The organism is Streptomyces sp. NBC_00154, from assembly GCF_026342835.1.
Classification (GTDB): Bacteria; Actinomycetota; Actinomycetes; order Streptomycetales; family Streptomycetaceae; genus Streptomyces.
Genome location: NZ_JAPEMI010000001.1, coordinates 5250469 through 5307155 on the forward strand (window position 1 = coordinate 5250469; position 56687 = coordinate 5307155).

Annotated in this window: 52 protein-coding genes and 1 pseudogene (2 of these 53 only partly in view); 36 read left to right on the top strand and 17 right to left on the bottom strand. The window is 70.1% G+C overall.

Translation table 11 applies throughout. From position 1 onward, the window contains the following. The 4 genes from OHA03_RS23530 to OHA03_RS23545 all read right to left on the bottom strand — a co-directional run. Window positions 1-403: the 5' portion of a hypothetical protein gene (locus OHA03_RS23530; RefSeq protein WP_267005774.1), read on the bottom strand. 29 nt of this gene lie to the left of the window's left edge; 403 of the gene's 432 nt are visible here — the first part of the coding sequence; it begins with the start codon at window positions 401-403; the stop codon falls past the left edge of the window. 204 nt (window positions 404-607) lie between these two features. Continuing rightward, window positions 608-1621: a heme A synthase gene (locus OHA03_RS23535; RefSeq protein ID WP_267005775.1), complete on the bottom strand. Its 1014-nt coding sequence runs from the start codon at window positions 1619-1621 to the stop codon at window positions 608-610. A gap of 78 nt (window positions 1622-1699) precedes the next feature. Further along, a complete protein-coding gene (locus OHA03_RS23540) occupies window positions 1700-2467 on the bottom strand; it encodes an ABC transporter permease (RefSeq protein WP_267005776.1) in 768 nt (255 codons plus the stop codon). Next, a complete protein-coding gene (locus OHA03_RS23545; RefSeq protein ID WP_267005777.1) occupies window positions 2464-3390 on the bottom strand; it encodes an ABC transporter ATP-binding protein in 927 nt (308 codons plus the stop codon). The genes OHA03_RS23540 and OHA03_RS23545 overlap by 4 nt, the downstream gene beginning before the upstream one ends. 136 nt (window positions 3391-3526) lie before the next feature. Between OHA03_RS23545 and OHA03_RS23550 the strand changes: the two genes are divergently transcribed. From OHA03_RS23550 to OHA03_RS23595, 10 genes and pseudogenes are all read left to right on the top strand, one after another. Next, window positions 3527-4267 (top strand): metalloregulator ArsR/SmtB family transcription factor, encoded by a 741-nt coding sequence (locus tag OHA03_RS23550; RefSeq protein ID WP_267005778.1) that lies wholly within the window; start codon window positions 3527-3529, stop codon window positions 4265-4267. Continuing rightward, window positions 4264-5685, top strand: a complete 1422-nt coding sequence (gene sufB / locus OHA03_RS23555; protein ID WP_267005779.1) for a Fe-S cluster assembly protein SufB — start codon at window positions 4264-4266, stop codon at window positions 5683-5685. The genes OHA03_RS23550 and sufB overlap by 4 nt, the downstream gene beginning before the upstream one ends. 59 nt (window positions 5686-5744) lie before the next feature. Next, the gene (gene sufD, locus OHA03_RS23560) at window positions 5745-6926 is read left to right on the top strand and encodes a Fe-S cluster assembly protein SufD (protein WP_267005780.1); all 1182 of its coding nucleotides are present in this window, start codon (window positions 5745-5747) and stop codon (window positions 6924-6926) included. Then, on the top strand, window positions 6926-7243 hold the full coding sequence (locus tag OHA03_RS23565) for a bifunctional 3-phenylpropionate/cinnamic acid dioxygenase ferredoxin subunit (protein ID WP_030919832.1): 318 nt from the start codon (window positions 6926-6928) through the stop codon (window positions 7241-7243). Before sufD ends, OHA03_RS23565 begins: the two co-directional genes overlap by 1 nt. Before the next feature lie 7 nt (window positions 7244-7250). Beyond that, complete coding sequence (gene sufC, locus OHA03_RS23570) at window positions 7251-8015, top strand: Fe-S cluster assembly ATPase SufC (protein WP_030919835.1); 765 nt, start codon at window positions 7251-7253, stop codon at window positions 8013-8015. Further along, complete coding sequence (locus OHA03_RS23575) at window positions 8012-9268, top strand: cysteine desulfurase (protein ID WP_267005781.1); 1257 nt, start codon at window positions 8012-8014, stop codon at window positions 9266-9268. Before sufC ends, OHA03_RS23575 begins: the two co-directional genes overlap by 4 nt. A gap of 10 nt (window positions 9269-9278) precedes the next feature. Further along, window positions 9279-9734, top strand: coding sequence for a Fe-S cluster assembly sulfur transfer protein SufU (gene sufU, locus OHA03_RS23580; RefSeq protein WP_267005782.1), 456 nt, complete (start codon window positions 9279-9281; stop codon window positions 9732-9734). Then, entirely contained in the window at window positions 9731-10069 is a 339-nt protein-coding gene (locus tag OHA03_RS23585; RefSeq protein ID WP_030974666.1) for a metal-sulfur cluster assembly factor, read from the top strand. Before sufU ends, OHA03_RS23585 begins: the two co-directional genes overlap by 4 nt. 141 nt (window positions 10070-10210) lie before the next feature. Then, window positions 10211-11605, top strand: a complete 1395-nt coding sequence (locus tag OHA03_RS23590; RefSeq protein WP_267005783.1) for a DUF3616 domain-containing protein — start codon at window positions 10211-10213, stop codon at window positions 11603-11605. Window positions 11606-11670: 65 nt separating this feature from the next. Next, window positions 11671-12036 (top strand): annotated as a pseudogene (locus OHA03_RS23595) (VOC family protein). 55 nt (window positions 12037-12091) lie between these two features. Here the strand turns inward: OHA03_RS23595 and OHA03_RS23600 are convergent. Beyond that, complete coding sequence (locus OHA03_RS23600) at window positions 12092-13114, bottom strand: hypothetical protein (RefSeq protein WP_267005784.1); 1023 nt, start codon at window positions 13112-13114, stop codon at window positions 12092-12094. Between the two features lie 275 nt (window positions 13115-13389). Between OHA03_RS23600 and OHA03_RS23605 the strand changes: the two genes are divergently transcribed. Beyond that, window positions 13390-13710: a multidrug efflux SMR transporter gene (locus OHA03_RS23605; protein WP_267005785.1), complete on the top strand. Its 321-nt coding sequence runs from the start codon at window positions 13390-13392 to the stop codon at window positions 13708-13710. Continuing rightward, window positions 13710-14246, top strand: coding sequence for a TetR/AcrR family transcriptional regulator (locus OHA03_RS23610; RefSeq protein ID WP_267005786.1), 537 nt, complete (start codon window positions 13710-13712; stop codon window positions 14244-14246). Before OHA03_RS23605 ends, OHA03_RS23610 begins: the two co-directional genes overlap by 1 nt. Before the next feature lie 87 nt (window positions 14247-14333). Here the strand turns inward: OHA03_RS23610 and OHA03_RS23615 are convergent, their stop codons facing one another. Next, window positions 14334-15203: a winged helix-turn-helix transcriptional regulator gene (locus OHA03_RS23615; RefSeq protein WP_267005787.1), complete on the bottom strand. Its 870-nt coding sequence runs from the start codon at window positions 15201-15203 to the stop codon at window positions 14334-14336. A 111-nt stretch (window positions 15204-15314) separates the two neighbouring features. On the opposite strand from OHA03_RS23615, the gene OHA03_RS23620 reads away from it, so the two are divergent. Further along, on the top strand, window positions 15315-16562 hold the full coding sequence (locus OHA03_RS23620; RefSeq protein ID WP_267005788.1) for an MFS transporter: 1248 nt from the start codon (window positions 15315-15317) through the stop codon (window positions 16560-16562). A gap of 91 nt (window positions 16563-16653) precedes the next feature. Next, the gene (gene dapD / locus OHA03_RS23625; protein ID WP_267005789.1) at window positions 16654-17640 is read left to right on the top strand and encodes a 2,3,4,5-tetrahydropyridine-2,6-dicarboxylate N-succinyltransferase; all 987 of its coding nucleotides are present in this window, start codon (window positions 16654-16656) and stop codon (window positions 17638-17640) included. Here the strand turns inward: dapD and dapA are convergent. Continuing rightward, a complete protein-coding gene (gene dapA / locus OHA03_RS23630) occupies window positions 17637-18521 on the bottom strand; it encodes a 4-hydroxy-tetrahydrodipicolinate synthase (protein WP_267005790.1) in 885 nt (294 codons plus the stop codon). The two genes, dapD and dapA, sit on opposite strands and share 4 nt — an antisense overlap. 204 nt (window positions 18522-18725) lie before the next feature. Here dapA and OHA03_RS23635 point away from each other — a divergent pair, with 204 nt between their 5' ends. Continuing rightward, entirely contained in the window at window positions 18726-19361 is a 636-nt protein-coding gene (locus OHA03_RS23635) for a DUF4232 domain-containing protein (RefSeq protein WP_323181245.1), read from the top strand. 15 nt (window positions 19362-19376) lie between these two features. Here the strand turns inward: OHA03_RS23635 and OHA03_RS23640 are convergent, their stop codons facing one another. Continuing rightward, window positions 19377-19820 (bottom strand): GNAT family N-acetyltransferase, encoded by a 444-nt coding sequence (locus OHA03_RS23640; protein ID WP_267005791.1) that lies wholly within the window; start codon window positions 19818-19820, stop codon window positions 19377-19379. A 172-nt stretch (window positions 19821-19992) separates the two neighbouring features. Between OHA03_RS23640 and OHA03_RS23645 the strand changes: the two genes are divergently transcribed. The 5 genes from OHA03_RS23645 to OHA03_RS23665 all read left to right on the top strand — a co-directional run bounded on the left by OHA03_RS23645 (window position 19993) and on the right by OHA03_RS23665 (window position 26492). Further along, window positions 19993-20700 carry an antibiotic biosynthesis monooxygenase gene (locus OHA03_RS23645; RefSeq protein ID WP_267005792.1) on the top strand — a complete coding sequence of 236 codons (708 nt, stop codon included), beginning with the start codon at window positions 19993-19995 and terminating at the stop codon, window positions 20698-20700. 306 nt (window positions 20701-21006) lie between these two features. After that, entirely contained in the window at window positions 21007-22464 is a 1458-nt protein-coding gene (locus tag OHA03_RS23650; protein ID WP_267005793.1) for a hypothetical protein, read from the top strand. Window positions 22465-22643: 179 nt separating this feature from the next. After that, the gene (locus OHA03_RS23655) at window positions 22644-24113 is read left to right on the top strand and encodes an alkaline phosphatase PhoX (RefSeq protein WP_267005794.1); all 1470 of its coding nucleotides are present in this window, start codon (window positions 22644-22646) and stop codon (window positions 24111-24113) included. Between the two features lie 489 nt (window positions 24114-24602). Next, on the top strand, window positions 24603-26183 hold the full coding sequence (locus OHA03_RS23660) for a TROVE domain-containing protein (protein WP_267005795.1): 1581 nt from the start codon (window positions 24603-24605) through the stop codon (window positions 26181-26183). 78 nt (window positions 26184-26261) lie between these two features. Further along, window positions 26262-26492: a hypothetical protein gene (locus OHA03_RS23665; protein WP_014156926.1), complete on the top strand. Its 231-nt coding sequence runs from the start codon at window positions 26262-26264 to the stop codon at window positions 26490-26492. A gap of 120 nt (window positions 26493-26612) precedes the next feature. Here the strand turns inward: OHA03_RS23665 and OHA03_RS23670 are convergent, their stop codons facing one another. Continuing rightward, window positions 26613-27854 (bottom strand): TerD family protein, encoded by a 1242-nt coding sequence (locus OHA03_RS23670; protein WP_267005796.1) that lies wholly within the window; start codon window positions 27852-27854, stop codon window positions 26613-26615. A 105-nt stretch (window positions 27855-27959) separates the two neighbouring features. Next, window positions 27960-28769: an NAD(P)-dependent oxidoreductase gene (locus OHA03_RS23675; RefSeq protein WP_267005797.1), complete on the bottom strand. Its 810-nt coding sequence runs from the start codon at window positions 28767-28769 to the stop codon at window positions 27960-27962. A gap of 261 nt (window positions 28770-29030) precedes the next feature. On the opposite strand from OHA03_RS23675, the gene OHA03_RS23680 reads away from it, so the two are divergent. Then, window positions 29031-30008, top strand: a complete 978-nt coding sequence (locus OHA03_RS23680) for a 5-dehydro-4-deoxyglucarate dehydratase (protein ID WP_267005798.1) — start codon at window positions 29031-29033, stop codon at window positions 30006-30008. After that, window positions 30005-31186, top strand: a complete 1182-nt coding sequence (locus OHA03_RS23685; RefSeq protein ID WP_267005799.1) for a hypothetical protein — start codon at window positions 30005-30007, stop codon at window positions 31184-31186. The genes OHA03_RS23680 and OHA03_RS23685 overlap by 4 nt, the downstream gene beginning before the upstream one ends. On the opposite strand, the gene OHA03_RS23690 is transcribed toward OHA03_RS23685, so the two are convergent. After that, the gene (locus tag OHA03_RS23690) at window positions 31169-32401 is read right to left on the bottom strand and encodes an MFS transporter (protein ID WP_267005800.1); all 1233 of its coding nucleotides are present in this window, start codon (window positions 32399-32401) and stop codon (window positions 31169-31171) included. The two genes, OHA03_RS23685 and OHA03_RS23690, sit on opposite strands and share 18 nt — an antisense overlap. Before the next feature lie 218 nt (window positions 32402-32619). On the opposite strand from OHA03_RS23690, the gene OHA03_RS23695 reads away from it, so the two are divergent. From OHA03_RS23695 to OHA03_RS23745, 11 genes are all read left to right on the top strand, one after another. After that, a complete protein-coding gene (locus OHA03_RS23695; RefSeq protein ID WP_030974630.1) occupies window positions 32620-33279 on the top strand; it encodes a GntR family transcriptional regulator in 660 nt (219 codons plus the stop codon). A 32-nt stretch (window positions 33280-33311) separates the two neighbouring features. Then, window positions 33312-34214: a dihydrodipicolinate synthase family protein gene (locus tag OHA03_RS23700; RefSeq protein WP_267008135.1), complete on the top strand. Its 903-nt coding sequence runs from the start codon at window positions 33312-33314 to the stop codon at window positions 34212-34214. Next, on the top strand, window positions 34211-35947 hold the full coding sequence (araD, locus tag OHA03_RS23705) for an L-arabinonate dehydratase (protein WP_267005801.1): 1737 nt from the start codon (window positions 34211-34213) through the stop codon (window positions 35945-35947). The genes OHA03_RS23700 and araD overlap by 4 nt, the downstream gene beginning before the upstream one ends. A gap of 132 nt (window positions 35948-36079) precedes the next feature. Further along, on the top strand, window positions 36080-37009 hold the full coding sequence (locus OHA03_RS23710; protein WP_267005802.1) for a carbohydrate ABC transporter permease: 930 nt from the start codon (window positions 36080-36082) through the stop codon (window positions 37007-37009). Further along, a complete protein-coding gene (locus OHA03_RS23715) occupies window positions 37006-37917 on the top strand; it encodes a carbohydrate ABC transporter permease (RefSeq protein ID WP_267005803.1) in 912 nt (303 codons plus the stop codon). The genes OHA03_RS23710 and OHA03_RS23715 overlap by 4 nt, the downstream gene beginning before the upstream one ends. A 111-nt stretch (window positions 37918-38028) precedes the next feature. After that, window positions 38029-39204: a Gfo/Idh/MocA family protein gene (locus OHA03_RS23720; RefSeq protein WP_267005804.1), complete on the top strand. Its 1176-nt coding sequence runs from the start codon at window positions 38029-38031 to the stop codon at window positions 39202-39204. After that, window positions 39201-40031: a PmoA family protein gene (locus OHA03_RS23725; protein WP_267005805.1), complete on the top strand. Its 831-nt coding sequence runs from the start codon at window positions 39201-39203 to the stop codon at window positions 40029-40031. Before OHA03_RS23720 ends, OHA03_RS23725 begins: the two co-directional genes overlap by 4 nt. Continuing rightward, a complete protein-coding gene (locus tag OHA03_RS23730) occupies window positions 40028-41608 on the top strand; it encodes a glycoside hydrolase 43 family protein (protein ID WP_267005806.1) in 1581 nt (526 codons plus the stop codon). The genes OHA03_RS23725 and OHA03_RS23730 overlap by 4 nt, the downstream gene beginning before the upstream one ends. Then, on the top strand, window positions 41605-42948 hold the full coding sequence (locus OHA03_RS23735) for a sugar ABC transporter substrate-binding protein (RefSeq protein WP_267005807.1): 1344 nt from the start codon (window positions 41605-41607) through the stop codon (window positions 42946-42948). Before OHA03_RS23730 ends, OHA03_RS23735 begins: the two co-directional genes overlap by 4 nt. 211 nt (window positions 42949-43159) lie before the next feature. Continuing rightward, window positions 43160-44482 carry a polysaccharide lyase family 1 protein gene (locus OHA03_RS23740; RefSeq protein ID WP_267005808.1) on the top strand — a complete coding sequence of 441 codons (1323 nt, stop codon included), beginning with the start codon at window positions 43160-43162 and terminating at the stop codon, window positions 44480-44482. 147 nt (window positions 44483-44629) lie between these two features. Further along, complete coding sequence (locus tag OHA03_RS23745; protein WP_267005809.1) at window positions 44630-45970, top strand: S28 family serine protease; 1341 nt, start codon at window positions 44630-44632, stop codon at window positions 45968-45970. Between the two features lie 64 nt (window positions 45971-46034). On the opposite strand, the gene OHA03_RS23750 is transcribed toward OHA03_RS23745, so the two are convergent. Further along, entirely contained in the window at window positions 46035-46742 is a 708-nt protein-coding gene (locus tag OHA03_RS23750; RefSeq protein WP_267005810.1) for a hypothetical protein, read from the bottom strand. Further along, window positions 46742-47314, bottom strand: coding sequence for a SigE family RNA polymerase sigma factor (locus tag OHA03_RS23755; RefSeq protein WP_267005811.1), 573 nt, complete (start codon window positions 47312-47314; stop codon window positions 46742-46744). The genes OHA03_RS23750 and OHA03_RS23755 overlap by 1 nt, the downstream gene beginning before the upstream one ends. A gap of 232 nt (window positions 47315-47546) precedes the next feature. Between OHA03_RS23755 and OHA03_RS23760 the strand changes: the two genes are divergently transcribed. Continuing rightward, window positions 47547-48971 (top strand): NCS2 family permease, encoded by a 1425-nt coding sequence (locus OHA03_RS23760; protein ID WP_267005812.1) that lies wholly within the window; start codon window positions 47547-47549, stop codon window positions 48969-48971. Window positions 48972-49085: 114 nt separating this feature from the next. Here the strand turns inward: OHA03_RS23760 and OHA03_RS23765 are convergent, their stop codons facing one another. From OHA03_RS23765 to OHA03_RS23775, 3 genes are all read right to left on the bottom strand, one after another. Beyond that, a complete protein-coding gene (locus OHA03_RS23765; protein WP_267005813.1) occupies window positions 49086-50537 on the bottom strand; it encodes a penicillin-binding protein 2 in 1452 nt (483 codons plus the stop codon). A 105-nt stretch (window positions 50538-50642) separates the two neighbouring features. Continuing rightward, the gene (locus tag OHA03_RS23770) at window positions 50643-51167 is read right to left on the bottom strand and encodes a GNAT family N-acetyltransferase (RefSeq protein ID WP_267005814.1); all 525 of its coding nucleotides are present in this window, start codon (window positions 51165-51167) and stop codon (window positions 50643-50645) included. A gap of 3 nt (window positions 51168-51170) precedes the next feature. Then, the gene (locus tag OHA03_RS23775; protein ID WP_030919961.1) at window positions 51171-51941 is read right to left on the bottom strand and encodes an IclR family transcriptional regulator; all 771 of its coding nucleotides are present in this window, start codon (window positions 51939-51941) and stop codon (window positions 51171-51173) included. Between the two features lie 155 nt (window positions 51942-52096). On the opposite strand from OHA03_RS23775, the gene OHA03_RS23780 reads away from it, so the two are divergent. Both OHA03_RS23780 and OHA03_RS23785 read left to right on the top strand, forming a co-directional pair. Next, window positions 52097-53617, top strand: coding sequence for an aldehyde dehydrogenase (NADP(+)) (locus OHA03_RS23780; protein WP_267005815.1), 1521 nt, complete (start codon window positions 52097-52099; stop codon window positions 53615-53617). After that, complete coding sequence (locus tag OHA03_RS23785) at window positions 53614-54225, top strand: DUF1349 domain-containing protein (protein WP_267005816.1); 612 nt, start codon at window positions 53614-53616, stop codon at window positions 54223-54225. Before OHA03_RS23780 ends, OHA03_RS23785 begins: the two co-directional genes overlap by 4 nt. A gap of 416 nt (window positions 54226-54641) precedes the next feature. Here the strand turns inward: OHA03_RS23785 and OHA03_RS23790 are convergent, their stop codons facing one another. Then, on the bottom strand, window positions 54642-56687 hold the 3' portion of the coding sequence (locus OHA03_RS23790; protein WP_267005817.1) for a metallophosphoesterase. It continues 384 nt past the right edge of the window; only the last 2046 of its 2430 coding nucleotides appear in the window; its start codon lies off the right edge, out of view; its stop codon occupies window positions 54642-54644.

Sequence of the window (56687 nt, forward strand, 5' to 3'; positions counted from 1 at the left end):
GGGCCTTCCCGTGGGATTCGGCCGCCGGAGCGAAGCGGGCTCCCTGTTTCTCGGCCCAGCCGCGGAAACCGGACATGTGGGTGGGCGTCGAGAAATGACCGGGGTCCTCTCCCGTGCCCGTGCGCAGCAGCACGTACTGGCACCCCTGGCAGTGCTTGAGCTCCGGTCCCTGCGTACCCCCGGTCGCGTACACCCGGTCCGCGAAGCGGGCGGCCCTGTCCCGTTCTTGCACCGCGGTCCGGACCGAGGCACGGGCGATCGCGGCCCCGAGCGGGATCAGGACGATCAGCAACCCGAGCCGGCGCCATGAGAAGTTCGCGAACAGGATGACCAGACCGATGACGACGACCAGCGAGGGCAGCGCGGTACTGACGCCGGGCAGCTTCGCCCGGGGGAGAGGCATCTCGTACTTCCCGCTCTCCGCGAGCGAAAGACCACGGTGAAAGCACCGGACGCGGTCCTGTCCCGTACACGAACCCATGTCCCACCCCAGAGACCGAACGAACGATCTGTGACGGCCTTCATGGTGGGGCCGGAGGGGTGTGTTCCTTGAAACCGTGACAGGAAATGGCCTTGAGGGGAAGTGAGCCGATCGCCGCCCTTGCGCTCAGCCGGCGGCTGCGGGCTCCGGCTGTTCGGCGGCGGGCCCGGGGACGGAGGCGACGGCCGAGGGGCGCTCGCGCAGCGACAGCACGACCCGCAGGACTGCGATCCACACCAGGCACGAGCCGAGCATGTGCAGCCCGACCAGGATCTCCGGGGTGTCGGTGAAGTACTGGACGTAACCGATCACGCCCTGCGCCATCAGCACCACGAAGAGATCACGGGTGCGGCGTTGCGGCCCGGCCGGCGCGTCGACGGCCTTCAGTACGAACCAGAGCGCCACCGTCAGCGCCACCACGACCCATGCGAGATCGGCGTGCAGCTGCGCGATCATCTTCCAGTCGAGCGGGATGCGGTGGACGTCGCTGGAGTCGCCCGCGTGCCGTCCGGCCCCCGTGACGACCGTGCCGACCGCGATCAGTAGACCGGCCGCGGCTGTCAGCAGCCAGGTCAGCTGTGAGACCGCCTTGCCCACCAGCGGACGGGGCTCGCCGTCGCCCTCACGGACCCGCTGCCAGGTCACGACGGCGACCGTGAGCAGCGCGGTGGAGAGCAGGAAGTGCGCCGCGACGGTGTACGGGTTGAGGCCGACCAGCACCACGATGCCGCCGAGCACCGCATTGCCCATGACCACCCAGAACTGTGCCCAGCCGAGCCGGGTGAGGCTGCGCCGCCACGGCTTCGCCGAGCGGGCGGCGATGATCGTCCAGCCGACCGCCGCGCACAGGACGTACGTGAGCATCCGGTTGCCGAACTCGATGGCGCCGTGGAAGCCCATCGCGCTGGTCGCTGTCAGGGACTCGTCGGTGCACTTGGGCCAGGTCGGGCAGCCGAGGCCGGAGCCGGTGAGCCGGACAGCCCCGCCGGTCACCACGATGAGCACGGCCATCACGACGGCCGACATCGCCGCCCGGCGGACCGTCCGGGGGGACGGAGTCCAGCGTTCGGCGATGCAGAGAAGCGGGTTCCGCGCGGCTTGAGCGACTTCGGCTCGGGTCAGCTTGGGCACGCGCACCATCGTAAGCGGCGGCTTGTGCAAGCTTTCACGAGGGGGACGAGTTACCCCGAACCGGCGGGCCGGAGCGGTCCTCCACGGTCACTCCCAGCGGAAGAACTTCGCCGCCGCGCCCAGCCCGAGCACCGCCCAGACCGCGAGGATCCCGAGATCCCGCCACGGCATCGAGGCACCGTGCTGGAGCACGTCCCGCAGTCCGTCCGACAGGGCAGCGATCGGCAGCAGTCCGAGCGCCGACTGCACCGCGCCCGGGAACTTGTCCAGCGGCACGATGACCCCGCCGCCGACCAGCAGCAGCAGGAAGACCAGATTGGCGGCGGCGAGCGTCGCCTCCGCCTTCAGCGTCCCGGCCATCAGCAGCCCGAGCCCGGAGAAGGCCGCGGTGCCGAGCACGAGGAGCAGCAGGACGGCGAACGGGCTGCCGTGCGGCGACCAGCCGAGCGCGAACGCGATCGCCGTCAGCAGCACGACCTGCAGCACCTCGGTGACCAGCACGGAGAGGGTCTTGGCGGTCATCAGACCCCAACGGGGCAGCGGTGAGGCACCGAGCCGCTTGAGCACGCCGTAGCGCCGCTCGAAGCCGGTGCCGATCGCCTGGCCGGTGAAGGCGGTGGACATGACGGCCAGCGCGAGAATGCCGGGCGCCAGGAAGTCGACGGACCTGCCCGCGCCGGTGTCCACGATGTCGACCGCGCTGAACAGCACCAGCAGCAGCGTCGGAATGATCACCGTCAGGAGCAGCTGCTCGCCGTTGCGCAGCAGCATCCGCGTCTCCAGCGCGGCCTGTGCGCCGATCATGCGGGGCAGCGGGGCGGCACCGGGCCGCGGGGTGTACGTACCGGCGCTCATGCGCGCAGCTCCTTGCCGGTCAGTTCCAGGAAGACGTCCTCCAGGGTGTGGCGCTCGACGGAGATGCCGTCCGGCATCACGCCGTGCTGCGCGCACCAGGAGGTGACGGTGGCCAGCAGCTGCGGGTCGACCTGGCCGGTGATGCGGTACGCGCCGGTGGTGAGCTCGGCCGCCTGCGTGCCGTCGGGCAGCGCCTTCAGCAGCGAGCCGAGGTCGAGACCGGGGCGGCCGGTGAAGCGCAGGGTGTTCTCGGCGCCGCCGCGGCAGAGCGTCTCCGGGCTGCCCTGGGCGATGACCCGGCCCGCGTCGACGATGGCGACGTCGTCGGCGAGCTCCGCGGCCTCGTCCATGAAGTGGGTGGTGAGGACGACCGACACACCGTCGGAGCGCAGTTCCCGTACGAGATCCCAGGTGGAGCGGCGGGCCTGCGGGTCGAGGCCCGCGGTCGGCTCGTCCAGGAACACCAGCTCGGGGCGGCCGACGACGGCCATCGCCAGGGCGAGCCGCTGCTGCTGGCCGCCGGAGAGGCGCCGGTAGGTCGTACGGCCGCAGCTGCCGAGGCCGAGGCGCTCGATCAGGGCGTCGACGTCCAGCGGGTGGGCGTGGAGTTTCGCCATGTGGCGGAGCATCTCGTCGGCGCGTGCTCCGGAGTGGACACCACCCGACTGCAGCATCACGCCGATCCGGGGACGGAGCTCGGCGGCGTCGGCGACCGGGTCGAGACCGAGGACGCGGACGGTGCCCGCGTCGGGCCGGCGGTAGCCCTCGCAGGTCTCGATCGTGGTGGTCTTGCCGGCACCGTTGGGACCGAGGACGGCGGTGACCGCACCGGTGCGTATGCCCAGGTCGAGGCCGTCCACGGCGGTCTTGGTGCCGTACCGCTTCACCAGGCCACGGATCTGCACGACCGGCTCGTTCTTCATGGCCGGTAAGTCTAGGCAGCGGCGCGGCGGGCGAGTCCCCCGGGGCCGAATTAGGTAACCCTAAGTGACGAACTCCACCATTGATCGTTTCGGACCGTGGTTGTCAGGGCCGGAGGAATTACGCAACAATGGCGTTGTGAAATACCAGGGCGAGGCTCGTCAGGAGGAACTCGCGACCGGAGAGCGCTCGACGCGCAACCGGGTCGCGCGCTCCATCCTGGACCACGGCCCGTCCACCGTCGCCGATCTGGCGAAGCGCCTCGGGCTGACCCAGGCCGCCGTCCGCCGCCATCTCGACGCCCTCGTCTCCGACGGTGTCGTCGAAGCCCGCGAACAGCGGGTGTACGGGGCGCGGACCCGCGGCCGTCCGGCCAAGGTGTTCGCACTGACCGACTGTGGCCGGGACGCCTTCGACCAGTCGTACGACAAGCTTGCCGCCGACGCTCTTCGCTGGATCGCCGAGACCGCGGGCGACGAAGCAGTCGTCGCCTTCGTCCGCGCCAGGGCCGCCGCCCAGTCGGTGGCCTACCGCAAGACGATCGACGCGGCGGACCCCGAGAAGCGCACAGAGGCGCTGGCCAAGGCCTTGTCGGCCGACGGGTACGCTGCTACGGCGCGAAGCGCGCCGGGCCCTCAGCAGGGCGAGCAGCTGTGCCAGCACCACTGCCCGGTCGCACATGTCGCCGAGCAGTTCCCGCAGCTGTGCGAGGCGGAGACGGAGATCTTCTCCAGCCTGCTCGGGACCCATGTGCAGCGTCTGGCCACCATCGCTCACGGCGACGGGGTGTGCACGACGTTCGTACCGCGCGGCGGACCCGCAACCGCACAGACCACCACATCAGCATCTGCAAACACGGCCGGGAGGAACCCCGCATGACGCTCCCCACGGAGACTGCCCACCCTGAGCTCGAGGGTCTGGGTACGTACGAATTCGGCTGGGCCGACTCCGACGCGGCAGGCGCGGCGGCCAAGCGCGGCCTCTCCGAGGCTGTCGTACGCGACATCTCGGCCAAGAAGAACGAGCCCGAGTGGATGCTGAAGCTCCGCCTCAAGGGCTTGCGTCTGTTCGACAAGAAGCCCATGCCGAACTGGGGCTCGGACCTGTCGGGCATCGACTTCGACAACATCAAGTACTTCGTGCGGTCCACCGAGAAGCAGGCGGAGTCCTGGGAGGACCTGCCCGAGGACATCAAGAACACGTACGACAAGCTCGGTATCCCGGAGGCGGAGAAGCAGCGCCTGGTCGCCGGTGTCGCCGCGCAGTACGAGTCCGAGGTCGTCTACCACCAGATCCGTGAGGACCTGGAGGAGCAGGGCGTCATCTTCCTCGACACGGACACCGCGCTGAAGGAGCACCCGGAGCTCTTCAAGGAGTACTTCGGCACCGTCATCCCGGTCGGCGACAACAAGTTCGCCTCGCTGAACTCGGCCGTGTGGTCCGGTGGCTCGTTCATCTACGTGCCGAAGGGTGTCCGCGTCGACATCCCGCTGCAGGCCTACTTCCGTATCAACACGGAGAACATGGGCCAGTTCGAGCGGACGCTGATCATCGTCGACGAGGACGCCTACGTCCACTACGTCGAGGGCTGCACCGCGCCGATCTACTCCTCGGACTCGCTGCACTCCGCCGTCGTCGAGATCATCGTGAAGAAGGGCGGCCGCTGCCGCTACACGACGATCCAGAACTGGTCGAACAACGTCTACAACCTGGTCACCAAGCGCGCCGTGGCGTACGAGGGCGCGACCATGGAGTGGGTCGACGGCAACATCGGCTCCAAGGTCACCATGAAGTACCCGGCCGTCTACCTGATGGGCGAGCACGCCAAGGGCGAGACGCTCTCCATCGCCTTCGCGGGCGAGGGCCAGCACCAGGACGCCGGATCCAAGATGGTCCACATGGCGCCGAACACCTCCTCCAACATCGTCTCCAAGTCGGTGGCGCGAGGCGGCGGCCGTACCTCGTACCGCGGTCTGGTCGAGATCGGCGAGGGCGCCGCGGGCTCCAAGTCCAACGTGCTGTGCGACGCGCTCCTGGTCGACACGATCTCCCGCTCCGACACGTACCCGTACGTGGACGTCCGCGAGGACGACGTGTCCATGGGTCACGAGGCCACCGTCTCCAAGGTCTCCGAGGACCAGCTCTTCTACCTGATGAGCCGCGGTCTGACCGAGTTCGAGGCCATGGCCATGATCGTGCGTGGCTTTGTCGAGCCCATCGCGCGCGAGCTGCCCATGGAGTACGCGCTTGAGCTCAACCGGCTGATCGAGCTGCAGATGGAGGGTTCGGTCGGCTAGCACAGCCTGACGACCGAATCCCCCGACTTTTGACAGAGAAAGCGAGCACTACGACAGCCATGGCTGAGGCTCAGAACATTCCGGCGGGGTCCACCACCACCGGGTCCATCGCGGTGGCCGCCGAGTCGACCGTCGCCACGCGCATGAGCGCGCCCCCGTCCTTCGACGTAGCGGACTTCCCGGTGCCGCACGGCCGCGAGGAGGAGTGGCGGTTCACGCCGCTGGAGCGGCTGCGCGGGCTGCACGACGGCACCGCCGTCGCGACCGGTGGCGCCGTCAAGGTCGCGGTGGAGGCCCCCGAGGGCGTCACCATCGAGACCGTCGGCCGTGACGACGCCCGGCTCGGCCGGGCCGGCACCCCGGTGGACCGCGTCGCCGCCCAGGCGTACTCGTCCTTCGAGCAGGCCTCGGTCATCACGGTCGCCAAGGAGGCCGTGCTCACCGAGCCGATCCGGATCGCCGTGCACGGCGAGGGCGGTGTGGCCTACGCCCACCAGGTCGTCGAGCTGGGAGCCTTCGCCGAGGCCGTCGTCGTCATCGACCACACCGGTGACGCGGTCGTCGCCGGCAACGTCGAGTACGTCCTCGGTGACGGCGCGAAGCTCACCGTCGTCTCCGTCCAGGACTGGGACGACACCGCCGTCCACGCTGCTCAGCACAACGCGCTGATCGGCCGGGACGCCACCTTCAAGTCGATCGTCGTCACCTTCGGCGGCGACCTGGTCCGGCTCCACCCGCGGGTCGCCTACGCGGGCACCGGCGGCGAGGCCGAGCTCTTCGGTCTGTACTTCACCGACAAGGGCCAGCACCAGGAGCACCGCCTCCTGGTCGACCACAACACCCCGCACTGCAAGTCCAACGCCGTCTACAAGGGCGCGCTGCAGGGCCAGGACGCGCACGCCGTATGGATCGGTGACGTGCTCATCCAGGCCAAGGCCGAGGGCACCGACACGTACGAGATGAACCGCAACCTGGTTCTCACGGACGGTGCGCGGGTCGACTCCGTGCCGAACCTGGAGATCGAGACCGGCGAGATCGTCGGCGCCGGTCACGCCTCCGCCACCGGCCGCTTCGACGACGAGCAGCTCTTCTACCTGATGTCCCGCGGCATCCCGGCCGAGGACGCCCGCCGACTCGTCGTGCGCGGCTTCTTCGCCGAGCTCGTCCAGCAGATCGGTCTGCCGGACGTCGAGGCCCGTCTGCTCGACAAGATCGAGGCCGAGCTGAAGGCTTCCGTCTGATGGCCTTCGTCAAAGTCTGTGCGCTGAGCGAGCTGGAGGAGGACACCCCGAAGCGGGTGGAGCTCGACGGTACGCCGGTCTCCCTGGTCCGCACCGAGGGCGAGGTGTTCGCGATCAACGACATCTGCTCGCACGCGAACGTCTCACTGTCCGAGGGAGAGGTCGAGGACTGCATGATCGAGTGCTGGCTGCACGGCTCCAGCTTCGACCTGCGCACCGGTAAGCCGTCCGGCCTTCCCGCGACGCGCCCCGTCCCCGTATACCCCGTCAAGATCGAAGGGGACGATGTGCTCGTCTCCGTCACCCAGGAGTCCTGAGTCACCCATGGCAACGCTTGAAATCCGCGACCTGCACGTCTCCGTCGAGGCCGACAACGCCACGAAGGAGATCCTCAAGGGCGTCGACCTGATCGTGAAGCAGGGCGAGACCCACGCCATCATGGGCCCCAACGGGTCCGGCAAGTCGACCCTCGCGTACTCCCTCGCAGGTCACCCCAAGTACACGATCACCAGCGGCACGGTGACCCTGGACGGCGAGGACGTCCTGGCGATGACCGTCGACGAGCGCGCCCGCGCCGGCCTCTTCCTGGCCATGCAGTACCCGGTCGAGATCCCCGGTGTCTCGGTCTCCAACTTCCTGCGTACCTCCGCCACCGCCGTCCGCGGCGAGGCGCCCAAGCTGCGTACCTGGGTGAAGGAGGTCAAGGAGACGATGGCCGACCTCCAGATGGACCCGGCGTTCGCCGAGCGCAACGTCAACGAGGGCTTCTCCGGCGGTGAGAAGAAGCGCCACGAGATCCTTCAGCTGGAGCTCCTCAAGCCGAAGGTCGCGATCCTCGACGAGACCGACTCCGGCCTGGACGTCGACGCCCTGCGCGTCGTCTCCGAGGGCGTCAACCGGGTCCGCGAGACCGGCGAGGTCGGCACGCTGCTGATCACGCACTACACGCGGATCCTCCGTTACATCAAGCCCGACTTCGTGCACGTCTTCGCCAACGGCCGTATCGCCGAGTCCGGCGGCGCCGAGCTCGCCGACAAGCTGGAGAACGAGGGCTACGAGGCATATGTGAAGGGTGGCGCTTCCGCGTGACACAGCTGCCGGGCCTCCTCGACACCGAGGCGATCCGCAAGGACTTCCCCCTGCTGGATCGTACGGTCCACGACGGGAAGAAGATCGTTTACCTGGACAGCGCGGCGACTTCGCAGAAGCCGCGCCAGGTGCTCGACGCTCTCAACGAGTACTACGAGCGGCACAACGCCAACGTCCACCGAGGTGTGTACACGATCGCGGAGGAGGCCACGGCGCTGTACGAAGGCGCCCGTGACAAGGTCGCCGCGTTCATCAACGCGCCGAGCCGCAACGAGGTGATCTTCACCAAGAACGCCTCGGAGTCGCTCAACCTGGTGGCGAACATGCTCGGCTGGGCCGACGAGCCCTACCGGGTGGACCACGAGACCGAGATCGTCATCACGGAGATGGAGCACCACTCCAACATCGTGCCGTGGCAGCTGCTCTCGCAGCGCACCGGCGCGAAGCTGAAGTGGTTCGGCATCACCGACGACGGCCGCCTCGACCTGTCCAACATTGACGAGATCATCACGGAGAAGACGAAGATCGTCTCCTTCACGCTGGTCTCCAACATCATGGGCACGATCAACCCGGTCGAGAAGATCATCCGCCGCGCCCAGCAGGTCGGCGCGCTGGTCTGCATCGACGCGTCGCAGGCCGCCCCGCACATGGTGCTCGACGTGCAGGCGCTGCAGGCCGACTTCGTGGCCTTCACCGGTCACAAGATGGTCGGCCCGACCGGCATCGGTGTGCTCTGGGGCCGCCACGAGCTGCTGGAGGACCTGCCGCCGTTCCTCGGTGGTGGCGAGATGATCGAGACCGTGTCGATGCACTCGTCGACATACGCCCCGGCGCCGCACAAGTTCGAGGCGGGTACGCCCCCGATCGCGCAGGCCGTCGGCCTCGGCGCGGCCGTGGACTACCTCTCGGCGATCGGCATGGACAAGATCTTCCAGCACGAGCACGCGATCACCGAGTACGCGGTGAAGCGTCTCCTGGAGGTCCCGGACCTCAAGATCATCGGTCCGGCCACCGCGGAGGACCGCGGCGCCACGATCTCGTTCACGCTCGGCGACATCCACCCGCACGACGTGGGCCAGGTCCTCGACGAGCAGGGCATCGCGGTCCGGGTCGGACACCACTGCGCACGGCCGGTCTGCCTGCGGTACGGAATTCCTGCGACGACGCGAGCGTCGTTCTATCTGTACTCCACGCCTGCCGAGGTCGACGCCCTGGTGGACGGTCTGGAGCACGTACGGAACTTCTTCGGCTGAGGGTTGACTGGTGAAGCTTGATTCGATGTACCAGGAAGTGATCCTGGACCACTACAAGCACCCCCACGGGCGCGGCCTGCGGGACGGCGACGCCGAGGTGCACCACGTCAACCCGACGTGCGGCGACGAGATCACGCTCCGGGTGAAGTACGACGGCGAGACCATCGCCGACGTGTCGTACGAGGGTCAGGGCTGTTCCATCAGCCAGGCCTCCGCCTCCGTGCTGAACGATCTGCTGGTCGGCAAGGAGCTGGGCGAGGCGCAGAAGATCCAGGAGGCCTTCCTGGAGCTGATGCAGTCGAAGGGCCAGCTGGAGCCGGACGACGCGATGGAGGAGGTGCTGGAGGACGCGGTCGCGTTCGCCGGTGTCTCGAAGTACCCGGCCCGGGTCAAGTGCGCGCTGCTGAGCTGGATGGCGTGGAAGGATGCGACGGCGCAGGCGCTGTCCGAAGGGAAGACGGCATGAGCGACAACGAGACTCTCACCACCAAGCCGGCCTCCGAGGAGGAGGTCCGCGAGGCCCTGTACGACGTCGTCGACCCCGAACTGGGCATCGACGTCGTCAACCTGGGCCTGATCTACGGTATCCACATCGACGACGCCAACATCGCCACCCTCGACATGACGCTGACGTCCGCGGCCTGCCCGCTGACCGATGTCATCGAGGACCAGGCGAAGTCCGCGACCGACGGCATCGTCAGTGAGCTGCGGATCAACTGGGTCTGGATGCCGCCGTGGGGCCCGGACAAGATCACGGACGACGGGCGCGAGCAGCTGCGTGCGCTCGGCTTCAACGTCTGAGCCATGTGCATGGCCGAACGGCCCCCGGCTTCCGCCGGGGGCCGTTCGGCGTTGTTCGTCTGCGGGACGCACAGTGTGTGTCCGCCGTTGGCGCGGGAACCGGAGCCTACTCCTCGACATCACGCCGACGAGAGGCACGCTGTGCTGCATCAGCTTTCGCTCCGGAACCGTCGGGCGGCCACCGCCGCGGCCGGCGTTCTTGCGCTGGCCACCGTGGGGCTCAACACCCCTGCGGACGCCGCGACTTACGGGACTCCGACGATCACTCTGTCGGCCGCCTACCTCTCCGGCGCCGTCGGAGCGACCGGCGACCCCGTGGTCACCGTCACCGTCGCGCAGAGCGGCGCAGATGTCACCGCGCTCGGTGTGGCGGCGTCCGCCAGTTCCAAGTCGTCCGTCGCCGGAACCGGTGATGTGACCGTGACGGGGACCGGCGCCACCCGGCAACTCGCGGTCGCCGCGCACGCGCGGGGCTACACGGACCTCACGATCAAGGTCACCGGGCTCGGCGGCAAGACCGCCACCAAGACGCTGCACTACGCCGCGTCCGCCGCTGTGCAGAACTCGGCCGACACGCGCTACCTCACCGGGTCCTCCGACGCCTCGGCCGCCGTCGATGTCGGGGGCGGTTATGCGGTGGTGGCCGACGACGAGTCCAACACGCTGCGGCTGTACAGCCGTTCGGCATCCGGTGCGCCTGTGAGGAGCTGGGACGTCGGCTCGGCGCTCGGGGCGGACAAGGAGATCGACATCGAGGGCGCGACCCGCGTCGGGAACACCATCTACTGGACCGGTTCGCTCGGCAACAACAAGGACGGCGAGTACAAGTCCGACCGCAACACCGTCTTCACCACGACGGTGACCGGGTCGGGCGCCGCCACCCAGCTGACGGTCGGCGGCTCGTACAAGAAGCTCCGGGACGACCTCGTCGCCTGGGACAAGGCGAACGGCAACCGGTACGGCTTCGCCGCGGGTACGGGGAGCGGTCAAGTGCCCAAGCAGATCGACGGGTTCAACATCGAGGGCCTGGAGTTCGCGCCCAGCTCGACCACCACCGCGTACCTCGGCTTCCGGGCGCCGCTCGTACCGCCGAGCGAGGGCGGCAAGGCGCTGATCGTGCCCGTCACCAACTTCGACAAGGTGGCCGGGAGCGGGGCGAAGGCGGTCATCGGCACGCCGATCGAGCTGGACCTCGGCGGGCTCAGCATCCGGGACATCCGGAAGAACGCCGCCGACCAGTACCTGATCGTGGCCGGTTCCTGGGCGGCCGATGACAACTCCGACCCGTACGCCCTCTACTCGTGGGACGGCGTCGCCGGACGCGCGCCGGTCAAGCGGGCCGATCTGCCGACCGCCGACCCGGGCGGCTGGGAGGCCGTCGTCGACGTGCCGGACCTGACGGCGCCGGGTGCGCGGGCGCAGCTGATCACGGACGCCGGCTCTGCCGATCTGTACGGGGACGGCACGGAGGCGAAGGACCTCGACCACGCCGAGTGGAAGAAGTCCCGTTCCGTCTGGTTCACCGTCAACAGCTGACGAACGGGCGCGACTTCGCGTTTCGTCATGGCGAACGGCCATGACCACCGGGCAGACCCGCGGTCTTGGCCGTTTCCTTTTACTCCATCGTCGTCGACGCCCACGATCTGCCGTCGCAGGCCCGGTTCTGGTGCCGGGTGCTCGACTGGAAGGTGCTCTTCGAAGCCGACGACGAAATCGTCATCGGCGCCGACAAGGACGCCGTGCCCGGCATCACTTTCGTCCCCGTACCGGAGGAGAAGGCGGTCAAGAACCGGCTCCACATCGATCTCGCCCCCGACGACCAGGCCGTGGAGGCTGCGCGGATCATCGGCCTCGGGGCCACCCGGCTGGACGTCGGCCAGCGCGCCGATGCGAGCTAGGTGGTGCTGGCGGACCCCGAGGGGAACGAATTCTGCGTGCTGAGCCCGAAGAACTCGCTCATCGACTGAGAGCCGCCTGCACCGGAACCCGGGTCGGGCCCGTGTGCACGGGCCCGACCCGTGCTCACGGGCCGAACTGCGGGGGTACGGCAGCGGCTTCGGCGAGCACCGGCCCCAGATTCTCGTTGCGCATCCGGCGGTCCACATACAGCAGCCCGGTCACCAGCTGCGGGAACGTCGCCGAGACGAGCTGGCCGACCAGCTGGCCCAGCAGTGATACCACCAGGTAGCCGCTCATGGCGACAATGACCGCTGTCGGATTCGGGTCGGAGCCCAGGCTCTCCATGCCGATCATGCCGGGGAACATGCCGAGGATCGAGAACGGCAGCTGGATGATGTAGCTCGCCACGGCCGCCATGACCATGGCCAGCAGCGAGATGCCGAAGATGCGCCACCAGTCACCACGCACCAGCTGCGACGAGCGGCGCAGCGCGGCGATCGGGCGCTGCCCCTCGAAGACCGCGGCCGCGGGGGCCAGCGAGAACTTCACCCAGAGCCAGATCGCCAACGGGGCGGTGGCCAGGACCCCCAGGATGCCCACCGCGATCGCCACCCCGCTGCCGGATCCGCTGTCCAGGGTGATGAAGGCGATCGTCATGGCGATGAAGGCGACCATCATGAGCACCATCGGGATCACCGCGACCAGGGAGGTCAGGAGCACCGTGCCGATCACGGCCGGGACCCGCGCCCAGGCCCGGCGCCAGATGATGCCGAAGGTGGTCGGCCGGCCCAGAACCGCGTCCTGCAGAACCGCCGGAACCGTCGCGTACATCATCGCCGTGGCGGTCATCAGCACCAGGACGGCCACCAGCCAGACGGCGCCGAAGGCGATCACCAGCGGCACGATGTCCTCCGTGCTGGGGCTCTCCTCCGAGGAGAGCGCGATGACCCGGTGCAGAGGGTCACTGACCGCGGAGTACGCGATCGCGACCGCCGCCCCGACCACGACCAGCGCCCCGCCGTACACGGCCGCGCCCACGCCGAACAGCTGCTTCCAGTAGCGGCCCATCGTGGAGAAGGCCCCACCGAGTATGTCCCCGAGGTTGAGGGGCCGGAGCGGTATCACCCCGGGCTTCGGCGGCGGCATCCAGCCGCCGCCCCATCCCGGTGGCCCGGGAGGCCCCCCGTACGGCGCTCCTCCGTACGGTGTGCCGCCCCCGGGCACACCGCCGCCCCACCCTGCGTCCTGCGCCACTGCTGCTCCGTTGTCTGTTGTCGTTGCTCTGTGCCGGTCGGGACACCGTAGCGGTCCGGGCCCGGGAGCGGATCCCGGCCGGCGGCACCGGCCGCTGCGGGCCAGGGGCTCCGGGTCCGGCCAACCGTTGTGTACAGATGTACGCAACGATGCGTACACTCGTACATATGGGATACGGACTGCTGGCCGCAGCCATCGCGGCGGAGGTGGCCGGTACCACGGCCATGAAGTACAGCGAGGGTTTCACCCGGCTGTGGCCCTCGCTCATCACCGTCGTCGGCTATCTGCTGGCCTTCTCGCTGCTCGCACAGACCCTGAAGACACTCTCCATGGGTACCGCGTACGCCATCTGGGCCGGGATCGGCACGGCCGCGGTCGCCACCATAGGGGTCCTGTTCATGGGCGAGTCCGGCAACCCGGTCAAGGTGGCGGGCATCGCCCTGGTCATCGCCGGTGTGGTGGTGCTGAACCTGGGCGGAGCCCACTGATGGCCCGCCGTTACGACCCCGAGCGCCGCGGCCGCATCATCGACGCGGCGATCCGGGTGGTGGGCGCAAAGGGCATCGCGGGGCTCAGTCATCGCTCCGTCGCCGCCGAGGCCGATGTGCCGCTGGGCTCGACGACGTATCACTTCGCCTCGCTCGACGAGCTGCTGATCGCCGCACTGCGCCGGTCGAACGAGAACTTCGCCCGCGCCATGCGGGAGAGCGAGGCGCTCCTCGCGCCGGACGCGGACCTCGCCGAGGAGATGGCCCGGCTGCTGGGGGAGTGGTTCTCCGGCGGGCGCGGGCGACCGGAGCTGGAGTACGAGCTGTATCTTGCGGCGCTGCGCCGGCCCGCGCTGCGGCCCGTCGCCGCCGAGTGGACGGACGGCACCGCGGAACTGCTCGCGGGACGCACCGAGCCGGCCACCGCGCGGGCGTTGATCGCGCTGATGGACGGGATCTGTCTGCAGGTCCTGCTGACAGGCGGGACGTACGACGCGGCGTACGCGCGGGAGATGCTGGCCCGGATCATCGGCTGACCCGGCGGCCAGGGCAGGGCAGGGCAGGTCAGGTCCGGGCCGGGCGTCGCCGCATCGCTCATCGGCCGACCGGGGCGACCGGCCGGTTCAGCCGCCGACCGCCGTCAGTGCCGCCCGCACGCTCGCCTCGATGTCCGTGATCGGATACAGCGCCTCGCGGACTGTCCGGTCCCGGTCCACCACCAGCGTCAGCCGCTTCAGCCGGCTGACCCCCGCGACCCGGAACGTCGGCAGGCGCAGCGCTGCCGCCAGCTCCAGCTCCGCGTCGGACAGCAGCGAGAAGCGCAGTCCTTCCGCGTCCGCGAACGCCCGCTGCTCGTCCTGGCGTTGGGTGGAGACTCCGTGCACGCTCGCCCCCGCCGCCGTGAACTCGGCCAACTGGTCGCGGTACGTACAGGATTCGAGGGTGCAGCCGCGCGCGCCCGGGATCTCCGCCCAGCCGGGCGGATAGGCGTCCCGACGGGCGTACGCGCCCGGAAAGCAGTACAGGACGGTGTACGGGGTGTCGGCGACCGGGTCGCTCAACACACCGTAGCTGTCGAGCAGTTGCAGCTCGGGCAGGCGCGTGCCCACCAAGGCGTGCACCCGCGCCGCCTCCCGGGACGCCTCCGTCGTCGTCGCCATCGTCTCTCCGTCTCCCGTCACCCAGGTGTCGCCCCAGTCCTGGAGCGCGATCAGCACAGGCAGCAGCGCCCGGCCGCGCGGGGTGAGCCGGTACTCGTACCGGGCCGGGCGGTCCTGGTACGGCTCCCGGGTCAGTACGCCCGCGTCGACCAGCAGGCGCAGCCGCTCGGTGAGCACCTTGCGGGACATGCCCAGCTCCTGCTGGAGCGCGTCGAAGCGGGTCACCCCGCGCGCTGTGTCCCGCACGATCAGCAGGGTCCACCAGTCGCCGACGACATCGAGGGCCTGGGCGATCGCGCAGTCGGCGTCGGCCAGGCTGGTGCGCTGCGGCATTGCTTCGTCTTCTTCCGTTCTCTTCCCCGGGTCGGCCATGGCTGGATTGACCCGCGGAAAGCATGCTGCCATAGTCCGTTCCCAAGGGGAACTCACTGGGGGGTGCTGCGGATGGGGATGCTGCGGAACGTGCCGCGGACGGTGCGGATGTTGGCCTTCGGCGCCTTCCTCAACGGAGTCGTCAGCTTCACCTTCATCTATCTCTTCGTCTATCTGACCGGACCGCGCGAACTGACCGTCCCGCAGGCCGGAGTGATCGCGGGCATCGGCGGGGTCGGCCTGGTCGCCGGGAACTTCACCGGCGGCTGGTTCGGCGACCACTACGGCCACCGCCGGATGCTCCTCGCCGGCGCGCTGGTGAGCGGTGCGGCGCTCGTCACCCTGCCGGTCCTGCCGGTCGCGGCGATGTACGGGGTGCTGCCGCTCGCGCAGTACGCGGCCGGCGTCGTACGCGCCGCCAACTCCGCACTCGTCGCCGTCTCCGTGCCCGAGGGCGGCCGACGCCAGAGCTTCGCCGTGATGCGTGCCGGCGGCAACGCGGGCTTCACCGTCGGCCCACCGCTCGGCGCGCTGGTCGCCGCCCACTTCTCGTACGACTGCCTGTTCGTCGTCGACGGCCTGGGGACGCTGCTCTTCGCCGTGTACGCATCGAAGGTGCTCCCGGCGCGCGGCACCGTACACACCCGGCCGGTCCACAACCCCGACGCGCCCGGGCTCCGGCGGGAGCTGCGGGCCAGGCCGGCGGTGCCGGTGCTGCTCGCCGCGATCCTCTGCGTGGACCTCGTCTACCGGCAGCAGTACTCGACCCTGCCGGTCTTCCTCGCCGATCACGGCCGCAGCACCCAGTTCTACGGCTGGCTGCTCGCCATCAACGGCGGCGTCATCCTCTGCCTCGAACTCCCCGTGACGCACGCGCTGCGCCGACGGGCGCCGCTGCGCATCGTCGGCGCCGGTCTGTTGCTGGTGGGGCTGGGGTTCGCGGCGCTGATCCCGGGGGCGGGGGTGCTGTTCGCCGTCACCATGATGGCGTCGGTGACCGCGGGCGAGATCCTCTACAAGACCACCGCCACGGCGTACGTCGCCGACCAGGCGCCCGCCCATGCGCAGGGCCGCTTCCAGAGTCTGTACGCGGGCGCCTCCATCAGCGGGCAGGTGCTGGCGCCACCGCTCGGCGGCGCGCTCTACGCCACCGCGCCGCAGCTGCTCTGGCCGGCCTGTGCGTTGCTGGCGGGCGGCGCGGGCTTCGCGGTGCTGGCGGCGCGGCGGCTGAGAGGGCCCGGGCCGGGAACCGCGCGGGGGCCGGTGCGCGACGCGCCTGCCGGGCAGGCGCCACCCGTACGGCAGGCACAGTCCGGGTGAGCGGATCGTGCCAGGCCGGCGGGGGCTGCGCGGTGACCGTCCGGCGAGACCGGTTGGCTCCGGCGGGGCCTCGCCGGTTAGGTTTCGTGTCATGACCGACACGACTTCTCGCACCACCGGCGCCGTCGCCGCCGGCCTCGCCACCATCGCCGGCGACGGTTCCGTTCTCGACACCTGGTACCCCGCCCCCGCGCTCACCGCCGAGCCCGGCCCGGCCGGAACCGAGCGGCTCACCCCCGACCTCGCCGTGAACCTGCTCGGTGAGGGTGCGGCCAAGGCCATCGGCGTGGACGCCCGTCGCGGTGTCGAGATCGTCGCCGTCCGTACGGTCATCGCCTCGCTCGACGACAAGCCGCTCGATGCGCACGACGCGTACCTGCGCCTGCACCTCCTCTCGCACCGCCTCGTCCAGCCGCACGGCCAGAACCTGGACGGCGTCTTCGGCCTCCTCACCAACGTCGCCTGGACGTCGCTGGGTCCGGTCGCCGTCGACGACCTGGAGCACGTGCGGCTGAACGCCCGCGCCGACGGCCTGCACCTCCAGGTCACCTCGGTCGACAAATTCCCCCGGATGACGGACTACGTCGCACCGAAGGGTGTCCGGATCGCCGACGCCGACCGGGTCAGGCTCGGCGCGCACCTCGCCGCCGGTACGACCGTCATGCACGAGGGCTTCGTCAACTTCAACGCCGGGACCCTCGGCACGTCGATGGTCGAGGGCCGTATCTCCGCGGGCGTCGTCGTCGGCAACGGCTCCGACATCGGTGGCGGCGCCTCCACGATGGGCACCCTCTCCGGCGGCGGCAAGGAGCGCATCGTCATCGGCGAGCGCTGCCTGATCGGCGCCGAGGCCGGCGTCGGGATCGCGCTCGGTGACGAGTGCGTCGTCGAGGCCGGTCTGTACGTCACCGCCGGTACGCGCATCACGCTGCCGGACGGCCAGATCGTCAAGGCGCGCGAGCTCTCCGGCGCCTCGAACATCCTCTTCCGCCGCAACTCGGTCACCGGCGCCGTCGAGGCCCGCCCGAACAACGCGGTGTGGGACGGTCTGAACGACGTCCTGCACAACCACAACTAGCCTGTAGCGGCGAGGAGTTCCTCGTACGCCCTGCGCAGCCCGTCGGTCGCCTCGCGCCCGGCGGGCTGCAGCGGTTCCCGGACCGGGCCCGCGTCGAGCAGTGCCTTGGCCGTCACGGTGCCGGGCAGACCCGACGCCATCATCAGTTCGGCCAGCGGCACGGTCAGCAGATTGAGCCGGGCGGCCTCCGCGGTGTCCCCGGCGTCGAACGCGTCGAGAACCGCCCGCAGTTGGCGGGGCGCCACATTGGCGACCGTGCTGACATAGCCTGCCGCACCCACCGCGTACAGCGGCAGGTTGAGCTCCTCACAGCCCGAGTAGTACGCGAGCGAGGTCGCGCCGATCACCTTTGTCGAGCCGAGCAGGTCGTACGCGCAGTCCTTCACCGCCACGATGCGCGGGTGCCCGGCCAGCCGCAGCAGGGTCGCCGGCTCGATCCGGGTGCCGGTGCGGCCGGGGATGTCGTACAGCATCAGCGGAATGCCGGTGGCGTCGGCGACGCGCCCGAAGTGCGCCTCGACGGCGGCCTGCGGGGGTCTGCTGTAGTACGGCGTCACGACCAACAGCCCGTCCGCGCCCGCCTGTTCGGCCTGTTGCGCCAGCTGCACGGTGTGCCGGGTGTCCGCACTGCCGACCCCCGCGACGAGCGGTACGCCGTCGCCGACGGCTTCCCGGACCGCGCGCAGCAGTGCGGTCTTCTCGGCGTCGGTGGTGGTCGGGGACTCGCCGGTGGTCCCGCTGAGCACCAGGCCGTCGCAGCCGTCGGCGACGAGGTCGGCGGCATGCTTCCCGGCCGCGTCCAGGTCCAGGTCGCCGTCGGCGGTGAACGGAGTGACCATGGCGCAGAGGGCGCGGCCGAAGGGGGCTACGGATGCTGTCATGTCCGAAGTGTCGGACGGCCGGACCGTAAAGGTCTACTTAGTTCTTCTTGGGGTGAAGAGGAAGGAACGCTGAACAATGGTCATTGGAGCCCGGCCCGCGCTCTGGCATGATCGAACACCTATGCGACAGGCCGATACGGGGGCGGGTGCATGAGCATGCGGGAAACGGCGAGTACGGGGAACGGGACGCGAAGAGTGGCGGCCGTGTGCACGGCCGGGGCGTTGGCCCTGTCGCTGTCGGGATGCGCCGGATTCCTCGTTCCGGCGGGCGAGGGGGAGCCGGGGCCGACGCCGAGCGTCTCGCACACACCCGGCCGGGTGCACGCGGAGAAGCTGCGGCCCGGTGATCTGTCCAGCACCCCGCCCGCCACCGGGGACGTGCCCAGCCCCGCCCCACCGCCGAGCGCTGCCGCCCGGGCCGACTGCCCGTCCTCCGGCCTCGTCGTGGACATGGGCGAGGTGCAGGCGGCGCTGGGCCACCGGGCCGTGGGGCTCACCCTCACCAACTGCGGCAGCAAGCCGTACCGGGTCGACGGCTACCCGTCAGTCCGGGTCCTGGACGACGAAGGCGAACCGCTGCCGGTCAAGGTGAACCCGGGCTCCTCCTACATGGGAACCGACCCGGGTCCGAAAGAGGTCATGCTGAAGCCGGGGCAGACTCTGCACTCGCTGCTCGCGTGGGTCTCCACCGCGACCGGCGGCGACCTCATCGAGGGCGACGCGCTGGAGATCGCACCGGCCCCGGGGCTGGAAGCGCGCGCGTTCCCGCTGAAGGGGAGCGACGTACGGCTGCTCGACGAGCTGAACATGACCGCCTGGCGCACCGTGTCGCCCCAGTAGCGCCGCCGGGGCGGCTCAGAGGGCGAGCTTGAAACCTTCGTGGCTGCGGTCGAAGCCCAGCGTCTCGTAGAACCGGTGCGCGTCGGCACGCCGCTTGTTGCTGGTCAGCTGCACCAGCGCACACCCCCGCAGCCGGGCCCGGTCGACGGCCTGCTTCATCAGCTCGCGCCCCAGCCCGTCGCCCCGCCGGTCGGCCCTGATCCGCACCGCCTCGATCAGCGCCCGCTCCTCGCCGCGCTTCCCGAGCCCCGGTATGTACGTGGCCTGCAGGCAGCCCAGCACCGTGTCGCCGTCCATCAGCACAAGTATCTCGTTGCGCGGATCGCTCTCGATATCGGCGAAGGCCTTCTCGTACGCATCGTCGACCACGTCCGAGGCCGGGTCGACGACCCGGTTCTCGTCGGCGAGGAGCGCGAGGACGGCGGGCAGGTCGGCGCGGGTGGCGGTACGAAGGATCACGCCCCGGAGTCTGGCACGGGCACCTGAGCGCTCAGCAGCCGGATACGGTGCGGTCGCGCGGCCGGCCTGCGCCGGGCTCCGGTGAAGCCGGTGGTTGACCTCAAGCGTGCTTGACGTATCAGGGTGGGTGTCAGCGGCGCACCGCAGGGGTGCCCCGGTGAGGAGGGCCGTCATGAGCGTGCAGTTCGAGTCCCGTCCCGATGTCGCCCGGGGGGATGTGGGCCTCGTCAAGGCCAGTACCTGGGACGTCGGTACCCCCGCGCGGCAGCGGCAGGCGGTCGAGGCCATCCGTGAGGCGTGGGGCAGCCGGGACTGGCCGCACCAGGGGCTTCTCTCGTACACCGTGCATGCGGGGGACGACGGGAAGACGCTGTTCCACTACTCGCAGTGGAGTGGTGAGGGCGCATATCAGGAGTTCGCCGCGAGCGGACGGGACGCCCGCAACACCGACATCGATGCCGCCGTGCCCGGGATCCGCCGGCTCTGGCTGCACACGTACGAGCTCTACCGCTCCACGGCACCGAGCGAGGACGACACCCCTGAGCCGGGATGCGTCGTGATCGTCGACGTCGAGTTCGACGGGCCGGACAAGGCACGTCAACGGGACTGGGTGGACACCGTGTTCGAGGCGCTCGGTACGGATCCGGCACCTGCCCCCGGCGGTATCTCCGGGCACTTCCATATGAGCGTCGACGGGACCCGCGTACTCAATTACGCGGAATGGTCGAGCGCGCGGGCGCACATCGACGCGCTCACCGCACCCGGCGACGGCGTCGGGTCGAAGACACCGCAGTGGGAGCGGGTGCAGTCGTACCCCGGGGTGATCGGCGGCGGTGTGCACCGCTACTCGCCCGCGCTCAGTCTGCGGGCGGGCGCATAGCCGGCGAGGACCGGGGTCCACGGGCGCAAGTGCGGGGCCCTGTGGACCGGCGGTGGTTCGGGTGGCCGATGTGGGGGGCGGCACGGGCTCCGGGGGAGCGTGGGAAGTGGATGAGGGGGTGCCCGAACGCGTCGATTCCCCCGCTGTGCACGGCAGTTGCCGAGGCCCGGCGGGTGGCCGGCAGCCGTCCGTCCTGGGAACCGAGTGGCATGGGCGAAATGCGTCTACGCTTGGTCGGCCTGGGACCACCGCCCCCTGCGGGTCGGTCCGAGCCCGTACCCCCGTACGTCCGAGGAGAACCACCTGATGTCCGCAGAGCGCCCCACCCTGCCACCGGTACGGCTGCACCCCGAGGCGGAGCTGGCACGGGACGCGCTCGCCGCGCCGCTGCTCGCCCGGGCCGTCCGACTCGCCCGCTGGGCGGGACCCGAGACCCGGGTCGGCGCCGGCGGGGAGCTCGTCGAGGCGCAGCTGCCCGCCGCGGCCGAACACCTCGGGCTGGCGGCGGACGAGGACGGTGCCGCGGAGGCCAGTGAGGCGTGGCGGCTCGCGGTCGACACCGGGCTCCTCGACGTCCACGACCCGGAGGGGGACGACGCCGCAGACGATGCCGAGGGGACCGTCAGCGCGGGCGAGAACCTGGGGCTGCTGACCGGCGGCTCCCCGCAGGACGTCCTCGCGATCTGGCTCGACGGCCTGGAGGCAGTGCACGCCGACGCCACCGCACCCGTCTTCGACGACTTCGCCGATCTCGTCGGCGAGGACGGCTCGATCGACTTCGACGCCCTGGACTGGGACCCGGAGGCGGAAGCCGAATTCCTCGACGGCGTGCTCGGCAACCTGTATCTGCTCACGGTCGGCGACGGCAGCGAGGGCGAGGCACCCGTACCGCTGCCCGCGCTCGCCGCGTCGATGATCGTGCCCGACGACATGGGCGAGCCCACCGACGACATCCTGGAACAGGTGTCGGAGGCGATGATGCGCCTCGACGACCAGTTCCGGCTTCTCGAACCGATCGGGATCGTCGCCTACCGGCCGGTGGACGAGGCGCTGCTCGCCGAGGAGGGCGAGGAGGCCCAGCCGCCCGCCGACGACGAGGACGTCAGCCGGTACGGCATGGTGCGGCTGACCCCCCTCGGCCTGTACGGCATCCGGGCCCGGATGCTGGAGGCCGGCATCGATGCCCCGGCGCTCGGCGATCTCACGGACAAGGGCGCGGACACGCTCCTCGGCGGCATCGCGTACTACCCGGAGGCAGCTGCGCGCAGCGAGGTCGAGCAGTGGCTCGCCCGCCGCGGCGCGGACGGGGCCGCGGGCGAACTGCTGGACGCGGCACGCGGCGCGGACCAGCAGGCCCCGCTGCGCAGGCTGCACTGCCAGCAGGCGCTCGCCCTGGTCGGCGCGGAGGCGGAGCCCGCGGTCCGTGCGGTGCTGGACGACGCGGAGCTGGGCGGCCTCGCCCGGGTCTGGCTCGCCGAGCGCGGCGCGGCGGACGTGCCCCCGCCGCCGGAGTCGATGATCTTCTGGCTCGCCATCGACACGATCGCCGCCCAGCTGGAGGCGGACGGCGATCTGGACGAGCTCCAGGGGCTGGTCGAGGGGCTCTCCGGCCAGCACAGCGGGTTCTTCGACGAGGCGTGGCGGGTGGCGCACCCGGCGACGGCGGACGTCCTGGAGGCGATGGGGCAGCTGCACAGCGACAAGAAGAAGGCGAAGGAAGCACGGAAGGCGGCCTTCAAGGCGCGGTCGCGTTCGGGCGGCTGAGCGGGGCGGCCGGGCCGGACCGTCGGGTCGGGCAGCCGGGCGGAGGCCGGCGGTAGGGACTCTGTGAAGGTTCACAGAAAGGGTGCTGCTTGAAGACGCCTTCAGTTCAACTGCTGTTAGTGCAGGGGCGGGAGCGTGAGCCCGCAAACACCCGTCCCAGCAGCTCCAGGAGTTTCGTGATGCCCTTCACGCGCAGGGAATTCACCAAGCAGTCCGCCCTCACCGGCGCCGGCATCGCCCTGACCGGTACCGTCGCCGCCCTGGCTACCGCGCCTGGTGCCCTCGCCGCGCAGGAGTCCGGCCACGGCCACGACGACCACCACGGTGATGACCACGGACACGGTCACAGCGACGAGCCCGGCTACGGACCGCTGGTCTCCGACCCGAAGGGCATACTCGCGCTGCCCGCCGGATTCTCGTACCGCATCGTCACCCACAGCGGTGTCACCAAGCTGGAATCCGGCGAGTACACCCCCTCCAACCACGACGGCACGGCTGCCTTCGAGGGCCCGCGCGGCGTCACCCTGCTCGTCAACAACCACGAGCTGAGCGGCACCCGGACCGGCTGGGAGCACCCCGTCCCGCTCGCCGAGGGCCTCGTCTACGACCCGATCGCCGCCGGTGGCTGCACCGTCGTCGAGACCCGTCGCGACGGCCGCACCGCCGAGTGGGTCGGCATCGCCGGCACGTCCACCAACTGTGCCGGTGGCGCCACCCCGTGGGGCACCTGGCTCACGTGCGAGGAGACCGAGGACAAGGCCGGCAAGAACGGTCTGCTCAAGGACCACGGCTACGTCTTCGAGGTCGACCCGTACGACGAGCGCGCCAACCGCGACCCGCGCCCGATCAAGGCGTTCGGCCGGTACGCCCACGAGGCTGTCGTCATCGACCCCAAGCTCGGCCACGCCTACCTGACCGAGGACGCGGCCGGCCCCAACGGGCTGCTCTACCGCTGGGTTCCGCCGCACGGCTTCAAGCACGGCCGCGGCAAGCTGCGCACGCTCGCCGACGACGCCGGTGTCCTCCAGGCCACCAAGTGCTTCGACAAGAGCGGCAAGTTCGTCGACGACCTGTCCCGCGCCACGAAGATCGGCACGGTGTACGGCGTGGACTGGGTCGACGTCGTCGACCGCGACGCCAAGACCGTCTCCGTACGCAAGCAGTTCGGCGACCAGGACGTCACCCGCGCCCGCAAGCTCGAAGGCATGTGGTGGGGCGACGGCGGCGTCTACATCGTCTCCTCGTTCGCCCGCGCGGAGAGCCCCGTCCAGCACGACGGCCAGGTCTGGTTCTACGACCCGAAGCGCCGCACGCTGACGCTGAAGGTGCTCCTCGGCGTGAACGCCGACCCGTCGAAGGACGGCGCCTTCGACGGCCCGGACAACATCACCGTCTCGCCGTACGGCGGTCTGGTCATCGCCGAGGACGGCGAGGGCGTCCAGCACCTCTTCGGGGCGACGGAGAGCGGCCGCACGTACCCGATCGCGCGCAACGACCTGAACGCGGGCACGGCCGAGGAGCCGGAGTACAGCGAGTTCACCGGTGTCACCTTCTCGCCCGACGGGAAGACGCTGTTCGCCAACATCCAGACGCCCGGCATCATGCTCGCCATAACCGGCCCGTGGAAGCGCCAGCCGAACGGGCACTGACGCACCCGTCCGGACGCGCGCGGAAAACCCGTCGCGCGTCCGGAGGCCGGTCTTCTAAGGTCCTGTCTGTGCCCAGGTGCGCAGGCAGGACCTACTTCCACTCTTAATGGGGATGTCGCGGGTTCAAGTCCCGCCATCGGCTTTCGAGCCGGTGTAGCTCAGGGGGTAGAGCACCTTCGTCGGTTCCGCCGACTGTGATCTCTGGGTACGTACAGCTTCAAGAATTTGCACGCACCTCCCGGTGCGCAGGCTACGGCTACTTCTTCGAAACAAGTCCCGCCGTCGCCGACCTTGATCTCGGGAGGCACAGCACCGGTGCCCGGTGCGCAGGTGACGGATACTTCTCGGATCTGACGGTTGCGGGTTCGAGTCCCGCCCGGCCACGGCCGGTAGCTCAATGGGAAGAGCATCAGGCAAGCCCGTCGCCGACTCCTGATCTCGGGCACCCCTGCGCTGTGCCTTCCCCCAATGAATTCGGGGGAATTCACCATGGCACGCTTCAACATCCGTACCACCAAGGCGAATTCGGCTTCGTCCGTGAAGTCGACCGGGCACACCGCGCCCACCGGTCAGGGTGGCCGTGGATATCTCCGGGACAACCGTTCCGAACTCTTCCTGCTTGCCGTCGCCAATTTCGTCTCGCAGCAGACCTTTTACGAGAGTGCCGAGCAGCGCGACAGCCGATTCGCCACCCTGGTACGCATCCTTGCGGTGGGCGACCCCGACTGGACCGCCGGACTGCTGGGATGGCTGCGCCGCGACGGCGGGATGCGGACCGCGGCGATCGTCGGCGCCGCCGAGTACGTGAAGGCCCGGCTCGACGCGGGGGCCGAGGACGGGCCGTCCAACCGGCAGGTCGTCGACTCCGTCCTGCTGCGCGCCGACGAGCCCGGTGAGCTGCTGGGGTACTGGACCTCGCAGTACGGCCGTACCGTGCCCAAGCCTGTCAAGCGAGGGATCGCCGACGCCGTACGCCGCCTCTACAACGGCAAGTCGCTGCTGAAGTACGACACCGCGTCCAAGGGCTACCGCTTCGGCGACATCCTGAACCTGGTGCACGCCGCGCCCGACCCGGAGAAGGCATGGCAGGGCGAGCTGTTCCGCTATGCCCTCGACCGCCGGCATCACCCGGACGCGGCGGTTCCGCCCGCCTCGAACCGCACCCTCACCGCCCACCGGGCGCTGATGGAGCTGCCGGTCGAGGAGCGGCGGGCCGTGATCACCGCGCCCGACGGGGCGGACCGGCTGGCCGCAGCGGGCATGACCTGGGAGGCCCTGGCGGGCTGGCTGCAGGGTCCGATGGACGCCGCGGCATGGGAGGCGGCCATTCCGTCGATGGGGGCGATGGCGCTCGTCCGCAATCTGCGCAATTTCGACGAGGCGGGCGTCTCGGACGAGATCGCCGCGCAGGTGGCGGCGAAGATCTCCGACCCGGCCGTGGTCGCCGCATCGCGGCAGTTCCCGTTCCGCTACCTCGCGGCGTACCGGCACGCTCCGTCGCTGCGCTGGGCGTACCCGCTGGAGCAGGCGCTCGGCCACTCGCTCGCGAATGTTCCGGCGCTGCGGGGGCGGACGCTGATCCTGGTCGACCGCTCGGGTTCGATGTGGTCGCCGCTCTCGGACCGCTCGCAGCTGAACCGGGCCGACGCCGCCGCGATCTTCGGTGCGGCGTTCGCGCTGCGGGCCGCCGATGCCGATCTGGTGGAATTCGGTACGAACAGCGCACCCGTGGCCTTTCGCAGGGGTGAGTCCGTGCTGAAGATCCTGGACCGGTTCGGCGATCTGGGTGGCACCGACACCGCGGAGGCGGTCCGCCGGCACTACCGCGGCCACGACCGGGTGCTGATCGTCACGGACGAGCAGGCGTCGTTCACGTACTACGGGGATGCCACCGAGGCCGTCCCGGCGAGTGTGCCCGTGTACACCTGGAATCTGGCCGGATACCGGGTCGGGCACGCCCCGTCCGGAAGCGAGAACCGCCACACCTTCGGGGGTCTTTCGGACGCCGCATTCCGCATGGTGCCCCTGCTGGAGGCGGGGCGGGACGCCGACTGGCCCTGGAAGCGCTGATTACGAATCCGGCATCAGTGGCCCCCCAGGAGCGGTCGGGCATGGCGTCGGGCGTCCCGGAGGCGCATACTCAACGTAATGAAACAGTCAGCCGGATCCCGGCGTCACCTGCCTTCCAGTCCCTTCAACCGCCCGGCCCAGGCGGCCCCACCGGTCGAATGCTTCGATGTGGGCGACAGGGTGTCGCACGACCAGTTCGGACTCGGTCGAGTCCTCGCTGTCGAGGGCGACAACGACGCAGTGCTCATCGACTTCTCGGGGCGACAGGGGAGGATCCTGAGCCCGTACTCCAAGCTGACCAAGCTCTGAGAGGGACGACGAGCGTACGAAGCGTCCGTCCCGCATTCCCCTTCCGGGGCACCTGCAGATCCAGCAGGTGCCCCGGAAGCCATTTCAGGAGCGGGCTCCAGGAGTGCGCGGAGCGACCTTCTACAGCGCCTGGGCGGCGGGCTTGACCATGCCGCGGACCGTGCGCGACTTCACGAAGTCGCCCATCGCCGTCATCTCCCACTCGCCGGAGAACTGCTTGATCAGCTTCGCCATCATCACGCCGGTCTGCGGCTCGGCGCCGGTCAGGTCGAAGCGGACCAACTCCTCGCCGGAGGTCGCGTCGATCAGCCGGCAGTAGGCCTTGGCGACCTCGGTGAACTTCTGGCCGGTGAACGAGTTGACCGTGAAGACCAGCCCCGTCGCCTCCGGGGGGATCCGGCCCAGGTCCACGACGATCACCTCGTCGTCCCCCGCGCCCTCGCCCGTGAGGTTGTCGCCGGAGTGCTTGATCGCACCGTTCAGGATGGAGAGCTTGCCGAAGTAGCAGCTGTCCAGGTGGTTCCGGTTGGGGCCGTAGGCGATCACCGAGGCGTCGAGGTCGATGTCCTTGCCGCGGAACGCGGGTTCCCAGCCCAGCCCCATCTTGACCTGGGAGAGCAGCGGGCGGCCGCCCTTGACCAGGGACACCGTCTGGTTCTTCTGGAGGTTGACCCGGCCCTTGTCGAGGTTGATCTTGCCGGAGCCGGCGGGTGCCGGAGCGGCGACGGGCGGGGCCGCCGGAGCGGCGACGGGCGGGGCCGCCGGAGCGGCGACGGGCGGGGCCGTGGGCGCGGCGGTCCGCGGGTCCACGGGGGCGGCGGCAGGCATCGGGGGTGCGACCGGGGCGGGCGGTGCGGCGGGCTCCTCGACCGAGACGCCGAAGTCCGTGGCGATGCCCGCCAGCCCGTTGGCGTAGCCCTGGCCGACCGCTCGGGCCTTCCAGACGCTATTGCGCAGATAGACCTCGATGACCACGAGCGCCGTCTCGGCACCGAGACGGGGCGGGGTGAAGGTGGCGAGCACACTGCCGTCGTCAGCGTTGCGCACGGTGGCGGTGGGCTCGATGCCCTGGAATGTCTGACCCGCCGCGTCCGGGCTCGCCGTGACGACGATCTTCTCGATGCCGGGCGGCACCGCGGCAGTGTCCACCACGATCGCGTCCGGCGCCGTGCCGCCGCCGGAGCGGTAGGTCACGCCGGGGCCGGTGGGCTGGTTGTAGAAGATGAAGTCGTCGTCGGAACGCACCTTGCCGTCGGCGGTGAGCAGCAGGCCCGAGACGTCGAGCCGCACCGGGGCGGCGACGTCCACCGCCACGCGGGCGGTGGAGAGAGGGATGTTCGAGCCGGGGGTCATAGCGGTCATGCCCGGGGTAACGAACGACCAGGCTTTGCCGTTCCCTTACCTTCGGCCGCCTTCGGACGCCCCGGGCGCGCCCGGTCGGGACGCGCCCAGCCGGGTACGAGCCGGTCAGTACGGCCAGATCGGCGGATGGGTGACGAAGTGGCCGCCGAGGTGGGCGTGGTCCGGGTTGTCCGGGTTGAGTTCGCCGTGTTCCGCGACGAGCTTCTCGGCGTACTGCTCGGAGTCGTCCTGCGGCTCGTACCCGAGCGACCGGGCCGTGGTCAGGTCCCACCACAGGCGGGTGTTGTCGGAGGAGCCGTAGACCACGGTGTGGCCGACCTCGTCGGCGGTGAGCGCCGCGTGGAAGAGCCGGGCGCCGTCACCGGGGCTCATCCAGACCGACAGCATCCGTACGGACGTCGGTTCCATGAAGCAGGAGCCGATGCGCACGGAGACGGTCTCCAGGGCGTGCTTGTCCCAGTAGAGCTGGGCAAGGTCCTCGCCGAACGACTTGGAGAGGCCGTAGAAGGTGTCGGGGCGGCGCGGAGTGTCGATCGGGATCAGCGGGTCGCCGGGGAGGGGGCGCGGGGTGCAGCCGATCGCGTGGTTGGAGGAGGCGAACACGATGCGCCGGACGCCCTCCTCGCGCGCGGCCTCGTACAGGTTGTACGTGCCCTCGATGTTGGACCGCAGGATCTTGTCGAAGGAGGCTTCCAGTGAGATGCCCGCGAGGTGGATGATCGCGTCGACGCCGCGCACGGCCTCGCGCAGCGCCTCCTTGTCGCCGAGGTCGGCCGTGATCGCGTCCGGCTCGCCCTCGATGGGGGTGACGTCGAAGAGGCGGAGCTCGTAGCCGTACGCAGGCAGCAGGCCGCGCATCAGGGTGCCGAGGCCGCCGGCGGCGCCGGTGAGCAGGACGGTGCGGGGAGCGGGCATTCGCTGATCTCCTCGGTACATACGCGCGACACATCAAATCCATGGACGACATTCACATGCATGGACAAACTAAGAAGTGAGGGTGTGGCGCGTCAAGTGGTACGCACCCCTGGTGCAGGGGTGCCGGCTCCACCCTGACGCTCCTCCATGGTGCAGGTACTCGTCTTGACCTGCCCCGCGTGGCTGCCTTAACTTGGTGGCGTTCATGAATATGGACGCCGATCAGAATTGTGCACGCCTGAATCCGCTCAGGGAGCGCCCGTGACCTCAGCCCCCCTTGCCGCCCGACTCACCCATGTCGCCGGGCCGCTCTTCTTCCCCGTCACCGCCTACGGGCCGGACGGCGCTGTCGATCTCGATGCCTTCCGCGCGCATGTGCGCACCGGCATCGATGCCGGAGCGGCCGCCGTCTTCGCCTGCTGCGGCACGGGCGAGTTCCACGCGCTGACGCCGGAGGAGTTCCGTCTCGTCGTCGCCGCGGCGGTCGAGGAGACCGCCGGGGAGGTGCCCGTCGTCGCGGGCGCCGGGTACGGCACGGCCCTTGCGATCCAGTACGCGAAGCTCGCCGAGGAAGCGGGCGCGGACGGGCTCCTCGCCATGCCGCCGTATCTGGTCTTCGCCGACCAGCAAGGGCTGCTCGCCCACTACACGGCACTGGCCGCGGCCACCTCTCTGGAGACGATCGTCTACCAGCGCGACAACGCCGTCTTCACCCCGGATACCGTCGTCGCCCTGGCCCGGACACCCGGGATCATCGGTCTCAAGGACGGCTACGGCGACCTCGACCTGATGCAGCGCATCGTCAGCGCCGTCCGCACCGAGCTGCCCGGCCAGGACTTCCTCTACTTCAACGGGCTGCCCACCGCCGAGCTCACCGGGCTCGCCTACCGTGGCATCGGCGTCACGCTGTACTCCTCCGCCGTGTTCGCCTTCGCGCCGGACATCGCCCTCGCCTTCTACCGGGCGCTGGACTCCGGTGACGACGAGTTCGCCAACGCGCTGCTCGACCAGTTCTACCGGCCGCTCGTCGAGCTGCGCGCCAAGGGCCGCGGCTACGCCGTCTCGCTGGTCAAGGCTGCGGTCCGGCTCGAGGGCCTGGAGGTCGGCGAGGTCCGCACCCCGCTCACCGAGCCGCCCGCCGCGCACATCGAGGAGCTGGCCGGGATCATCGAGCGCGGCCGCGCCCTGCTGGAGAAGTACGGACAGGCCAGGACCGCACCCGAGGAGCCCGCAGCATGAAGGCCTCCGCCTTCCTGTACCCGTGGGACATCGTCGGGGACCCGGACGCCGCCGCCCGTGTCGCGGACCTCGGCGTCGGGCAGGTGACACTCGCCGCCGCCTACCACTCGACCCGGGCGCTGACCCCGCGTCACCCCGGCCGCCGGATCGTCACCGCCGAACACGCCGCGGTGCTGTACCCGGCGGACGCCGGGCGGTGGGCGGGGCGCGAACTGCGCCCGTACGCGCAGTCCTGGGTGGCCTCGGACGATCCGTACGCCGAGGCCGCGCAGGCGCTGACGGATGCCGGTCTGGAAGTGCACAGCTGGGTGGTGCTCGCGCACAACTCCCGGCTGGGCGCCGACCATCCGGACATCTCGGTGGTCAACGCGTACGGTGACCGCTACCCGTGGGCGCCCTGCATCGCACAGCCCGCGGTCCGCGCGTACCTGGTCGAGCTGGCGGGCGAGGCGGCGGTGCGCGGCGGTACGCGCGGCACCGAGCTGGAGTCCTGCGGCTGGTACGGCTTCGCGCATCTGCACGCCCACGACAAGATCGCGGGCGTCGGCCTCGGGGACGCGGCGCAGTACCTGATGTCGCTCTGCTTCTGCCCCGACTGCCGGACCGGATACGGCGAACACGGTGTGGACGCGGATGAGTTGAGCCGGGCCGTGTGCGCGGCCCTGGAACCGGTCTGGGCAGGGTCCGGTTCCTCGGAGGCCGGCTGGTCCGGCGTCGAGAAACTGCTCGGCGCCGATCTCGCCGCCGCCACCCTGGAGTTCCGCGGCCAGGTCGCCCGCACGCTCCAGGAGTCCGCGGTCGCCGCTGTGCGGGCGGCGGCCGCGGAGAACTTCCAGGTGCTGCTGCACGCCGACCCCGCCCCGTACCGCTCCGGTGCGAACGTGGGCGTCGACCCGCAGCACATCCTCTCCGTGGCCGACGGGGTGGTGCTGCCCTGCACCGGCGGTGACGTGGCGCGCGAGACGGTCCTCGGGCCGTTCGCCGGCCGGTCCGACCGGGTGATCGCCGCCAACTTCACCGTGGTCGGTGGCATGGGCGGCAGCCCCGCCACGTTGGAGCGCGACGCCGCGCACGCGGCCTCGCTCGGCGCGAACCAACTGCGCCTGTACCACGCCGGGCTGGCTTCCGACCCGGACCTGAGGACCGTCGCCGAAGCGCTGTCACGCCTCGGTCGATGACGGAACCGGATCGGTGGGGACGGCCGACGGGCGTCCCCACCGATCCGTGATCAGCAGGGCCGCGGTCAGCAGCCCCGCCGCACCGATCAGCGGCAGCAGCACCCGGATGTCCAGCACCGCGATCAGCCCCGCGCCGAGCGCCAGCGCCACCGCGTTCGGCACCATCATCAGCGAGTTGGCGGTCGCCGTCGTACGGCCCAGCACGGCGTCCGGTGTCTCCCGCTGCACCGCCGTCATCGCGGCGATCAGCACACACGGCAGACCCGCCCCGATCGCGGCGCTCGCGACCAGCGCCACCGCGTCGTACGGCAGCGCCCGCACCCCCACCGCCGCCCCGAACAGCGCGATCCCGGCCGCGGTGAACACCCGCTCCGGCAGCCGCCGCAGCAGCGGACCGGCCAGCAGCCCGATCGCGATGGACCCGGCGCCCTGCGCCGCGTACAGCACACCCGCGTACGTGGGGGAGTGCCCGAGCCCGTCGTCCACAAGGGCGTAGACCGCCGCCCCGCTGAGCCCGGCACAGAGCATCGTCGCCGAACCCGCCAGCACCAGCGGCCGCAGCACCGGAGAGCGCCACACCTGCCGGATCCCCGCGGCCGGTTCGCCACGCCGGTCCGTGCGGACCGGCCGGGCCGGTTCGCTCACCCGCAGCAGCGCGCAGACCCCCGCGGCCAGGGCGAACGACGCCGCGTCGAGCAGCGCCACCGCGCCGCCCCCGAACCGGGCGTACAAGCCGGCGCCGGTCAGCGGCGCGAGGAGCTTCATGCCCTCGGCCGCGATCATCCGGAGTCCGTTGAAGTCGCCGAGCAGCCGGACGTCGACGGTGTGCGCGACGAGCGCCGTCTCGGCCGCGTCCATCACGACACCGCTCACCCCGTAGAGCACGAGGACGACGAAGAGGATCCAGATCCGTTCGGCCGAATCGACCGCGAGCAGCACGGTGAGCAGTCCCGCCATGGTGAGGTTCGCCCGGATCAGCAGCGGTTTGCGGCGCACCCGGTCGGCGAGCGTGCCGAGCGCGGGCCCGATCAGCGAGGGAAGCCACATGGCGAACACGGCAAGCGCCGCCAGGCTGTCCGAACCGGTCAGGGACTTGACCCAGATCCCCGCCGTGAGCCACATCGCGGATGTCCCGAACCCTGTGACGACGACTGCCGCCAGATACAGCCCGGCGTTGCGATCCCGCAGCACCCTGCCCGCCGCCGACCCTGCCATAGCGCTCTCCGAACCCTGGTGACCCGCACGTGTGTTGTGGACTCATGCTGGCGACTGAGGACGTATCCGGACATCGGGCAGATGCCTTACATCGAGTTGCCGGAAGTTCTTTCGTCAGAAGCGTTGACGAAACATTTGCACCGGCTCTAGCTTCAACGCGTCGTACTTCGTACGTCATATATGAGACGCGATACGCGAGATGCGAGAGCCCTTCACTCATGACCTTTGCGCCCACCCCGATTCCGTCCCGCACCCAGTACGTGCTGGAGGCGATCAAGCACGCGATCCTCACGGCGCAGCTGAGACCGGGGCAGGCCCTCGTCGAGACCGAACTCGCCGCACAGTTCGGGGTCTCCAAGACCCCGGTGCGCGAGGCGCTCAAGACCCTCGCCGGTACCGGACTCGTCGTGATGAGCCAGTACAAGGGCGTCACCGTGCGGCTGGTCGACGCGGCGATGGCCCGTGAGGTGTACGACGTACGGCTGCTCCTCGAACCGGAGGCGCTGCGCCGCTCCATCACCCGCAGGGCCTCGCTCGACGCGGCGCAGGAAGCCCTGGAGCGAGCCGATTCGGCCGGTGACAAGGCCGACCGGTCGCTCGCCAACCGGGACTTCCACCGGGCGCTGTACCTGCCCTGCGGCAACCCGCTGCTGGCCCGGATGCTCGACGAGGTCCGCGACCAGGCCGCACTCGTGTCGACGGTCGCCTGGGCGACCATCCCGTCCTGGGAGCGGGAGGCGGCCGAGCACCGGGAGATCCTGCGGCTCGCGCTCGCCGACGACGCGGACGCCGCGGCCGGCGCCCTGCACGACCACATCGCGTCGTTCGTCCGCCGCGCCTTCCCCGAGGGAGCACAGACCGAGGAGGGCGGGGCATGAACCACCAGCACACCGACGAAAGGCCTGTCCGCATGGACCTCACACCGCTGAAGGCGGCCCTCGCAGATGTCGTGGCGATCCCGGTGACCCCGTTCGCCGCGGACGGGACCATCGACACGGCGGCTCATCGCGGACTGCTGCGGCGGCTCCTCGACGGCGGCGTACGAATCCTCACCCCGAACGGCAACACCGGGGAGTTCTACGCGCTCACCCCCGAGGAGCGGCGCACCGTCACCGAACTGACCATCGACGAGGTGGGGGGACGCGCCACGGTCCTGGTCGGGGTCGGGCACGACGTGCCGACCGCCGTGGCCGCCGCCGAGCACGCGCGCGACGCCGGCGCCGAGATGGTGATGGTCCATCAGCCCGTGCATCCGTACGTCTCGCAGGACGGCTGGGTCGACTACCACCGGACGATCGCCGAAGCCGTCCCCGGGCTCGGCGTCGTGCCGTACATCCGCAACCCGCAGCTCGACGGGGAGCGTCTCGCCGCGCTCGCCGACAGCTGCCCCAACGTCATCGGCGTGAAGTACGCCGTCCCGGATGCCGCGCGGTTCGCCGCCTTCGCCCGGGACGCGGGCCTGGACCGGTTCGTCTGGGTCGCCGGTCTCGCCGAGCTGTACGCCCCTGCCTACTTCTCCGCCGGGGCCACCGGTTTCACCTCCGGACTCGTCAATGTCGCCCCCGGAGCCTCACTCGCCATGCTGGAGGCACTGCGGGCCGGCGACCACCCGTCGGCGATGAAGGTCTGGGAGCAGATCCGCCGCTTCGAGGAGCTGCGCGCCGACCGCCAGTCCGCCAACAATGTGACGGTCGTCAAGGAGGCCCTCGCCTCGCTCGGCCTCTGCCGCCGCGATGTCCGCCCGCCCAGCCGGGTGCTGCCCGAGGAGCGGCGCGCCGAGGTCGCCGCCGAGGTCGCCGGGTGGTCGATATGACGCGCGAGGACGGAAGGATCGGCTCCGAGGAGCTGCGCAGTCACCAGTGGTACGGGACGGACGGGCTGCGGTCGTTCAGCCACCGGGCGCGCACCCGCCAGCTCGGATACCTCCCCGAGGAACACCTCGGCAAGCCGGTCATCGCGATCCTCAACACCTGGTCCGACATCAACCCCTGCCACGTCCATCTGCGTGACCGTGCGCAGGCGGTCAAGCGGGGCGTCTGGCAGGCGGGCGGCTTCCCGCTCGAATTCCCGGTCTCCACCCTCTCGGAGACGTTCCAGAAGCCGACCCCGATGCTCTATCGCAACATGCTGGCGATGGAGACGGAGGAGCTGCTGCGCTCCTACCCGGTCGACGGCGCCGTGCTGCTGGGCGGCTGCGACAAGTCGACGCCCGCGCTGCTGATGGGCGCCGCATCGGTCGACCTGCCGACCGTCTTCGTGCCGGCCGGGCCGATGCTGCCGGGGCACTGGCGCAACGAAGTCCTCGGTTCCGGCACCGACATGTGGAAGTACTGGGACGACAAGCGGGCCGGGCTGATCGGCGACTGCGAGATGGGTGAGCTGGAGAACGGGCTCGCGCGCTCGCCCGGCCACTGCATGACGATGGGTACGGCTTCCACCCTGACGGCCGCCGCCGAGGCGCTCGGTGTCACGGTGCCGGGAGCCTCGTCGATCCCGGCCGTGGACTCCGGGCACGACCGGATGGCGGCGCAGTCCGGACTCCGGATCGTCGAGCTGGTGTGGCAGCAGCGGAAGCTGTCGTCGATCCTCACCGCGGAGGCGTACGAGGACGCGGTCGCCACCGTTCTGGCGCTCGGCGGCTCCACCAACGCCGTCATCCATCTCATCGCGATGGCGGGCCGCTCGGGAGTGAAGCTCACCCTCGACGACTTCGACCGGATCGCCCGCACCGTCCCCGTGCTCGCCAACCTCCGCCCCGGCGGGAAGTACCTGATGGAGGACTTCCACTTCGCCGGAGGGCTGCCCGGGTTCCTGGCCCGACTGACCGACGTACTGCACCTGGACCGGCCCACCGTCTCGTACGACACACTCCGCGAGCAGCTCGACGGGGCACTCGTGCACAACTCCGACGTCATCCGCGACCGCGACAACCCCCTCGCGGACGAGGGCGGCGTGGCGGTCCTGCGCGGCAACCTGTGCCCGGACGGCGCGGTGATCAAGCACATCGCCGCCGAACCGGAACTGCTGCGGCACACCGGGCCCGCGGTCGTCTTCGAGAACTACCGGGAGATGCAGCACAGCATCAACGATCCGGCCCTGGCCCTCACGCCGGACCATGTGCTGGTGCTCCGCAACGCCGGGCCCAAGGGCGGTCCCGGGATGCCCGAGTACGGGATGTTGCCGATCCCCGACTATCTGCTCAAGCAGGGTGTCCGGGACATGGTGCGGCTCTCCGACGCCCGGATGAGCGGCACCAGTTACGGGGCGTGCGTGCTGCACATCGCGCCCGAGTCGTACGTCGGCGGTGCGCTCGCCCTGGTCCGCACCGGTGACCTGATCACCCTGGACGTCGAAGCGCGACTGCTTCATCTCGATGTACCGGACGAGGAGTTGGCGCGGCGCCGGGCCGCGTGGACGCCGCCGCCCACCCGGTACGAGCGCGGTTACGGCGCGCTCTACCACGACCAGATCACCCAGGCCGACCAGGGCTGCGACTTCGCCTTCCTGGCCCGGCAGGGCGAGGTGCCCGACCCGTACGCGGGCTGAGCGCCCACCGAGAATTCCGGCGCACCGCACGTTCGGCAGACCGAACGGCATGCGGAAAGCGCTTGCTCAATACACGCACCACCAGCACTCGCACCACCGACACCCGCACTTCCCAAAGAACGGAGACGTGTCATGGCCCAAGCCGCCGCTGTGGCCACACCGCCCAAGGTGCCCCGGCGCCGCTCCGCGAACCCCCGCCGGCTGCCGTATCTGCTGGTCGCCCCCGCGGGGCTGCTGATGCTGGGCTTCATCGCCTATCCGATGATCAGCGTCTTCTACTACAGCCTGCAGAACTACAACGTCACCAAGCCGTGGCGGAACGGCTTCGCCGGCTTCGACAACTTCACCCGGATCTTCACCGAGGACGACCAGTTCTGGTCGACGCTCGGCTTCAGCGCCCAGTGGGTCGTCACCCAGGTCGCGCTCCAGCTGACCCTCGGCCTCGCGCTGGCCCTGATCGTCAATCAGACCTTCATCGGCCGGGGTATCTCCCGCGCCATGGTCTTCTCGCCCTGGGCCGTCTCCGGCGTACTGACCAGCACCATCTGGATCCTGCTCTACAACTCGTCGACCGGCTTCAGCCGCTACCTCGCGGACGCCGGGATCGGCGACTACGGCACCTCCGTGCTCTCCGACACCGGCACCGTCTTCTGGGCCGCGACCGTCGCCGAACTCTGGCGCGGGGTCCCCTTCTTCGCCATCCTCATCCTCGCCGACCTGCAGTCCGTCTCCAAGGAGCTGTACGAGGCGGCAGCGGTCGACGGCGCCGGGCGGCTGCGCCAGTTCTTCCACATCACCCTGCCGCACCTGCGGGACGCGATCATCCTCTCCACGCTGCTGCGCGGCGTCTGGGAGTTCAACAACGTCGACCTGCTCTACACCCTCACCGGCGGCGGACCGGCCGGCGAGACGACCACCCTGCCGCTGTACGTCGCCAACACCGGCATCGAGGGCCACGACTTCGGCTACGCCTCCGCGCTCACCACCGTCGCCTTCGTGATCCTCCTCTTCTGCTCGATCGTCTATCTGCGCCTGAGCAAGTTCGGAGGCGACCACAAGTGACTGCCGCACTCGCCGAGAAGCACACCGGAACCGTCCTGGAACCCGTACGCAACACCGAGCCGCCCACCGCGCACCGCCGCCGCGGGCGTGAGCGCGCCTTCGACGACGTACCGCGCTGGCAGATCTACGTACCACTCGGCATCTATCTGCTCTTCACTCTCGTCCCGTTCTACTGGATGTTCCTCTTCGCCGTACGGCCCACCGGATCCACCTCGCTCGTGCCGTGGCCGATGACGGGGGAGCACTTCTCCAAGGTCTGGACCGAGCGGAGCTTCGCCGTCTTCTTCCAGAACAGCATGATCGTCGGCGTCTGCACCCTGGTCGCCACGACGCTCGTCGCCCTGTCCGGCGGCTACGCCCTCGCCCGGTTCGACTTCCGGATCAAGAACGGCTTCATGCTCGCGCTGCTCTGCTCGCAGTTCATCCCCGGCGCGCTGATGCTCGTACCGCTCTTCGAGATCTTCAAGAACCTGCAGATGATCAACTCCCTCGGGAGCGTCGTCATCGCCGAGACGGTCTTCCAGCTGCCGCTCTCCATCATCCTGATCAGCGGCTTCATCAAGAACGTGCCGGTCAGTCTGGAAGAGGCCGCCTGGGTGGACGGCTGTTCGCGCTTCCGGGCCTTCTGCGCGGTGGTGCTGCCGCTGCTGCGCCCCGGACTGATCGCCGTCGGCTCCTTCGCCTTCGTGCACAGCTGGAACCACTTCCTGTTCGCCCTGATGTTCCTCAGCGAGCAGGACAAGCAGACGATCCCGGTCGGCCTGAACACCCTCATCGGCGCGGACAGCGTCGACCTGGGCGCGCTCGCCGCGGGCGGTGTGATCGCCGCGATCCCCGTGGTGATCGTCTTCGCCTTCATCCAGAAGTGGCTGATCACCGGCTTCAGCGCCGGTGCCGTGAAGGGCTGACAGCCGCCCCGTGACGCGCTGTCCCCACCCACCCGCACGCCGCCCGGTCGAGGAGGACTCCACGATGACCGCAACCCCACCCACACCCGCCGGACGCATACGGAGGGCCGGATGAGCACCGTCCAGACGCCCGTCCCGGTCGTCCTCGCCGGCGCACGCGGCCACGGACGCTGGCATCTCGCCAACATTCGCTGCCTCCAGGACCAGGGTCTCGTCCGCCTTGCCGGTATCTGCGAGCTGACCCCGCTGACCGAGACCGAGCTCGCCCTCTTCGCCGGTGAACTCCCGGCCCAGTCGACCGATTTCGGGAAACTCCTCGACTCCACCGGAGCTCGCGTCGCCGTCATCTGCACGCCGATCCAGACCCATACCGAACTGGCACTGACCGCCGCCGCGCGCTCCGTCCACCTCCTGCTGGAGAAGCCGCCCGCCGCGACATTCGCCGACTTCGAGCGGATGGTCGCCGGTGTGCGGGCGGCCGGCATCGCCTGCCAGGTCGGCTTCCAGTCCTTCGGCTCGCACGCCGTGCCGGCCATCCGCGCACTTGTGGAATCCGGTGCGATCGGCGCCGTGCACGGCATCGGCGCCGCGGGTGCGTGGGTCCGCGACGACGCCTACTACCACCGGGCGCCCTGGGCCGGGCGGCGCAGGATCGGCACGGCCGACGTCGTCGACGGCGTCCTCACCAACCCCCTCGCCCACGCCGTCGCCACCGCGCTCGAACTCGCCGGCAGCGGGACGGCCGACGACGTGGCGTCCATCGAGACCGAGTTGTTCCGCGCCCATGACATCGAGGCCGACGACACCTCCTGCGTACGCATCACCACCACGCGCGGGCTGCCCGTCACCGCCGCCGTCACCCTGTGCGCCGAACAGGCCGGCGAGCCCTACGTCATCGTCCACGGCGACCGCGGCCGGATCACCTTCTGGTACAAGCAGGACCGGGTCCTGATCCAGCGCGCCGGACACGGCCCCGAGGAGGCCGTGCACGGGCGGACCGACCTCCTGGAGAACCTCGTCGACCACCTCGCGGGCCGCGCCGCACTTCTCGTACCGCCGCAGCGCACCGGCGCGTTCATGCGGGTCGTCGAAGCCGTACGGACCGCCCCGGAGCCCGTCGCCCTGCCCTCCGATGCCTGGCACACCGAACCCGCAACAGCCTCCACCGGGGCGCGCCGGGTGGTCCGCGGTATCGACGCCCTGGTCGCGGCGGGCGCCGACACCCTCACGCTCTTCTCCGAACTCGGCGTCCCCTGGGCGCTCCCCACCGAGGTGAGTTCATCGTGACCGCATCATCCGCACTCCTCAGCTGCGCCGGACGCCCCGTCGGCCGCTACACCTACCTGCCCGCCACCGAGGGCCGTCCCTACTTCCACCCGGTCACCACCCTCGCGGGCGTCCCGGTCACCGAGGAGCGCCCGGCCGACCACCTCCACCACCTGGGCACCTCGATCGCCGTCCCGGACGTCGCGGGGCACAACTTCTGGGGCGGACGCACCTTCGTACGCGGCCAGGGCCCCACCGCACTCGACAACCACGGGATCCAGCGCCACCTCGGCTGGAAACTCCGCGACTCCGACGGCTTCGTCGAGGAGCTCAGCTGGGTGGCGGACGACACCGAGCTGCTGCGCGAGCACCGCACCGTCGCCGTCGCCGAACTCTCCGACACCGCCTGGGCGCTGGACTTCTCCTTCTCGCTCACCAACCGCGGCACCGACGACCTCTCCATCGGCAGCCCCGCCACCAACGGCCGCCCCGGCGCCGGATACGGCGGCTTCTTCTGGCGCGCCCCCAAGGAACCCGCCGCGCCCGCCGTGTTCAACGGCTTCGGCGACGGCGAGGAAGCGGTCCACGGGCGGGTCGCCGACTGGGTGGCCATGACGGGCGACGGCTGGACCCTCGTCTTCGCCGGCGCGACCGACGGGACCCGGCGCGATCCGTGGTTCGTCCGGACCACCCAGTATCCGGGCGTCGGCTCCTCCCTGGCCGCCGCCGAGCGGCTGCCGGTCCCGGCCGGTGCCACCGTCGTACGCCGCGTGATCACCGTCGTCGCCGACGGCCGGCTCGACCGGGAGACGGCGGCCGCGTACGTACGCCGGGCGGTGACCGCGTGAGCCGTCCCTGGACCGCCGACCTCGGCGACGGCACCTACCGCAACCCGGTCCTGAACGCCGACTGGTCCGACCCCGACGTCATCCGGGTCGGTGACGACTTCTACCTCACCGCGTCCAGCTTCGGCCGGGTCCCCGGACTGCCGCTGCTGCACTCCCGCGACCTGGTCAACTGGTCACTCGTCGGTTATGCCCTCGACCGCCTCGAACCCGCTGCCGACTTCGCCGTACCCCGCCACGACTGCGGGGTGTGGGCGCCGTCCCTCCGGCACCACGCCGGCCGGTTCTGGATCTTCTGGGGCGATCCCGACCACGGCATCCAGCAGATCAACGCCGAGTCGGTGCGCGGCCCGTGGAGCACCCCGCATCTCGTCAAGGCGGGAAAGGGACTGATCGACCCCTGCCCGCTGTGGGACGAGGAGACCGGCGAGGCCTACCTCGTGCACGCCTGGGCGAAGTCGCGCTCCGGCATCAAGAACCGGATCACCGGCCACCGGATGAGTCCCGACGGGCGCGAACTCCTCGACGAGGGCAAGACCCTGATCGACGCCGATCTGATCCCCGGCTGGTTCACCCTCGAAGGCCCCAAGCTCTACCGGCACGACGGCGAGTTCTGGATCTTCGCCCCGGCCGGCGGGGTGACCACCGGCTGGCAGGGGGCGTTCCGGTCGCGCGAGTTCTTCGGACCGTACGAGGAACGGGTCGTCCTCGCCCAGGGACGCACCGATGTCAACGGACCGCACCAGGGCGGCTGGGTTCGAACCGCAGCGGGCCAGGACTGGTTCCTTCACTTCCAGGAGCGCGGGGCGTACGGACGGGTGGTCCACCTCCAGCCGATGCGCTGGGGGGCGGACGGCTGGCCGGTCATCGGCGACGACGGCGAACCCGTCCGCGCACACGCCAAGCCGGTCGCCCCCGAGCAGCCCGTCGAAGCCCCGGCGACCAGCGACGAGTTCCCGGGCGGGCGGTACGGCAGGCAGTGGCAGTGGATGGCGAACCAGCGGCCCGGCTGGACCGTCGAGCACGCCGGGGACGGGCTGCGGCTCAGCTGCGTAAGGACCGCGTACGCGCACGACCTGCGGGCCCTGCCCAACGCCCTGGTCCAGCGGCTGCCCGCCGAGACGTTCACCGTCGAGGTCGAGGCCGTCCTCGGCAGCGACGAGACCGGGGCCAAGGCGGGTCTGGCCGTGCTCGGCGACGCCTTCAACTGGATCGGCCTCGAACGCGCCGAGGACGGCGGGATCCGCCTCGTGCACCGGTACGCCGAGACGGTCGCCGAGCACGAACGGGACGCCGAGCACAGCCGCCCGGCGCCCGACGGACGGGCCCGGCTCCGGATCGAGGTCACCGCGGGCGCCCGCTGCCGTTTCTTCGCCGACACCGGCGACGGGACCGGGTTCCGGGCCTCGGGGCAGCCGTTCGCCGCGACTCCATGGCGTTGGGTCGGCGCACTGCTCGGCCTCTTCGCCACCGCACCGGCCGGGAAGGGGCCGGCCGGGACGGCCGGCTTCACCGGTTTCCGTATCACCGACCGAACCGCACCAGATCCGACAGAACCCAGAGAGAAGAGCCGACCATGAACATCTCGAAGACACAGCGGGGACGCGTCGCGGCAGCGATGTCCCTCGCGACGGTGCTCGCCCTCACCGCCACCGCCTGCGGTGACGACGGCAGCGGGGCGGCGGGCGCCGAAGGCAGCGGCAAGGGCAAGATCGTCTTCTGGGACAACAACGGCGGTGTCCGCACCGACATCTGGAAGGAGATCATCGCCGACTTCGAGAAGAAGTACCCGAAGATCGACGTCCAGTACGTCGGGGTGGCCGCCCCCGAGGCCCAGTCCAAGTACGACAACGCCATCCAGGGCGGCGGTCTGCCGGACGTCGGCGGCGTCGGCGCGGCGATGCTCGCGGGGATCGCCGCCCAGAACGCGCTGGAGCCGTTGGAGGACCGGGCCGCCAAGTCCTCCCTCGCCGGCAAGCTGAACGAGAGCATGGTCGAGTCGGTGAAGGCGGCCGGCGGTTCCGACAAGCACATGTACAACGTTCCGATCTCCGCCAACAACGGTGTGCTGTACTACCGCACCGATCTGTTCAAGAAGGCGGACCTGGCCGAGCCGACCACCTGGGACGCGTTCTACGCGGCCGCCGACAAGCTCACGGCCGCCAAGAAGAACGAGTTCGGCTACACCATCCGCGGCGGCGCCGGCTCCATCGCGCAGGCGATGGACGCGATGTACGGGCAGTCCGGCATCACGTCCTTCTGGGACCCGAGCGGTGAGAAGACCACGCTCAACGACCCGAAGAACGTCGAGGCGCTGGAGAAGTACGCGGCCCTCTTCAAGAAGGTCACCCCGTCCGCCGACCTCAACAACGACTTCATCAAGATGGTCGCCCAGTGGGACTCCGGCACCATCGGCATGCTGAACCACAACCTGGGCTCCTACCAGGACCACGTGAAGGCGCTCAGCACCGACAAGTTCCGCGGCATACCGCAGCCCACCGGCCCCGGCGGCAAGCGGGTGCAGGTCTCCAACCCGGTCGACGGCCTCGGCCTCTTCAAGACGTCCAAGAACAAGGAGGCCGCCTGGAAGTTCATCGAGTTCGCCGCCTCCCACGAGGCGAACTCGAAGTTCAACGAGACGGCGGGCCTCATTCCGGCCAACACGGAGGCCTCCAAGGACGCCTGGATCTCCGAGGCCGAGCCGACCAAGCTCGCCGCCCAGGCCCTCACCGACGGTTCCACCACCATCGTCCAGCTCCCGTACTACCTGCCCGACTGGAACACCATCAGCAAGGCCGACAACGAGCCCGAGTTCCAGAAGGTGCTGCTCGGCAAGACCACCGCGAAGGCCTTCCTGGACAAGATGGCCGACGAGCTGAACAAGGCCCAGGCGGAGTGGAAGGAACAGAGCAAGAGCTGACACGGGACGACCGTCACGTCACGGCCGACACCCCCGACGACCGGGGCCGGCGGCGGTCCGGGTCGCGCCCCGCCGCCGGTTCCTCGCTCCCACGCGCTGCCGCTCCGCACGTCTTCCCGCACATCTCCTCGCGCGTCCGCTCGCACCTCTGCCACGCGCTCTCTTCCGCACGCGCCACCTTCGCCATACGTCTACGACCGAAGGAATCGCCATGCCCGTACGCACGTGTCATGCTCGCGCCATTGCCTTGGTGATGGGCTGCGCCTCGCTCGCCCTCGCCGTCTCCGTCCCCGCCCAGGCCGCCCCCCGTCACCGGGGCATCGAGCGCGCCGTGCTCCCGGCCGGCGACGGCTGGGCCGCCTCGGACGGCTCCACGACGGGTGGCTCCCTGGCGACCCCCGACCACGTCTACACCGTCACCGACCGGGCCGAGCTCATCGCGGCCTTCGAGGACGCGGGCGACGCACCGAAGATCGTCAGGATCGCCGGGACCGTCCACGGCAACTCCGACGCCGAAGGCACGCCCATCGGCTGCGAGGATTACCGGACCGACGGCTACACCCTGGACAAGTACCTTGCCGCCTACGACCCGGCGACCTGGGGCAAGGAGATCCCGTCCGGCCCGCTGGAGGATGCCCGCGCCGCCTCCGCCGCCCTGCAGAAGGCCGCGGTCGAGGTCCAGGTTCCCTCCAACACCACGCTCGTCGGCGTCGGCGAGGACGCCACCGTCATCGGCGCCAGCCTCCAGGTGAACAACGTCTCGAACGTCATCGTCCGCAACATCACCTTCGAGGACACCTACGACTGCTTCCCGCAGTGGGACCCCACCGACGGGGCGACCGGTGCCTGGAACTCCGAGTACGACAACCTCGTCGTCACCGGCTCCAGCCATGTCTGGGTCGACCACAACACCTTCAGCGACGGCGACCGGCCCGACGCCGACCAGCCGCGCTACTACGGCGAGCTGTTCCAGCAGCACGACGGCCTCTTCGACATCGTCCGCGGCTCCGACCTGGTCACGGTCTCCTGGAACGTTCTGAAGAACCACGACAAGACCATGCTCATCGGCAACAGCGACAGCGCCGCCACCGCGGCGATCGACCGCGGAAAGCTCCGCGTCACCCTGCACCACAACCTCTTCCAGGACCTCAAGGAACGCGCACCCCGCGTCCGTTTCGGCGCCGTCGACTCGTACAACAACCACTTCGTCGCCACGGCGGGTGCCGCCTACGGCTACAGCTACGGCGTGGGCATGGAGTCCCGGATCGTCGCCGAGCACAACGCCTTCACCCTCGCGTCGCAGGTCGACCCGGCGACCATCCTGAAGAAGTGGAAGGAGTCCCCGATCACCGCCGGGGACAACTACGTCAACGGCCGCAGGACCGACCTGATCGCCGTCCACAACGCGGGAGTTCCCGCCGAGCAGCTCACCCCGGGCGCCGGCTGGACCCCGGTCCTGCGCACCAGGATCGACAATCCGCGCGCCGTCCCGGGCATCGTCGATCACGGCGCCGGAGCCGGAAAGGGCTGCTGACCGGTAGAGCGCTTGCATGGGCTTACGATCCGTCAACTCGACGAGGCAGTACACGGATCCCCTCGACGGGGCGGTGGCACGACACAGAAAGCGGTTACCATGCCGCCGTCGTGTCCATCGACCACACCTGTACGAGGGGACTCCGCGTTGCGCCACAAACTGCTTCCCGCCCTGTTCTGTACCGGTCTCGTAGCCGCCACCAGCCTGCTCACCGGCACGGCCGCCACCGCGGCCGGCACCACCTCGTCGGCCCCCGGGGCGTCGGCCGAAGTGACGGACGTACGTGAGCGGCTGGACCGCATACCGGGTCTCACGGTCGTCTCGCAGACCACCAAGGAGGGCTTCCCCTACTACACGCTCACCCTGACCCAGCCGATCGACCACCGGCACCCGGCCCGCGGCACGTTCGAGCAGCGCTTCACGCTCTGGCACAAGTCCGAGACCGCACCGATGGTCCTCTACACGGGCGGCTACTCGCTGGCCACCTCCACCCGTGAGATCACCACGCTCCTCGGCGCCAACCAGGTCAGCGTCGAGCACCGCTACTTCAGCCAGTCCCGCCCCGCGACGGTCGACTGGAGCGACCTGAACGTCTGGCAGGAGGCGAGCGACGAACACGCCGTCGTCCAGGCCCTGAAGACGATCTACGGCGCCAAGTGGCTGGGCACGGGCGCGTCGAAGGGCGGGATGACGCAGGTCTACCACGAGCGCTTCTTCCCGGAAGACCTGGATGCCGTCGTCGCGTACGTCGCACCGAACGACGCGAACAACAACGACGACAGCGGCTACGAGAAGTTCTTCCGGACCGTCGGCACGCCCGAATGCCGGGCCGCCCTGAACGCCGTGCAGCGCGAGATGCTGGTCCGCCGGGAGCAGATGCTGCCGCGCTTCGAGACCACCGCCAAGGAGCAGGGCCTCGCCTTCCAATACCTCGGATCGGCCGACCGGGCCTACGAGTTCTCCGTGCTGGACCAGGTGTGGAACTTCTGGCAGAGCGGTACGTACACCGACTGCCCGACGATCCCCGACGCGAAGACCGCCACGGACGACGAGCTGTACACCTGGTCGCTGGGGCACGGACTGAGCCCGTACGCCGACCAGGGCAACGGCGCCGAGGGCAGCGGACCCTACTACCGACAGGCCGCAGCGCAACTCGGCTGGGCCGACCTGAAGTTCAAGTATCTTGCGGACGTCCGTCACTACCCGGACATCTACCAGCCCAACTCGGTGCTGCCTGCCGACATGCGGGTCGGCTACGACGGCAGCACCATCAAGGGCGTCGACCGCTGGGTCGCCACCCGTGGCGAGCGGATGATGTTCGTCTACGGCCAGAACGACCCGTGGAGCGCCGAGCGATTCAAGCCGAGCAAGCACGAATCGATGCTCTTCGAGGCGCCCAACAGCAACCACGGCGCCCTTATCTCCAAGCTGCAGCCTGCCGACCGGGCGAAGGCGGAAGCGGCCGTGAAGCGGTGGGCGGGCCAGTGACGGCCCGCCCACCGGGTCGCCGCCGCCGGAGGAACGGTTGCCGGGTTCCGGGACGATTCTCGTGTCAGTGGTCGGACGTGAAGTCGTCGCCCACGGACACCCGCTGACCGGTGGAGCGGGCGGCGTTCGCGGTGAAGTAGTCGCCGTCCGCGCTCCGGTCGCCCTCCGCGTGGTTGTACTGACCGGCGAACATGTGCGTACCGACCGGCACCGTCCGCCCCGGCTTCAGCGTCCACCGGTAGACGAGGTAGCCGCCTTTCTCCTGCGCCGAGACGGTGAAGTCCCGCTCCGGCAGGGAGCGCCAGGAGCCGGTGGTGTCGACGCCGCCGGTCTGAGCGATGCGCAGCTCGACCGTGAGCGAGGAGAGCGGCTGCGTCGTCCGGAGCGTCACATTGCTCTGCGCCCAGTACGCGTTGCTGTGCGGGTCGACGGCGCCGTCCGCCCACAGCGGCCCGTCCTCGGTACGCAGCTCGGGTACGCGACCCGACCCTGCCGGGGCCGGGGTCGAGGCGGACGGGACCGGGGAAGCGGCCACCTGCCCGCCCCGCGTCTGCCCGCCGCCCGCCGAAGTGACGGCGTACGCTCCGACGGCCAGCACACCGCAGACCGCCGCCGTCGCCCCGACCACCCGCAGCCACGGCAGCGGACCGGGCGGAGTACGGGCGGAGGGACCCTCTGCCATCCCTCGTTCGACCCGGGCCAGCATCCTCTCCCGGTCGGGGCGGTGCGCCTCGGCGGCCGTACGCAGCCGCTCACGCAGCTTGTCGTCCATCAGTGCCTTCCTCCGCCGCGCTGCGCCGCGACAGCCACCTGTACCTGCGCGGCGGGCGTATCGGGACCGAGCAGCCGCTGCAGCTCCGCCACGGCGCGCGAGGTCTGGCTCTTCACCGTGCCCACCGATATCCCCAGCACCAGCGAGGTGTCCCGCTCCGACAGGTCGAAGGCGTGCCGCAGCACCACGCACGCCCGCTTGCGGAACGGCAGCCTGCGCAGCGCCCCCTGGACGTCGACGACCGTCGACACATCCGGATCGTCGACCGCGTACCCGTCCACGCTCCCGCGCGGCGCCGAGAACAGGGCGATCCTGCGACGCTCGCGCACGGCGCTGCGGATCCGGGTCCGGGCGAGGTTCGCGACGACGCCGCGGGCGTACGCGACGGGATGGTCGGCCTTCCTGACCCGGTCCCAGCGATGCCAGAGCGCCAGCAGCGCATCGGCTGCCAGATCGTCCGCGGCGTCGGCCTCGCCGGTCAGCAGATGGGCGAGCCGGGCGAGTTCGGCGTAATGGGCTTCGAAGAACTCATGGAACTCGGCGGCAGCGGCATCGTCGACGACTGTGCCCACGGGTACCTCTCTGTGCACTCGTTCCCTGTACGCGCGTTGTCCCGCTGTGTACGTTCCCCGGTACCGCCTGCGGGGCGCGGGCGGGGCGCGAGCGTACCAGCGCACCCCGGAAGCGCTTCGACTCGGGTGCGTGACCCCAGTAAGGCGTAACACAGCGAAAACCTGAAGACCCCGTGTCCGAAGGAACAATCCAGCTACCCACCGAGGGACCTTCACGCACCCAGGAGCGCCCATGCCGGAAAGCACCGTGCAACGCAACGCCGTCGACCGCTACTTCGCCATCAGTGATCGCGGTTCGACCTTCGGACGCGAGATACGTGGCGGCTTCGCCACCTTCTTCACCATGGCCTACATCCTGGTCCTCAACCCGATCATCCTCGGCTCGGCCGAGGACAAGTTCGGCGCGCATCTCTCCGGTCCCCAACTCGTCACCGCCACCGCCCTGGTGGCCGCCGTGATGACCGCGATCATGGGGCTCGGCGGCAATCTGCCGCTCGCCATCGCCGCCGGACTCGGACTCAACGCCGTCGTCGCGTTCCAGATCGCACCGCTGATGAGCTGGCCCGACGCGATGGGCCTGATCGTCATCGAGGGGCTGCTGATCTGCGTCCTGGTCGTCACCGGGCTGCGCGAGGCCGTCATGCAGGCCATCCCGCCCGCCCTCAAGCAGGCGATCAGCGTCGGCATCGGGCTCTTCATCGCGTTCATCGGCTTCATCGACGCGGGCTTCGCCACCCGCATCCCCGGCGACACCGGTTCCGTCCCCGTCCAGCTCGGTGCCACCGGGCAGCTCTCCGGCTGGCCGGTCCTGGTCTTCTGTCTCGGTGTGCTGCTGACCGTCGCGCTGCTGGCCCGGAAGGTGAAGGGCGCCATCCTCATCAGCATCGTCGTGATGACGGCCGTCGCGATCGTCATCAACGAGATCGCCGACATCGTCCCGGCCGCCTGGGGGCTGACCGTCCCGTCCGTCCCCGACGACATCGTGGCCGCGCCGGACTTCGGGCTCGTCGGCTCCTTCAGCCTCTTCGGGGCGTTCCAGCAGACCGGCGTCCTCACCATCGTCCTGCTGGTCTTCACCCTGATCCTCAGCGACTTCTTCGACACCATGGGCACCGTCGTCGGCATCTCGAACGAGGCCGGGCTCCTCGACGAGGAGGGCAAGGTCCCGAACCTCGGCCGGGTCCTGCTCATCGACGGCGCAGCGGCCGTGGCGGGCGGCGCGGCCTCCGCCTCCTCCAACACGTCCTACATCGAGTCCGCGGCCGGCGTCGGCGAGGGCGCCCGCACCGGCTTCGCCTCCCTGGTCACCGGCGCGCTGTTCGCCGTCGCCCTGTTCCTCACCCCGCTCGCCACGGTCGTCCCGGCCCAGGCCGCCGCACCTGCCCTGATCGCCGTCGGCTTCCTGCTGATGGCACAGGTCCGGCACATCGACTGGGAGCGGTACGAGATCGCCATCCCGGCCTTTCTCACGATCGCCGTAATGCCCTTCACGTACTCGATCACCAACGGGATCGGGGCGGGCTTCCTCGCCTACGTCGTCATCAAGACCGTCCTCGGCAAGGCGCGCGAGGTGCACTGGCTGCTCTGGGGCACCTCGGCACTGTTCGCGGTGTACTTCGCGATCGACCCGATCGAGCAGCTGCTCGGCGTGAAGTAGCAGCTGTGGCGGCGCGATCCCCGGCCGGTCAGGTACCGAACGCCCGCGCCGCCCCGCACAGCCCGTCGTCCGTCCGGCACGGAGCCCCGGTCACCGTGCCGGACGGACGTCTCCTCATCCCTTGAGCGCCGCCTTCATCATCTTCTGCGCGATCGGCGCCGCCAGTCCGTTGCCGCTGACCTCGGAGCGCGCCGAACCCGAGTCCTCGACGACCACGGCGACCGCGACCTCCTTACCGGTGGACTTGTCCTTCGCGTACGAGGTGAACCAGGCGTACGGGGTGTTGCTGTTGCCCACTCCGTTCTGCGCGGTGCCGGTCTTGCCGCCGACCTCCGCCCCGTCGATCCGGGCGTTGGTGCCGGTGCCCTGCTCGACGACGGTGACCATCGCGCTGCGCAGCTGCTCGGCGGTCGAGGCGGAGACGACCCGCTTCGTGTCACCGTCCGCGAACTTCTGCAGGGCGTTGCCGTCCGAGTCCGTCACCTCGGACACCATGTGCGGCGCCGCCAGCTCACCGCCGTTGGCGAGGGCCGCGGAGACCATCGCCATCTGCATCGGGGTCGCGGTGACCTCGAACTGGCCGATGCCGGTCAGCGCCGTCGACGACTTGTCCATGCCGGACGGATAGACGCTCTTCGAGGCGCGCACCGGCACATCCAGCTTCTCCGTGTTGAAGCCGAACTTCTCCGCCATCGCCCTCACCTTGTCCTCACCGAGATCGGCGGCGACCTTCGCGAAGACGTTGTTGCAGGAGTACTGGAGCGCCGTACGCAGGGTGGCGTTCTCGCAGGGGGCGGAGGCGCTCTCGTTCTTCAGGACCGTGGAGGTGCCGGGCAGCGTGTACGGGTCGGGACTGTCCGTGCGCTCGTCGACGGAGCTGTAGAGGCCGTTCTCCAGCGCCGCCGACGCCACCACCAGTTTGAACGTCGAACCGGGCGCCAGCGGCTGCCGCAGCGCTCGGTTGACCAGCGGCTTGTCCGGGTCGGAGAGCAGGTCCTGCCAGGCGTCGCCGTCCGATGTCCCGCTGATCTTCGACGGGTCGTACGAGGGGGTGGAGACCATCCCCAGGATCTGTCCGGTCCTGGGGTCGATGGCGACGGCCGCGCCCTTGTCGTCGCCGAGCGCCCGGTACGCCGCCTTCTGCACTTCCGGGTCGATCGTCGTCAGCACACTGCCGGGCGCCGCCTGCTTGCCGGTCACCACGTCGAGGGGGTTCTTCAGCCGGTCGTCGGTTCCGTCGAGCACATGGCTGTAGATCCCTTCGAGCTGGGTGGCGCCGTACGCCTGCGAGCTGTACCCGGTGACGGCGGCATAGAGGTCGCCCTGTGTGTATGTGCGCTTGTACGCGAGATCGCCGCCCTGGGTCCCCTTCGATCCGGTGACCGGTGATCCGGCCACGATGATGTCGCCGAGCGGCTGCGCGTACTGCGCGATGGTCTGCCGCCGGTTGTGGTCGTCGTCCGCGAGGGCTCGGGCCTGGTACGCCTGCACCCAGGTCGCCCGCCCCAGCAGGGCGAGGACCAGCAGCAGACAGAAGACCGAAGCGCGCCTGATTGTTCTGTTCATCCCGCTGGAGGGACGAGCGGGGCCGACCGGCGCGTTCCCGTCCGTGCCGCTTCTCACCGATTTTTCAGACTGCCCGACCGGCCGCAGCCGCACGGCGCGGACTCGTCACCGGGTCATGGAGCGGCCTTCGTCCGGCGTCCGGCCGGCCGTGGGTGCCAGCGTGAAGAGCAGCTCGTCGGTCAGCTCGCCGCGGGCGTGCGCGAAGCCCCGGTCCTTGCCCGTGACGGTGAAGCCGCACTTCTCCAGCACCCGGCGCGAACCGGTGTTGTCGACCGCCGCCCGGGCGTGCAGCGGGCGTTCCGGCACGGCGTCCAGCAGCGCCCGCAGGGCGGCGGTCGCGAGCCCGCGGCCCCAGTGTGCCCGGTCGATCCAGTAGGTGACCTGGCGGTCGCCCTCGGGCCCGTACACCCCGGCGTTGCCGACCACCGCGCCGTCGGCGAGCACCGTCCGCATCACGATCGTCGGGTCGGCCAGGAGCCGCGTCCAGTGGGCGTCGAACGCGGCCCGGTCAGTGGGGTCCTCGCTGGTGAAGGCGGCTGTGCGGACCGACTCCGGATCGCACATGTACGCGTAGAACAGCGGCAGATCGCTGCCGCGCACCTCGCGCAGGGTCACCTCGGCCGCGTTCATCGGTCAGAGCCTCCGGGTGGCGAGTGTCAGCCGGTCCCGCGCGTCGAAGAGCGCGTCCTTGACCATCTGCTCGTGCGCGGGGGTGAGCCGGGCGACCGGCACCGAGCAGCTGATCGCGTCGCGCGCCGGGGTCCGGTACGGGATCGCGATGCCGAAGCAGCGCAGCCCCAGGGTGTTCTCCTCGCGGTCCACCGCATACCCCTGCTCGCGGATGACGTGCAGCTCCTCGATGAGCTTCTCGCGGTCGGTGAGGGTGTGCTCGGTCAGCGCGGGCAGCGTCTCCGGCAGCATCTTGCGGACCTGCTCGTCGCTGTGGGTGGCCAGCAGCGCCTTGCCGAGCGAGGTGGAGTGGGCGGGCAGCCGACGGCCGACGCGGGTGAAGGGACGCAGATAGTGCTGGGACTGCCGGGTGGCGAGATAGACCACATTCGTACCGTCGAGGCGGGCCAGGTGGATGGTCTCCGTGGTGTCGTCGGAGAGCCGGTCCAGCGTCGGCCTGGCGGCCGCGACGACCTCGTCGCCGTCGATGTACGAGGTGCCGACCAGTAGGGCCCGCACGCCGATGCCGTACCGCGTCCCCGTCGCGTCGGTCTCCACCCAGCCCAACTCGACCAGGGTGCGCAGCAGCATGTAGAGGCTCGACTTGGGGTAGCCGACGGCTTCCTGCACAGCCGCCAGCGAATGCATACCGGGCCGCCCGGCGAAGTACTCGAGCAGCTCCACCGTCCGTACCGCGGACTTGACCTGTGCCCCACCTGACTCGGCAACCGACATCGCCCTACGCCCCTTCCAGCCCACTTGCGAAACCCTGCGACTTCTTGCCAACACGGAACGCCCGGAAATAGAGTCCCTGCATATTCACGATCAGGAACTCTGTTCAGAATACCGAACAACTTCTGATGTGTGGCAGTGGAGCGGAAGGAAACACGGTGGCAGCAGCACCAGTCTGGAGCGTCGACCCCCGCACCGGGAACCCGCGTGAGCAGGTTGCGGTGGAGGCTACAGCGGAGGAGGTCGACCGCGCTGTCAGGGCGGCACATGCCGTACGGGACTCGCTCGCCGACCGCACCGTACGCGCCGCCTTTCTGCGTACCGCGGCCGATCTGCTCGCCGAGGCGGGCGAGCACGTGATCGAGGCCGCCGACGCGGAGACCGCACTCGGCCCGGCCCGGCTCACCGGTGAGCTCGCCCGCACCGCAGCCCAGTTGCGGGCCTTCGCGGAGGTCGTCGACGAGGGCGCCTTCCTCGACATCCACATCGACCACGCGGATGCGACCCGGACTCCGCCGTGGCCGGACCTGCGCCGCTACAAGATCCCGCTCGGCGTCGTCGCCGTCTACGCGGCCAGCAACTTCCCGCTCGCCTTCTCCGTGCCCGGCGGCGACACCGCCAGCGCCCTGGCGGCCGGCTGCCCGGTCGTCGTCAAGGCGCACCCCGACCACCCCGCCACCTCCGAGCTGTGCGCCTCAGTGCTGCGCCGGGCCGCCGCCAAGGTGGGCCTGCCCGAGGACGTACTGATCCTGGTGCACGGCTTCGAGGCGGGCGTCGAGCTGGTCAAGCACCCGCTCGTGGCCGCCGCCGGCTTCACCGGCTCGATCCGCGGCGGGAGGGCGCTGTTCGACGCGGCGGCCGCCCGGCCCACCCCGATCCCGTTCCACGGCGAGCTCGGCTCCCTCAACCCCGTCGTCGTCACCGAGGCGGCCGCCGCCGAGCGCGGCGAGCAGATCGGTGCCGGGCTTGCCGGCTCGATGACCATGGGCGCGGGCCAGTTCTGCACCAAGCCCGGCTTCGTCCTGGCCCCGACGGGCGAGACCGGCGACCGGCTGCTGAAGTCGCTGACCGACGCGGTCAGCGACAGCGAGGCCGCGGTCATGCTCGACCACCGGATGCGGGACGCCTTCGTCGCAGGCGTACGGGCCCGGGCCGAACTCCCGGACGTGGACGCCCCCGTCACCCCCGGTGCGGGCGGCGACCACACCGTCTCCGCAGGCTTCCTGACGGTACCGGCGCACCTGCTGGCCACCGAGGGCTCGCACGACGCGCTCCTGGAGGAGTGCTTCGGCCCGGTCACCGTCGTGGCCCGGTACGCCTCCGAGGACGAGATCACCGCCGTCCTCTCCCGGCTCCCCGGCAACCTCACCGCCACTCTCCAGATCGCCGAGGAGGGCGCCGACGCCGACGCCCCCGGACTCCTCGCGGCCCTCACCCCGCTGGCCGGCCGGGTCCTCGTCAACGGCTGGCCGACCGGTGTCGCGGTCGCCCCCGCCCAGCATCACGGCGGCCCCTACCCGGCCACCACCTCCACCTCCACCTCGGTCGGCGCCACCGCGATCGAACGCTGGCTGCGCCCGGTCAGCTACCAGACGACGCCGGAGGCCCTGCTGCCGCCGGAACTGCGCGAGGACAATCCGCTGGGCCTGCCGCGCCGGGTGGACGGACGCCGCGCATGACGCTGAGCCTTCCCGAACTCCCCTTTGAGCTGCGGTCGTTCGGCCCGGAGGGGCAGTGGTCGTACGAGGACGGTGTGCTGACCGGACGGGCGGGCGTCCGGCAGGACCGGTTCGTACCGCCCGGCGGCGACGCCCTCGATCCGGCGAGCGACGCGCCACGCCTGCTGGGCGTGGCACCGGACGGCGACTTCCAGCTGATCGCCCGGGTGAACGTCGGCTTCGCGGCGGCCTTCGACGCCGGGGTGCTCTATCTGCACGTCGGGGAACGGGAATGGGCGAAGCTCTGCCTGGAACTCTCCCCGGCCGACCCCACCATCTGCACGGTGGTCACCCGCGGCCGCTCCGACGACGCCAACGCCTTTGTCGTGGACGGCGAAAGCTGCTGGCTGCGGGTCAGCCGCAACGGCAGCGCGTTCGCCTTCCACGCCTCGGCCGACGGCGAGAAGTGGACCTTCGTCCGCGTCTTCGCCCTCGGCGAGCCCGAGCAGGCCGCCGAGGCATCCGTCGGCTTCCTGGTCCAGTCCCCGACGGGCGAGGGCTGCGAGGCCACGTTCGACCGGATCACCTTCCGCACGACGGGACTTGAGGACCTGCGCGACGGCAGTTGAACGCTCGCGCGACCTCACCGTCTCCGTCACCCGCGCCCTCCGGTCCAGAGGGCGCGGGTGTGCGTCTCCGGGCCCGTTCCCGGGCTCAGGCTCCGGCCGCGTAGCGCACGAAGTGCGTCCGGCCGGGGCGGGTGAGTGCCAAGTGGGGGAGGGACGTGTCCTTTCGGCACTGTCGCCGGGTACTTGGGTCGTCAACGGCTCGGGGGCACCGTGAGACCGTTCCGACGCGGACCACCTCCTGCACTGGTCCGCCTGGCGCCGCCACCACCAGCACCGGGCCGCCGCAGCACACCGCCGTTGGAACAACATCACCGCAGCCGCGACGACCTGACCCCACCATGAAGATCAAGAACTACAGCTGCCGTGACTGAGGGCGGGCACATACGGATGTATGTGCCCGCCCTCAGCTTGTCGGACTACTTGTTGTGGGACGTGGCCGCCACGACCTGGATGGTCTTCGAGGTCGTGATCGGCGCGAGCGAGCTGTCATTCGTGTAGGGACGCATCGAGTCATTCGTCACCGACACGGTCACCGAGCCCCTGCGCAGCGCGGTGAGCTTCCGGGTCTGCGGGTCGAGGATCGCGACCTTGCCCTCGTCACGGGCCTGGTCGATGGCGTGCTTCCCGCTGCCGATCGCCAGGTTGGACGAGCCGCTCCAGTCGACCGACATCGGGTACTGCAGCGGCACCACACGCGTGCCCGTCCCCACGCCCTGCGGCTGCACGATGCTGCCGGAGAGCTGCGCGGTCTTACCGGCCTCGACGGAGGCCGGGGTGTTGAGCGTGATGGACTGCGCGAAGGCGCGCACGTCGGCCTCCAGCCACTGCTGGTTGGCGCTGCGGTCCGCGTCGACGGACCAGTCGACCCACCCGGTGAACCCGCCGCGGTCCGGAGTGCCGTACGGGTCCTTGCCCGACGACGGCAGCACCACGTACGGGACGCCCTCAAGGCGGTGGACATTGGCGATCTGGGCGTGGGATCCGACCATCGCGGCGCCCTTGTCCGTGGAGTCACGGAAATCCGTGAGCATGTGCTCGATGAGCGCGGCCTCGTCGCGGTCGCCGAGCTGGCTGGACTTCGTCTCGGCGGGGTCGTCCACCGGGTGGTGGGCGAACACCATGACGTTGTGGACCGAGTCGTCGTTCTTTGCGTCGGCGAGCGCCTTCTGGAGCATCGGGAGCTGGTCCCACGCCGACCCGCGCAGCGACCCGACGGAGCTGGCGAGCAGGATGAACCGGGTGCCCTTGTGGTCGAGCGTCCGGTACGGCTGGCCGAACTCCTTGCTGAAGTTCGTCAGGTCCTGCTGGACGTTGTTGAGGCCGTAGGACTCGTGGTTGCCCGCCACGTAGTAGCACGGGACCGAGCCGGACTTCGGGTCCGGCGTGCTGTTCGCCGCCGGCTCCTGGCCGACCGGTATGAGGTCGCACCCGGCGTCGGTGAGTACCTTGCGGGCAAGAGAGAGGTCCTGCGGCAGGCCGCGGTCGGTGACGTCACCGTTGAGGACGATCAGGTCCGGATTGGTCTTGCGGATCCGCTGGATGGCAGCCGTCGCGACCTGGGTCAGCGCCGGGTTGTCGGCGGTGAACTGCACGTCCGACAGCGTGGCGAACTTCCGCGTGTCGTGTCCCTGGAGCAGCGAGCCGTCGTCGGAGACGAGCGGGTCGGGCTGGGCGGGCAGGTCGATCGACGTCGGGACGTCGGCCTCGACGCGGTCCAGGACGAACGTGCCCGCCTTCTGCTGGGCGACGCTCGTGTTGATGCCCTGGAAGCCCGAGACGGCGATCGGGAACTTCGTGTTTGCCGGCAGCGTGAACGACGCGTTCTGCCAGTTGTCGCTCGCGGTCAGGGCGGAGCCGTAGACGCCGTTGCTCTTTCCGTCCGCGTCGACGTAGTTGATGTAGGTCAGGCCGTTCGGCATGCTGATACTCGACTTGAGCCGCACCCGCAGGCGCAGCGGCTGACCCGGCACCTGGATGCGTCCGGCCGCCGACGTCACCGTGATGCCCACGTTGCGCATCGCGTTGAAGTCGATCCGCAGGCCGTCGGGGTCCGCCGAGAACGTCGTGGCCGCGGTGCTGTTGTTGCGCCAGCGGGCGAGCACGTCGTCGTCGAAGTCGTAGACCGTCTTGGTCTGCACGCCGACGGTGATCGGGAGCTGGACCGACTTGCCGCCGACCGAGACCTTGAGGATCGTGGCCGCGTTGGTGAGCGGGGTGATCTTCAGCTTGCCGTCCACGGACTTCATGTCGACGACGCTGTGGTCGTAGTCGAGCGAGAGGTCCTGCGGGTCGATCGGAGCCGTGTAGCCCTCCGCGTCGCGGCCGGTCACGGAGACGGTCACAGCGTTGGCGGGCGTCGCGTCGGCGATCGACAGGCGCTGGGACGACAGCTCCACGCTGTTGACCGGGCCGAGGACGGAGACCTTCTCCTGCGCCTGCTTGTCACGCACGTGCGCGTCGAC

Bases quoted from the DNA above. Each gene is read 5' to 3' on its own strand.
- araD (WP_267005801.1), top strand. From the start codon at position 34,211: ATGACGCGCGAGGACGGAAGGATCGGCTCCGAGGAGCTGCGCAGTCAC.
- OHA03_RS23605 (WP_267005785.1), top strand. From the start codon at position 13,390: ATGGGATACGGACTGCTGGCCGCAGCCATCGCGGCGGAGGTGGCCGGT.
- OHA03_RS23565 (WP_030919832.1), top strand. From the start codon at position 6,926: ATGGCCTTCGTCAAAGTCTGTGCGCTGAGCGAGCTGGAGGAGGACACC.
- OHA03_RS23620 (WP_267005788.1), top strand. From the start codon at position 15,315: ATGGGGATGCTGCGGAACGTGCCGCGGACGGTGCGGATGTTGGCCTTC.
- OHA03_RS23665 (WP_014156926.1), top strand. From the start codon at position 26,262: ATGAAACAGTCAGCCGGATCCCGGCGTCACCTGCCTTCCAGTCCCTTC.
- OHA03_RS23695 (WP_030974630.1), top strand. From the start codon at position 32,620: ATGACCTTTGCGCCCACCCCGATTCCGTCCCGCACCCAGTACGTGCTG.
- OHA03_RS23615 (WP_267005787.1), bottom strand. From the start codon at position 15,203: ATGCCGCAGCGCACCAGCCTGGCCGACGCCGACTGCGCGATCGCCCAG.
- OHA03_RS23770 (WP_267005814.1), bottom strand. From the start codon at position 51,167: ATGAACGCGGCCGAGGTGACCCTGCGCGAGGTGCGCGGCAGCGATCTG.
- OHA03_RS23785 (WP_267005816.1), top strand. From the start codon at position 53,614: ATGACGCTGAGCCTTCCCGAACTCCCCTTTGAGCTGCGGTCGTTCGGC.
- OHA03_RS23690 (WP_267005800.1), bottom strand. From the start codon at position 32,401: ATGGCAGGGTCGGCGGCGGGCAGGGTGCTGCGGGATCGCAACGCCGGG.
- OHA03_RS23660 (WP_267005795.1), top strand. From the start codon at position 24,603: ATGGCACGCTTCAACATCCGTACCACCAAGGCGAATTCGGCTTCGTCC.
- OHA03_RS23655 (WP_267005794.1), top strand. From the start codon at position 22,644: ATGCCCTTCACGCGCAGGGAATTCACCAAGCAGTCCGCCCTCACCGGC.
- dapA (WP_267005790.1), bottom strand. From the start codon at position 18,521: ATGACAGCATCCGTAGCCCCCTTCGGCCGCGCCCTCTGCGCCATGGTC.
- OHA03_RS23700 (WP_267008135.1), top strand. From the start codon at position 33,312: ATGGACCTCACACCGCTGAAGGCGGCCCTCGCAGATGTCGTGGCGATC.
- OHA03_RS23760 (WP_267005812.1), top strand. From the start codon at position 47,547: ATGCCGGAAAGCACCGTGCAACGCAACGCCGTCGACCGCTACTTCGCC.
- OHA03_RS23600 (WP_267005784.1), bottom strand. From the start codon at position 13,114: ATGCCGCCGCCGAAGCCCGGGGTGATACCGCTCCGGCCCCTCAACCTC.
- OHA03_RS23685 (WP_267005799.1), top strand. From the start codon at position 30,005: ATGAAGGCCTCCGCCTTCCTGTACCCGTGGGACATCGTCGGGGACCCG.
- OHA03_RS23650 (WP_267005793.1), top strand. From the start codon at position 21,007: ATGTCCGCAGAGCGCCCCACCCTGCCACCGGTACGGCTGCACCCCGAG.
- OHA03_RS23645 (WP_267005792.1), top strand. From the start codon at position 19,993: ATGAGCGTGCAGTTCGAGTCCCGTCCCGATGTCGCCCGGGGGGATGTG.
- OHA03_RS23540 (WP_267005776.1), bottom strand. From the start codon at position 2,467: ATGAGCGCCGGTACGTACACCCCGCGGCCCGGTGCCGCCCCGCTGCCC.
- OHA03_RS23775 (WP_030919961.1), bottom strand. From the start codon at position 51,941: ATGTCGGTTGCCGAGTCAGGTGGGGCACAGGTCAAGTCCGCGGTACGG.
- OHA03_RS23750 (WP_267005810.1), bottom strand. From the start codon at position 46,742: ATGGACGACAAGCTGCGTGAGCGGCTGCGTACGGCCGCCGAGGCGCAC.
- OHA03_RS23765 (WP_267005813.1), bottom strand. From the start codon at position 50,537: ATGAACAGAACAATCAGGCGCGCTTCGGTCTTCTGTCTGCTGCTGGTC.
- OHA03_RS23545 (WP_267005777.1), bottom strand. From the start codon at position 3,390: ATGAAGAACGAGCCGGTCGTGCAGATCCGTGGCCTGGTGAAGCGGTAC.
- OHA03_RS23720 (WP_267005804.1), top strand. From the start codon at position 38,029: ATGAGCACCGTCCAGACGCCCGTCCCGGTCGTCCTCGCCGGCGCACGC.
- OHA03_RS23740 (WP_267005808.1), top strand. From the start codon at position 43,160: ATGCCCGTACGCACGTGTCATGCTCGCGCCATTGCCTTGGTGATGGGC.
- OHA03_RS23585 (WP_030974666.1), top strand. From the start codon at position 9,731: ATGAGCGACAACGAGACTCTCACCACCAAGCCGGCCTCCGAGGAGGAG.
- dapD (WP_267005789.1), top strand. From the start codon at position 16,654: ATGACCGACACGACTTCTCGCACCACCGGCGCCGTCGCCGCCGGCCTC.
- OHA03_RS23535 (WP_267005775.1), bottom strand. From the start codon at position 1,621: ATGGTGCGCGTGCCCAAGCTGACCCGAGCCGAAGTCGCTCAAGCCGCG.
- sufB (WP_267005779.1), top strand. From the start codon at position 4,264: ATGACGCTCCCCACGGAGACTGCCCACCCTGAGCTCGAGGGTCTGGGT.
- OHA03_RS23670 (WP_267005796.1), bottom strand. From the start codon at position 27,854: ATGACCGCTATGACCCCCGGCTCGAACATCCCTCTCTCCACCGCCCGC.
- OHA03_RS23735 (WP_267005807.1), top strand. From the start codon at position 41,605: ATGAACATCTCGAAGACACAGCGGGGACGCGTCGCGGCAGCGATGTCC.
- OHA03_RS23675 (WP_267005797.1), bottom strand. From the start codon at position 28,769: ATGCCCGCTCCCCGCACCGTCCTGCTCACCGGCGCCGCCGGCGGCCTC.
- sufD (WP_267005780.1), top strand. From the start codon at position 5,745: ATGGCTGAGGCTCAGAACATTCCGGCGGGGTCCACCACCACCGGGTCC.
- OHA03_RS23610 (WP_267005786.1), top strand. From the start codon at position 13,710: ATGGCCCGCCGTTACGACCCCGAGCGCCGCGGCCGCATCATCGACGCG.
- sufC (WP_030919835.1), top strand. From the start codon at position 7,251: ATGGCAACGCTTGAAATCCGCGACCTGCACGTCTCCGTCGAGGCCGAC.
- OHA03_RS23710 (WP_267005802.1), top strand. From the start codon at position 36,080: ATGGCCCAAGCCGCCGCTGTGGCCACACCGCCCAAGGTGCCCCGGCGC.